Below are 57,671 nucleotides of genomic sequence, written 5' to 3' on the forward strand. Positions count from 1 at the left end.
ATAAATATAATTGAAACCTTAAATGTTTTTTATCATCAAGTGGTGGCGATGTTCGACTACCTTGCAGGTAAAGCGAACCAAACCGGTTGATTTATCCAGATGAGATATAGAGTTTTGGGAAATGATCGCAACCAAAATATGAGTGATTGACCACGCTTAGTGAAAGTAAAGGTGTGTTCCTCCGATATCATGAATTTCTCCTGAGCTAGATTCAATGTTATCGAACAATTTATACACGCTGATTGATATAAAATAATTATGTTCAATCGCGATTCAATAACAATTATCTATGTATGGCGTGCCGTCAATGATCATATGCATCAAAAAAGAAAAGCATATTTGTAGGAGCTTTCTGACGTATTTGTATCTTTGCACAAATGCTAAAAGTTGTTATTGAATTGTAAATGTGCTCGGGCTCAAGTTATGTCATTTCTCTTTTAACTATTTTGATAATCTGAAAGTTAAACAAGTGTGCAGCATCAGAGTCACCGTAAAAAATAGGATAATTCAATGTTCTTTTAGAGAACCTAAGTCATTCATTTGAAACGTAAAGGTAATATCTAATGAAGAAGAAAACACTCATTGCTTCTGGTTTATTCGTACTATTTTCTACTTACTCTTATGGAGAAACCTTAAAACTGGGTCATATCTATGACGTGAGTCATCCTTGGCATAAGAGTGCAGAAGAAGCAGCTCGGAGAATTTCAGAAGAAACGGAAGGGCGAGTCGACATTAAATTGTTTCCATCGGGTTCTCTTGGTTCGGAACAAGAATTATTAGAGCAAGTCATTGTTGGTGGTGTCGATATTGTTGAAGTCGGATCAGGACAGATCGGTAATATTTTTAAGCCGATCACTATTACTGAAATGCCATATATCTTCAGAGATAATGACCATTTGATGACATTCTTTGAAAGTGATATTGCCAAAAAAATATTCAACGATTTTCATGAAAAATATAATGCATATATTCTTGGCTCCAGTACTTGGGGCGTCCGCCATGTCATCGGAAATAAGCCGATCAAAAGTCCAGCTGATCTAGATGGTTTCAAGCTTCGTGTTCCAGAGCAGGCAATCACGGTCGCCTATGCGAAAGCGATGGGGAGCAGCCCGACACCAGTGCCTTATTCAGAAGCCTATTTAGCGATGAGACAAAATATGGTTGATGGATTAGAAAACCCACTTGGTTCGATTAAAAGCAAAAAGTTCTATGAGGTTGGAAAAAATCTGAGTTTAACGGGCCATGTGATTACCGCTGTTCATTACGTCGTGAACGACAGTTCATTGAGTAAATTGAGCACTCAAGATAAAAAAACAGTGATTGATGTTTTCAATAGCATGGGTCGATTCACTGAAAAACTAGTCAATGCAGAAGACGAAGTAGCAGTTGATTTTTTCAAAGCGCAGGGGGTCAACGTTGTTGAGGTTGATCGAGATGCATTTAAAGAAAAGACAAAATATATGTCTGAAGATTATCGTGATCATTGGTCAGAGTATGGTGACCTCTACACTGAAATCTCAAAAATGTGATGATCTGGGTCATGCATCGCCTCAGCCAATGGGGCGATGAAAATCCCTTAGAATACATCTTTTACAAATAATCCAAGTGTGATGTTATGAAGAAACTATACTCTAAAATTGAAGCTGCATTACCAAGCATGATATTTATTCTGTTATTTGTAGTCATGCTACTGAATATTGCAGTCAGAGAACTTACATCACAGTCGCTCGATTGGCCAATTGAGTTCAGCCGATACTCTTTGGTCTGGCTAACTTTTTTAGGTGCTGTTTACTTATATAGTATAGATAAACATATTAAAGTGGATTCATTTTGGTTTTATTTATCTAAAAAACTCAACCCGAATATTGTCAGATGCGTTGAGATTTTAAAGTTATCTATTATTTCATTTTTTGGCATATTTTTATCTTATTATGGATATGTTTTTTCTGAGAAGTTAAAGTTTTTCAGTAGCCCTTCTCTGAATATCAGCCAATCCTATTTATATATTGTTGTTCCTATTTCTGGAGTTTTAATTGCATTGATATCAATTATGAAAATTTATAAACTTTTAAGGAAGAAGGACTAACACATGATGATTTTAATTGGATTGTTATTTTTGTTTATTTTCTTAGGTATCCCCGTTGCATTTTCTGTGGGAGCATCTTCTATTATTTACATACTATTAGACCCAACTTTGTCAGAGACAACTGCGGTACAACGACTTGTTGCTGGCGTGAATTCTTTTACTTTTTTGGCGATTCCTTTTTTTATTTTTGCTGGAAACCTAATGAATAATGGCGGCATTACACGCCGTATTTTTGAATTCGCGGCAGTTTGTGTGGCTCATGTTCGCGGCGGTCTGGCACATGTGAATGTTGCGTCCAGTGTGATATTCGCAGGTATGTCTGGTGCAGCGGTCGCGGATGCCGGAGGGCTAGGCGCATCAACGATTAAAGCCATGCGTGATAAAGGCTATGGTGAACGCGTTTCAATTGGTGTAACAGCAGCATCCTCAATCATCGGTCCCATTATACCGCCAAGTATGGCGATTATTGTTTATGCGATCGCTTCTTCTGAGTCAATTGAACGATTATTTGCTGCCGGGATTATTCCTGGTCTTCTCATGGCTCTGTCCTTAATGATCGTGATTTATTTTTTTAGTGACAGGCTCAAATGCCCTTCAGAAAAGCGAGCGAGTCGTAAAGCGCTTTTACTCGCCTTTGGGAGAGCGGTACCATCTTTGATGGCGCCTGTCATTATTCTGGGTGGTATCTTTACGGGTATTTTTAGTCCGACGGAATCGGCTGCGATTGCATGTAGTTATGCAATCATATTAAGTGTTATTTATAAAGACTTCAGCTTTACATCGTTCAAAACCTCTTTGAAAGAGTCCGTCATTACGTCGGTTCAGGTACTGGTCATTGTTGCATCTGCAAACTTGTTTGCCTGGATTATGACAAGTAAAGAAGTGCCGCAAACACTCGCTCAGACGATACTCTCTTCTACAGATAATTTTCTGCTCATTTTACTGGCGCTAAATATTCTATTACTTGTCGTTGGCTTATTTATTGAAACAGTGGCTGCGATTAACCTGCTTGTTCCGATCTTATTACCTGTCATGGTGAACGGATTTGGTATGGATCCCGTTCAACTGGGGATCATTGTCGTGCTTAATTTGATTATCGGTACATTAACACCGCCCTTTGGTACGGTATTGTTTGTATTGAGTAGTGTTTCCAATACCCCTGTTGAAAAAGTCACAAAATATACAGCAACCTTTTTACCGCCACTATTACTGGTTCTGCTGTTCGTCAATTTGATCCCAGGCCTGACTCTCTGGCTTCCGGAGTTTTTCTTTGGGAAGTAATCCCGTCATCCTTCACCCGTTTTTCAGGAGAAATTATGAAAAGTAACGATGATATTGTGATTGTGAGTGGTGTCAGAACACCAATCGGAACACTGGGCGGCAGCCTGAAAGATGTGCATCAACATGATTTAGGTGCCATGACCATCCGGGAAGCGGTTAATCGTGCCGGCATTTCCCCGGAAATCGTCGACGAGGTGATCGTCGGTAATGTTGGCCAAATTGCAGAAAGTGGCTTTATTGGCCGGGTTTGCCAGCTGAGAGCAGGCCTTCCAATCGAGACAACCGCTTATTCCGTCAACAGACAATGTGGCTCTGGATTACAGGCTATCGCCGATGGAATGATGCAGCTCCAAACGGATCAGGCCGAGGTTGTAGTTGCTTGCGGTACAGAGAATATGAGCCAATTACCTTACTATGTCCGAAAAGGCCGATACGGTTATCACATGGGGAATGGCGCCTTAGAAGACGGATTGATTACGATCCTGACCTGGCCGGAAGGTCCTTACCATAACGGTATGACGGCTGAAAATGTTGCCGAACGATTTTCAATCAGCCGTGAAGAAATGGATGAGTTTTCTATTTCCAGTCAGCTTAAGGCGAAACAGGCGATTGAAAGTGGGTTATTTCAAGATGAGATTCTCCCTGTCGAGGTGAAAACTGGACGCAAGACAACCGCTTTATTTGAGACTGATGAACACCCGAGACCGGTAGAGCGAGAAAAGCTCGCAAGTTTACGTCCTGTTTTTAAGCAAGGTGGGCGAGTGACCGCTGCGAATGCCTCAGGCATCAACGATGGTGCAGCGGCCGTTGTCATGATGAAGCGCTCAAAAGCAATCGCCCTGAATTTAACACCGCGATTAGTGATTCGGGGCTGGTCGGTCGCAGGGTGTGAGGCAGAAATTATGGGATTTGGTCCAGCACCTGCAACCAAAAAGTTACTGAAAAAGTTCAATCTGGAAGCGAATCAGATCGACCTCTACGAAATTAATGAGGCATTTGCGGCTCAGGCACTTGCCGTGATGAAAGATCTGGCGCTGGATGAATCCCGTGTGAATGTGAACGGTGGTGCCATTGCTCTCGGACATCCCGTTGGTGCAACCGGAACAATTCTGACCGTAAAACTCATGCACGAAATGGAACGAAGAAAAGCAGAGACAGGAATTATCACCATGTGTATTGGAGGCGGGCAGGGCATTTCGATGCTTTTTGAGCGAGATTAATTCATTGAAAAATCTGAGCCTCAGCTTGATTGAGGGGAAAGTGAGGATTCTGAGTGAATGCCAGCATGGCAGATAGCCAGTTCCTGATGATGGTTTATAACCAAGGTGCGCATAAAACGCGCACGAGCGTCGTTTCACGATCACCTTGGTTATCATTGTCCGAAAGGCTTTAAGACGCTGGGGTCTGAATTGGCGCAAAAGCAAAATGTGCTTTTGTATCCGTATTGCCTATTTTTAGCGTTTAAGGCTTAGGCGATGAAGGGAATTCAGGACCGCCTTATTTCTTCTTCGCTGTTTTTTTCTTTTTCGAATCTTTGGCTTTTTTCTTTTTCTTCACGGTGACCGGTTTTTTGTGTGTCGGCCGCATGCCTTCGATAAAACGTTCCGGCACTTCTTCTTTCATATAACGACCGACACGTTCAATCATCGCCTGGTCGTGCGCTTCAATCAGAGAAATTGCGGTGCCTTTCTTCCCGGCACGGGCCGTCCGGCCAATCCGGTGCAGATACACATCGGCTGTGCGCGGCATGTCGAAGTTCACGACGTGGCTGACATCCGGCAGGTCAATCCCGCGGGCTGCCACATCGGTTGCGATCAGCACGTTCACTTCCCCTTCTTTGAAGCGGCGAATGGTATTGTTTCGGCTGGCCTGAGCCATTTCACCCTGAATCCAGCAGCAAGGCACTTGCATCGCGGCCAGTTGGTCGCGTAATTCAGCCAGTCGCTCCCGGGTCTTCACGAAAATGATCGTGCGCTCGGCCTGCTCTTTCAGAATGTTCTCCAGCAGCGCCAGCTTGTGCGTCATATCATCGCAGCGATGATAAACCTGATGGATTTTCTTACGTTCGCGGCGTGGTGGCTCGGCGTTGACTTCGATCGGCTCATTTAAAATGGTGCGAGAAAACTCACGAACGCCTTTGCCTTCGAGTGTGGCAGAAAACAGCAGGGTCTGACGGCGCCAGCGGCATTCGTCGTGGACGCGTTTGACAATGGCACCGAAGCCCATATCCAGCATCCGGTCGGCTTCGTCCAGAATCAGGCATTCAATCGCACGACAATCGAATTTCTCACCTTCAACGTATTCCATCAGACGGCCCGGCGTCGCGACCACGATATCCTGCGTTTTGCCCAGATATTCTGCGTGTTCGTCGTAAGAGATGCCGCCGGTAATGGTGAAAATTTTCAGATCGGTTTGTGCTGCCAGCGCTCTGGCCTGATCAGCAACCTGAATGGCCAGCTCACGAGTTGGGGTCAGGATCAGAACACGGGCCGGACCGGGTTTGCGGCGCGGAAAGTCCAGCAGGTGCTGAATCATCGGCAGGACGAATGCGGCGGTTTTTCCGGTCCCCGTGGGTGCGGAAGCCAGCACGTCACGGCCATCGAGAGCTGGAGGGATCGCCTGAGCCTGAACGACGGTCGGGCGGGAATAACCCAGATCTTCAACGGCTTGCAGCAGTGCGCCATCTAACTCTAATTCGGAAAAATCTCTCACCAGTCTTACTCCTCGGTCGCTGTCAGCCCGCTTGCTGTTCGGGCAGAACGCAGCTGTGATTCTGTTAAGGGGCGGCATTATAGTGTGAATTGATGCAAGTATCACCGATTAAAGCACAAAAACTTAGCAGCGCCTTACCGTCAGAATTTTAGATAGAAATCTCGGGTCAGTTCGACAAAGGCTGGCGAATAGTGACCCCCTTCATGAAGAGTCAGTTCGGTTTCCTCACAGCAGCCAGGCTGTGGCGACACAGTGATCAGATACCGCGAAACCGCTTTAGTTGCAGTGCTGCGCACCCGGCATATCCGGTGGCAGTGCAGACCGTAATCACTGATCTGCGCCAGTAGTCGCTCGCCTTCGGATGCGGGCAGAATCAGACTGGCTTTGCCTTGCGGGGCTAACAGATGCGCCAGACAGCGCAGCAGAGCCGGATGGGGCAAGCTTGTGCTGTGCCGGGCTGTGGCCCGTCGCTGACAATTCGCCTGCTCACCATGATTGAAATAAGGCGGGTTGCACCAGATGGTGCTGTAAGTGCCGGCTGTCTGCCGGGGCGCCCAAGTGAGGAGATCCTGCTGCTCTGCCTGCAAACACGCCGCCCATGGGGAGGCTTCAAAGTTTTGACGGGCAGCACAGACCGCATGTGCATCAATGTCCAGTGCCAGTACCGGGAACTTATCTGCCTGGCTGCGCTGTGCCGCCATCAGTGCCAGCAAGCCACTGCCACAGCCGATATCCAGCAACGGTGACTGTGTTTCCAGCGCAGCACTTGGCTGCACGATCTCAGCCCAGGCTCCCAATAAAATACCATCGGTACTGACCGGCATCCCACAGCCGTGGTCATCCACATGGAATTTTTTCAACGTAAAACCTTTATTCATCGAATGATTGCTGTGCACTGTTGTGAAAAATCTGGTGTGGATTATACGGAATGTCCGCGTAAATCCACGCTGACATTGTAAAACGGATGAAGAGAATGGTGGAAAATACTATTTTGGATATTTTGTTACCACGTTATCTGTTGGTGCTATGATCTGATTTATTGTCTTAAATTGGATTTATATTTTGTAAATTTGTTGTTTAAACCAAAGAAAGTGGTGTTTTTGGCTGTAAGGTTGCCACTGGCGTTCTTTTGCTTCATTATGCTGCCTCTTTGACTGGCTGTAGTGATATATGCCAACCCTATAAATGATGTACAGGCACTGACCTGTGCAGAGATGCAAACACAACTAAACAACAGACGAGTGGAAGGTGCAGTTTGAAAGACACACTCAAAGTTTCCGATATTTTAGCGATTGGTTTCATGACCTTTGCGTTTTTCTTGGGGGCCGGAAATATCATTTTCCCGCCGCAGGCAGGTCTGAGTGCAGGTGACAATCTGCTTCCGGCGATGCTTGGTTTCCTGTCAACCGCCGTGGGTTTGCCGTTGATCGGCATTATTGCTGTTGCGGTAGCCGGTGGAGGCTGGAAAGGCCTGACCCGCGATTTACCGCCGTTTGTGGCAACCCTGATGGCCGTTCTGATTTTCATCATCATCGGTCCTGCTTTTGCTGCACCCCGGACAGGCTTGGTGGCCTACGAGATGGCAGTGAAGCCTTTTATTGTTGATGCCGGACAAACCAGCCTGACCATTTTTTCTGTTGTCTTTTTTGCGCTGGCTCTGTTCTTTGCCTGGTCTCGTGGCAAGCTGATTGATTCGATCGGCAAACTGCTGACGCCAGCCCTGTTTGCTGTCCTGGCCATTCTGGCGGTCGCGGTCTTTTTGAATCCGCAAAGTGAAATCCTGACAGCGCAGGGTGATTACGCAAATATGGCGTTCACCAAAGGCTTCCTGGAAGGCTATAACACCATGGATACTTTTGCTGCCCTGATGTTCGGGATGCTGATTGTGGATGTGATCCGCAACAAAGGCATTAAGGATGAGAAAGCGACCTGTAAATACCTGATGCTGGCCGGTGTGATTGCCGCGGCAGGTCTGGCCTTTGTGTACATCTCTCTGTTCTATCTGGGCGCGACCAGTGCTGCTGTCGCTGAAGGCGCAGCCAATGGCGGTGCGATTCTGGCCGGTTATGTGCTGGCATTGTTCGGTCCGGTCGGTCAGTACATTCTGTCTGCCATTGTGATGCTGGCGTGTCTGACCACGGCGATCGGCCTGATCAGTGCCTGTGCCGACTATTTCAGTTCGCTGACCCGTCTGTCTTATGAGACATGGGCCGTGATTCTGGCGGTGATCTGTGGTGTGGTTGCGAATGTGGGTCTGAATCAGCTGATTAGTCTGTCTGTTCCGGTTCTGTTTGCACTCTATCCTGTGGCCGTTGCTTTGGTGATGCTGACCTTTGTCCGCCGCTTTCTGCCGAATCCGCGTCTGGCTTATCGTGTTGTTCTGCTGGTCTCTCTGCTGTTCAGTTTGATCGATGCATTGAAAGTGATTGGTCTGGATGTTTCTTATCTGAACTTCCTGCCGCTGTTTGAATACGGTATGGCCTGGACGATGCCAACCTTACTGGCACTGGTTGTCACACGTTTCATCCGTCCGGACGTGGCTGCGCCAGAAGCACAGAGTGCATAAGCGTCATTCCTGAATATGAAAACGCCCCGTCAGTTTCCTGCGGGGCGTTTTGCTGTCTGGTCCTGATGACTACGGGCCGTGTTGTGCTGAACGATTACAGGGAATCCCCGTACTCCGTCAGAATCTGCTCGCACCATTGCTCAATGCGTTCATCACTCAGCTCATACTGACTGTCTTCATCCAGTGCCAGGCCGACAAACAGAGATTTATCTTCTGTCAGTGCTTTCGATGCTTCGAAGGTGTAACCCTGATTAGGCCAGTAGCCGACAAACTGGGCGCCGGACGGCAGCAGTTTGTCATGCAGCATGCCCATGGCGTCCAGGTACCACTCGGTATAACCTTCCTGATCGCCCAGTCCGAACAAGGCAATGGTTTTGCCCTCCAGACGGAGTCCGTCAAGTTGATTCCAGACCGCTTCCCAGTCTTCCTGTAACTCACCAAAGTCCCAGGTAGAGATCCCCAGAATCAGTAAATCATACTGATTCATGTCGCTTAGGCTGGTTTCTTTAATGTTGTGCAGATCCACCAGATCATCACCGATACAGTCACGGATTTTCTCCGCAGCCATTTCGGTATAACAGGTGGTCGAGCCGTAAAACAGGCCGATTTTCATACTGATATTTCCTGGGGTGGCAACAAATTTGTACTGATTTTACCCTGTCAGGCGTCTGGCTGCATCCCTCAAGGGACACCCCCTAGTTACATTCAGGGGGAAATTCAGTACTATGCTTCAAATACTGTATTTATATCCAGATGTTTTGGGAGCGGCGCGGCGTGGAAAACAACAACGATATTGCCCTCATCGAGCGCTTTTTAGATGCGATGTGGATGGAGCGGGGACTGTCTGAGAACACCCTTGCTTCGTACCGCAATGATTTGATGAAATTGCAGCAATGGCTGGCTGATCGGAGCCTGACCCTGCTGTCACTGCAATCCGGTAATTTGCAGGATTATCAGCAATGGCTGTTTGATCAGGATTTCAAACAAAGTTCACGGGCCAGAATGACTTCGGCGATGCGACGTCTTTTCCAGTATTTGCATCGTGAAAAGCTGCGTGACGATGAACCGAGCGCTCTGCTGCACAGTCCGCGTTTGCCGCAACGGTTGCCAAAAGATATTACGGAAGATCAAGTCAGTGCGCTGCTGAGTGCGCCGGATGTCAATGTCCCGCTGGAACTGCGGGATAAAGCCATGCTGGAATTGCTTTATGCCACCGGACTGCGGGTGACAGAGCTGGTCAGTTTGCGGATGGACAATATCAGTCTGCGTCAGGGGGTCGTCCGGGTGACCGGTAAAGGTGACAAAGAGCGACTGGTGCCGATGGGCGAAGAGGCAATGGAATGGATTGAATCTTTCCTGAGCCACGGGCGACCTCAGCTGTTGGGTGAAGTCAGTTCAGATGTGCTGTTTCCCAGTAAACGGGCTCGGCAGATGACCCGGCAAACATTCTGGCACCGGATGAAATATTACGCCGTACTGGCGGGGATTGATGCGGACACCTTATCGCCTCACGTTATGCGGCATGCCTTTGCAACGCATTTACTGAATTATGGTGCGGATCTGCGCGTGGTCCAGATGTTATTGGGCCACAGTGATTTATCGACCACCCAGATCTATACTCATGTAGCAACGGAGCGGCTGAAACAGCTGCATCAGGAACACCATCCGCGGGCCTGACTGCTGGCTCAATTTGGATGTGCGTCCTGCAGATGTACACTGAAGTGGGGCGGAGATCCCAATCATATTCAGCCAGACTGTGCTGAATATGAAATGACTTGCCTTTTGGCAGTGAACTTTGAAAGATGTGCAGACTCCAATAGGTCTGTATCTTTAAAATTAACGACATTTTCTAAGGATAATTTATGCCATTTTCTTGCCGTCCTCTGCTGGTTGCGCTGGCTGCATTTACGGCTTTTTCTGCCAGTGCAGAGCCTGATGCCCGTGCCATTGAAGCAACGTTAACGCCGCTGGGCATTTCTGCTGCATCCATTACGCCATCCCCGATTCAGGGCATGAACGAAGTGGTGACCGAGCGTGGCATCATTTATATGTCTGATGACGGTCAGTATTTTATGGCGGGCAACTTGTATCACTCCGTGAAGGGGGAGCCTGTCAATCTGACTGAACAGAAAATGGCGACCATTAACAAAGGCAAGCTGAAAGGCATGGAAGACGAGATGATCGTTTATCCGGCCAAAGACGAAAAATATGTGGTCACCGTCTTTACGGACACCAGCTGTGGTTACTGCCGCAAACTGCACAGTGAAATGCAGGCCTACAACGACGCCGGGATCACCATTCGTTATCTGGCTTTTCCACGTGGCGGTGAACGTTCCCAGAACTTTGGCGAAATGAGTGCTATCTGGGCAGCCAAGGATCCGCTCAAAGCGATGGATGCAGCCAAGAAAGGGACGTTGGATATTGATAACAGCCCGCACAATGATGCGCTGGTGATGAAGCATTACCAGTTGGGTGTGGCAATGGGCGTGACCGGGACTCCGGCACTGGTGCTGGAAGATGGCACCATGCTGCCTGGTTATCAGCCAGCCAGCCGCCTGCTTCAGTTCCTGAACAGCCGCAGCTGATTTGATGCCTGACCCAGACAGCCCGCTTTGATGCGGGCTGTTTCTTTTGGGCTGTCGGTCGCCAAAAAATGTGAATCCGTTGTTTGCATCCGTTCAGGCGGGTACACGCCGTCACCGTTTTTTGGTATAACTCCTGTCCGCCATTTTTTCCGCAGAACTCCAACAAGAATTTTCATGAAAATCGAAATCAAGCGCCGCCCGGAAGCAGATTCATCAGGCTTTTCCTCCGCAATTCCGCCCTTGCTCAAACGCATTTATGCCAGCCGTGGCCTGCGAACCGATGCTGATCTGGAACGGGGCGCCAGAGGGCTGCACAGTTATAACCAACTGAACGGTATTGATGCCGCGGTCGCCTTGCTTGTCTCTGCGCTGCGTGAGCAGCGGCGCATTATCATTGTCGGGGATTTCGATGCTGATGGCGCAACCAGCTCGGCCTTGTCAGTGCTGGCACTGCGACAGCTGGGGTGCCGGAATGTCGATTATCTGGTGCCTAACCGCTTTGATGACGGCTATGGTCTGAGCCCGGAAGTGGTGGCGCAGGCAGCTGAGCGAGGCGCAGAAATCATCATGACGGTGGATAACGGCGTTTCATCTGTGGCAGGTGTGGCCGCGGCAAAAGCAAGCGGGATTCAGGTGCTGGTCACCGATCACCATTTACCCGGTGAAGTGCTGCCAGCCGCAGATGCCATTGTGAATCCGAATCTGCACAGTTGTGATTTTCCGTCGAAAGCCTTGTGTGGTGTGGGTGTTGCCTTTTATCTGATGCTGGCGTTGCGGGCTGAACTGCGTGAGCAGAACTGGTTTGCAGAACAAGGGCTGACCGAACCGAATCTGGCCGGATTACTGGATCTGGTGGCGCTGGGCACCGTGGCGGATGTGGTGGCACTGGATGGCAATAACCGGATTCTGGTGCATCAGGGCCTGCAGCGAATTCGTGCCGGTCAGTGTCGTCCCGGTATTCAGGCCCTGATTGAAGTGGCGAACCGTGAGCCGTCCCGGCTGGTCGCCAGTGATCTGGGATTTGCGCTCGGACCACGAATCAATGCGGCCGGGCGGTTGGACGACATGTCCTTCGGCGTGGAATTGCTGCTGTGCGACAATATTCAGACCGCCCGCCGGATGGCGGTTGAGCTGGACGGACTGAATCAGACCCGTAAAGAAATTGAGCAGGGCATGAAAGAAGAAGCGCTGGCGATTTGTGAGCGGCTTAAATTCAATCAGCAAGATATGCCCTATGGATTGGTGTTGTATCAGGCGGACTGGCATCAGGGCGTGATCGGGATTCTGGCATCCCGCATCAAAGAGTTGTATCACCGCCCGGTGATCGCGTTTGCGGCAGCCGGAGACTCAGAAATCAAAGGCTCCTGTCGTTCGATTCCCGGTCTGCACATGCGGGATGTACTCGACCGGATTGACACCCAGAATCCGGGCATGATTCTGAAATTCGGCGGCCATGCGATGGCAGCCGGTCTGACGCTGAAAACAGCGCAGTATGAGGCGTTCAGTCAGGCCTTTGATCAGGCCGTTCGTGAAGAGCTGGATGAATCCGCGCTCAAAGGGGTTCTACTGACCGATGGTGAACTGGCTGCCCAGGACATGACACTGGAAACCGCGGAGGTGCTGCGTCACGGGGGCCCCTGGGGGCAACAGTTCCCTGAGCCGAGTTTCGATGGTCAGTTCCGGTTGCTCCAGCAGCGACTGGTGGGCAGTAAGCACCTGAAAATGATCCTCGAACCCGTAGGCGGCGGCAGTATGATTGATGCCATTGCATTCAATATTGATGTGCGGCGCTGGCCGGATGCATCGGTTCAAATGGTGAATCTGGTTTATCGTCTGGATGTGAACGAGTTTCGGGGCAACCGCAGCGTTCAACTGATGGTCGAACATCTCGAAGCATTATAATCTTCTGCAGGCGGAGCGACAGGCTCCGCTTTTTGATCCGAACCTGAAAATCTCGCTGTCAATCCTTCCATAGATTTTTGGGATAAGTTTTGTGATCCTCTGTTTATTCTTGCCGCAATTCGCTAAAATCCTCCGGTTATGTCCGTTTCGGCAAAAGGCTAAAAAGAGTGGCAATGTTCGAAGTTAATCCGATTAAAAACCGACTTGAGGATGTGTCTGCACGGACCAACATCCTTAGGGGGTACCTTTGACTACGATGCTAAGAAAGAGCGTCTGGAAGAAGTCAATGCAGAATTAGAACAACCTGATGTATGGAATGAGCCAGAGCGTGCTCAGGCATTAGGGAAAGAGCGTGCAGCGCTGGAAGCGGTGGTTGAAACCATCGACCAGCTGGATCAGGGCGTCGAAGACGTTGAAGGTCTGCTGGAACTGGCGGTGGAAGAAAACGATCAGGAAACCTTTGACGAAATCGGTCCTGAACTGGACGAACTGGTCAGCAAGCTGGAATTGCTTGAGTTCCGTCGTATGTTTGCCGGCGATCATGATGGATCGGACTGCTATGTCGACCTGCAGGCAGGTTCAGGCGGTACAGAAGCTCAGGACTGGACGTCCATGATGCTGCGGATGTACCTGCGCTGGGCAGAAGCCAAAGGTTTCAAAACCGAAGTGATTGAAGTTTCAGAAGGCGACGTTGCCGGTCTGAAATCTGCCACCGTGAAAATCACGGGCGAATACGCATATGGCTGGCTGCGTACCGAAACCGGTGTTCACCGTCTGGTGCGGAAATCCCCGTTTGACTCCGGCGGCCGTCGTCATACGTCTTTTGCGTCTGCTTTTGTCTATCCGGAAGTGGATGACAACATTGATATCGATATCAACCCATCGGATCTGCGGATTGACGTTTACCGTGCCTCGGGCGCAGGTGGTCAGCACGTCAACACCACTGAATCTGCGGTGCGGATTACACACGTCCCGACGAATACCGTGGTTCAGTGCCAGAACGACCGTTCTCAGCACAAAAACAAAGATCAGGCGATGAAGCAGCTGAAAGCGAAGCTGTTTGAGCTGGAAATGCAGAAGCAGAATGCTGAGAAACAGGCGAATGAAGATGCGAAGTCTGATATCGGCTGGGGAAGCCAGATCCGTTCATACGTGCTGGATGATTCCCGAATCAAAGATCTGCGTACCGGTGTCGAAAACCGCAATACCCAGGCGGTGTTGGACGGAGACCTGGATCGTTTCATCGAAGCTAGTCTGAAATCCGGTCTGTAATACCGGCCCCCGAATTGTTGCTAAGGTTACCCATGACTGAACAAGTACAAGACGAGAACAAACTGATTGCTGAGCGCCGCGCGAAACTGGAACAGATTCGTCAGGACTGCAAAGCAAACGGCCATCCGAACGATTTTCGCCGTGACAGCCTGGCAGCCGATCTGCAGGCTGCTTTTGGTGAAATGACCAAAGAAGCGCTGGAAGACAGCGGCAATGTGGTTGCCATTGCGGGCCGTGTCATGGCCAAGCGTGGGCCATTCCTGGCCATTCAGGATGTGTCCGGTCGTATTCAGGCGTATGCATCGAAAGATGTGCAAAAAGTACTGAAAGACAAATATTCTGGTCTGGATATCGGTGACATCATCGGTGTGAAAGGTACGCTGCACAAATCAGGGAAAGGCGATCTTTACGTCAACATGGATGAGTTCGTCCTGCTGACCAAAGCGCTGCGTCCGTTGCCTGAGAAATTCCATGGTCTGACCGATCAGGAAATGCGTTACCGCCAGCGTTACGTGGATCTGATTGTGAATGAAGAATCCCGAAACACCATGCTGATGCGCTCAAAAGTTGTGAATGCGATTCGTCAGTTCATGACGACCAAAGGCTTCATGGAAGTTGAAACGCCAATGATGCACGTGATCCCGGGTGGTGCGACTGCACGTCCGTTCATCACGCACCACAATGCGCTGGATATCGACATGTATCTGCGGGTTGCACCAGAGCTGTATCTGAAGCGTCTGGTGGTTGGCGGTTTCGAGCGCGTGTTCGAAATTAACCGTAACTTCCGTAATGAAGGTCTGTCTCCGCGCCATAACCCGGAATTCACCATGATGGAATTCTATATGGCGTATGCAGATTATCGTGATCTGATGGATCTGACAGAAGAGATGCTGAGCTCGATCGCACAGGATCTGTGCGGGACAACGGGCCTGCCTTACGGTGACGAGACCATTGAATTCAAAGGTCCGTATCCGCGTCTGAGCATGCTGGAAGCGATCAAGCAGTACAACCCGGATCATGAAGCGATTCAGGGCCTGACGTACGAGCAGGTTCAGGACCGTGATCTGATGGTGAGTATCGCAAAATCGCTGCGCATTGAGGTGGAGACTTTCTGGACCTGTGGTCAGTTACTGGAAGAAATCTTTGGTGAAACCGCTGAGCCAAAACTGCTGCAGCCAACCTTCATCACAGAATACCCGGCTGATATCTCGCCACTGGCACGTCGTAACGATGACAACCCATTCATTACCGACCGTTTTGAGTTCTTCATTGGTGGTCGTGAAGTCGCAAACGGTTTCTCTGAGCTGAATGATGCCGAAGATCAGGACCAGCGCTTCAAGGCGCAGGTGGATGCGAAGGATGCGGGTGATGACGAAGCGATGTTCTATGATGCCGATTATATTACGGCACTGGAGCATGGTCTGCCGCCAACAGCGGGTCAGGGCATCGGGATCGACCGTCTGGTGATGCTGTTCACCAACAGCCACACCATTCGTGATGTGATTCTGTTCCCGGCGATGCGTCCGCAGAACAACCAGTAATCGCCCTGCGCGATCGGCCTGTAAAGCCACTTCTCCGGAAGTGGCTTTTTTGTTGCAGGAGAAATGATGTGCAGCGGAGGCCACTGACGGCTCAGTACATTCAGGATTTTTTTGTGATGAATAACAATTTATCCGCTGAACCGTAGCATAATTTATGGGAGTAGTGTCATAATTCAGCCTCTGTGGTGATGTAACAAATCTTTAGGGTAAAGAATGAAAAAGATCTCATGTGCTTTGTTGGCTGGACTGATGTTGAGTGGCTGTGCTTCGGTTGAATTGACGCAGCCTCCCACAGATTTTGTCGGCTCGCTTCCGGATGCGCTGAAGCAGGAGTTCATGAAGTTGAATGATATTCCGCCGGAAGGAAGTCGGGGTGAGGTTCGGACACTCCACTTTGACAGCGATCGCTCTCTGCTGACGATTGTTCGCCAATTGCGCAGCACACGCTGGAACTGGAATATGGATCAGTCGAAGCTGAAACCTCAGCTGGTGGAAGTGGCCTGTGAAAACTTCGGTGATGCCATGGCTGTGGGTCTGGGCGTTCGTTTCTGGTACACAGGCGCCGGTGGCTTTGTCAGTGAGCCAGTTACCAGTGAGCAATGCACCGCAAATAAATCCTGATCTCTTTGCTGCTGACCCGATATCTGACTGAGTTACGAATCAAAATATCACCTGAAACATCCAGAAATGGTGATATTTTTGTGATCTGTTGATCCCGTCACTTATACTTACCGAATACCAAATTTCTTTTTTGCATCTGGCTGGCAAACGGCTGAATAGGTGAACGGATGGGTATGAATGTAAGCAAAGACATCTGGCATGGGGAGCTGGTCTTACTCGGCGGGCACGCAATTCCTTGGTTACATGCGCTGGAACAGGTTGGATGGCGCTGTCATCACTGTCATGATCTGCGTGCGGCGGAAGCCTTACTGCTCGCGACAGGTCCTTGTCTGGGCGTGGTTGATCTCAGCCATGATGACTTCAGTCTGCATGCTGTCGCCAGTCTGGTGAACCGCCATAAACAGGTGCGCTGGCTGGCATTGGTTCGCGATGAGCAACTCCATATCGAATCGGTCTGCCAGTTTATCGTCAGTTTTTGCCTCGATTATTTCACGTCTCCGATCCCGGAAGCACAACTACTCAAAACCTTGGGCCATCAACGCGGTATGCTAACTCTGGAACGCCGGGTCTGGCCGGAACTCGGACAGTTCAGCCAGCAGGGGCTGCAGGGGGATACCCCGGTCATGAAAAAACTGCTTCAGCATGTAAAGCGCCTGGCGTCTGCGGACATGCCAGTCTTGATCCTGGGTGAAATCGGCACCGGGAAAGAAATGGTGGCAGAGGCGATTTTTCAGGCATCTACGCGAGCAAAAGGGCAGTTTGTGACGGTGAATTGCTCCGGGATGGATGCATCCTGGCATGTCAATGGTGCTCAGGATGCGTGTTGTTTTGAACTGGCGCGGGATGGCGTCCTCTTTCTCAACGAAGTCACATCGCTTTCTCCCGAGCGGCAGCAGGAGCTTCTTCAGTGGCTGCAGGATGGCCGGTTTACCAAAGAAAATGGTGTCGTGGTCAGGCACGAACCCCGCCTGATAGCAGCGACACACTATCCTCTGGACAGTCTGGTCAGTGAGGGTAATCTCAATAAAGAGCTTTTCTATCGTTTAAATGTGCTGAGCCTGACGGTGCCCCCTTTGCGTGAGCGCGGCGATGATCTGCTCAAACTGGCTCAGGCGTTATTACACAAGTACGCCCGTGAGTATAACTGTGGGGTGAAGACTTTTTCTGAAGATGCCCGGCAGGCAATTGCAACCTATCACTGGCCTGGCAATGTGCAGGAGCTGATTGGCCGCATCAAGCGTTCGGTTTTACTGACTGAGCAGAAAAACATTGAGGCAGAACATCTTGAGCTGCCCCGTCAGGCGGATGACAAACAAAGCCTGAAGAAAATCCGGGAAGAATCCGAACGCAGTGCTTTATTGAGTGTCCTGGAAAACAACCGGGGTCAGATTACGGCGGCCGCCCGAGAACTCGGTGTTTCCCGTGCGACCATGTACCGATTACTGAACAAGCATGATCTGATCCCGCCACCACGGGATCTGGGGCAGAATTCTTAGACTATGCCTGCGCTGCTTCCGGGAGTGGGAAGACTTTGTCGTAAGCCAGATTGTAGGCATACGCATAGATCAGATAGAACACCACCAGGCCCAAATCCATGATCAGGGCTTGCCACAGGCCAATCTCCAGCCACCAGGCCATCATGGGCAGTGTGATCACTAACAGGCTCAGCTCGAAACCCAGCGCATGGATAATCCGGTGGCGGGTCTGCTTGTGGAGCTGACCGCTGTATTTCAGCATCGCGTGATCAAACATCAGGTTGTAGGCGTAGTTCCAGAATGTCGCAATGACCGAGAAAATAACGCCTAAAACACCAATTTGAGCCATATCAAACCCAAACATCTGGCTCAGCACCCATGTGATCAGAACCAGTGCAATGGCTTCAAAACCAATGGCATGACGAATTCTGTCCTTTTGTGTACGCATTGTAATGACCTCTGAAGAATCAAACTGTCTGAGGGCTATCCTAATGCTATTATCGATAGATAAAAGTTAGTTGTTATCTGTTTTATCGATAGGTGATTAGGATGCAGTTCTCTCTGGAGCAACTTCGTGCCTTTGTGAGTGCGGCAGAAACCGGCTCGTTTTCGGCGGCCGCCCGCAGGCTGGGTAAGGCGCAGTCGGTTGTCAGTACCGCGGTTTCGAATCTGGAAACAGACTTTCATCTGATGCTGTTTGACCGCAGCGGGAAGAAACCCCGGTTAACGCCGGCGGGTGAGGCGCTGCTGATCAAAGCGCGACGGGTCCTTGCGCATTGCGGAGAGCTTCAGGTTGCCGCGGACAGTTTCCAGCAGGGCGTTGAGCCTAAACTGACGCTGGTGGTGGAGTCCATGGCGATGCTGCCAGCTTTATCTGATGTACTGCAGCAATTTGAGGCCCGGTTTCCTGAGGTTGAGGTTGAAATTCTGACGGTCGGCACCGGGGATGTTCTGAAACTGCTGAAAGAAGGCCGCGCGCAACTGGCACTCATGGTTCAGCTATCTTTTCTGCATCCGGATATCATTGTTCATGGACTGGGTCAGGTGGATGTCTGGTGCGTGGCTGGTTGTGAGCATCCGTTAGCGGTTCAGCGGCACGTGGACTGGGACGATTTGCGGCAGCACCGCCAGATCCTGCTCACCGGCCGTTATGGGCAGGACAGCGAAGTGTGGCGGGTATCTGATTCGATCTGGCGGACAGAACACATTCTTTCCGCGATTGAGCTGACTCAGCGGGGGATCGGCTGGACTGTGCTGCCTGCAGACACAGTGAAAGACAAGGTACAGGCGGGTACGCTGATCCAGTTGCAGCCACAATTTGAGGCTCAGGTCTGGAAACAACCGGTGGATCTGGCCTGGAGCAGTCAGCACGCACTGGGCCCGGCCGGGAGAGATTTATGTACGCTGCTGAAAAATGTCCGTCTGTCCTGAGCAGAGATCAGGCCAATCATAGGATGGAAGCGCAAAACTCTGAAGAGTCAGTCATTGTTTGTGAAACGCTCTGAATGGGATGAAATGATGCGTTTACAAGCAGGATATTTCACTTTTTATTCACAAATCTAAAATAACTGCTTGTTTTTGGGTAATTCTCAGGCAAGAATATGCTTCACGTCACACCATTCTATCTTATAACCAGGAGGAACTAACAATGAGCACATTCAATTCCAAATGTCTGCGTCCTGCTGGTGATAAGGATCAATCTTCCTGTCATCACAAAGTGCTGTGACCTCAAGTCACTGAACTTTGACATAACTCTACAGTAATTCACTGTGTAAATGGGCCGCGGATACGTCTGTCGCGGTTAGTATGTTGTCAGCCTGAAAACGGTCGTATTTGCGTCCCTCCAATATCATATATGGAGCGTACACTCATGCGTCAATCAGTCTATTTACGTTTTGCTGTTTTATTGATTCGTCTGGATCTTCATCGTGAAGAAGAAGCATGGCGTCGTGAACATCGACGGATGCAAGTTCATTTACCACAACTGTCGACACACATTCTGCAAGACATGGGTATCGATAAAGACATGCGTTTAGATCAATCGCTGGTCAGCACACGTGCTTTGCGTAAAACGCGTTTGCTCAGGCATGCAGTTCGATCGCGAAGTCTCACGTAATCGCAGGCCTTGCTTTTCGAAGGAAGGCCTGAACGACAATAAATTGAGTAATACCAATCAAAGTAAGTTAATGATCAGAAACAGCGCAGGAAAAATGTTTGAGAACAAGGCAGATTTTTTAGATCAGTAATGATTCTACAATCAAAAAATCTAACGCAGTGACGAACATTTGAACAAGCTAGGATGATCAGTGATTTACTGCGATTGGTATAAGTCCCAAGCGCCCTCGCTGACAACGAGGGCGTTTGCATTGGGTCAATGGCAGTCATGTTTACGGGCAGGGATTCGAATAGGTGATCCCGACCTGTGCCAGATCGGTCATGACTTCATCATTTAAATCCACGGACAGGCTGTTGATATTGGCTTCCAGCTGAGTCAGATTGGTTGCCCCAATCAGGGTCGAAGCATTGAACGGTTGCTGATTCACAAATGCCAGAGCCATCTGCGCCGGATCCAGCCCGTGCTTTTTCGCCACGTTCACATAAGCTTCCGTGGCAGCAATGCCTTGCGGTGTGAAGTAACGCACGAAGCGATCGAATAACGTACAGCGCGCCCCCTCAGGTTTTTGTCCGTTGAGATACTTACCGCTTAAGATCCCAAACGCCATGGGTGAGTAAGCCAGTAATTTCACGCCTTCATAGTGGCTGATTTCAGACAGACCCACTTCAAAGCTGCGGTTGAGTAAGTTGTAAGGGTTTTGAATGGTGACCACACGGGGCAGGTCATGTTTTTCCGCCAGACGCAGAAACGACATCACGCCCCATGGGGTTTCATTCGATAGACCGATATAACGAATTTTACCGGCCCGAACCAGCTCAGCCAGTGCTTCCAGAGAATCGGTTAAGGTCACGCCGGTGTTTTGATCCGGGTAAGGGTAATTGAGTTTACCAAAGCAGTTGGTTTCCCGCTGCGGCCAGTGTAACTGATATAAATCGATATAATCGGTTTGCAGCCGTTCCAGACTCTTTTCAACGGCTTCATGGATATTGCGCCAGTCCAGTGCCATGTTGCTCCGGATATGCGGGACATTGCGCGGGCCTGCGACTTTGGTGGCCAGAATGACCTGATCGCGTTTGCCTGATTTTTTCAGCCAGCTGCCGATGTAAGATTCGGTCAGTCCCTGAGTTTCCGCCTTGGGCGGAACTGGATACATTTCGGCGGTATCGATCAGGTTAATGCCGCGCTCCAGTGCGAAGTCGAGCTGGCTGTGTGCTTCGGCTTCGGTATTCTGCTCGCCAAAGGTCATGGTGCCCAGGCCAATCTGACTGACTTCAAGTGAAGAGTGGGGGATCTTATGGTATTTCATTTGCCCTCCTTGGACCGCAAGTTCTCTTTGACTATAACTCAGGACATTCAGTCTGAAAAGCGACTGATAAATCAATAATTTCCATTCGATTCTGTGTTTTTTTTGCAGGAAGAGCCGATTTGATTCCGGAATCAACAGGATGGCTCACGAATGTTTCGTCTCACAGAGTGGATTCCCTGAGCTTGCTGAACAGAAAATGTTCGCACATAGTTAATGCAACTCCCCCTGAAAAGGATCGGCGATGAAGCTCTCTCAATTCAAACATTGGGTGAAGTCACCTGGTGAAGCGATGCCAAAATGTGTGCTGACCAGCTATGCGGGTCGGGCTGACTATCTGATGGAAGTTGAATACAAGAATCATCTAGAACCCCTGAAAGATGAAGATGACAACATGCTGCATTTTCAGAATATGGAGCAGGTTCGGGAGTTTCTCCGGCCGCTGGGGGTGAAATCAATCACGCTGAGAACTATCGATCCTCACGATGAATTTTCAGCGGATGGAAAACCAATCTGCTGTCAGGACGATATGACTATTCCGCTCTGATAGGGCCGGAGCGGGTCGGGCCTCAGAGCATGAAATGCCGGGCCAGAATCTCGGCTGTGAATTGAGTTTTCAGATAAAAACCGCGCGGTAGCGTTTTGATCGGCTGCCCGTCTGCGCCGTAAGCTTCGGTCAGTACTTTGCTATTTGCTGCTTTTGGGCGAAGTTGAAGTACTTCACCGTGTCGCGCGGTGATCTGTTCAACCCGGCCCAGAACGATGAAATCCATCAGTTCCTCCCAATCACGTTTCAGGCGGGCTTCTTCCTCCACAGAAGGACTCCAGAGCAGTGGCGAGCCGACATGGCGTTCCGCCAGAGGGATTTCCCGCTCGCCTTCAACAGGGATCCACAACACCCTGGCCAGTTTATGGCGAATATGGCTGGTTTCCCACCGAATGCCTTGCAGGCCAATGAGCGGCGCGACGCAGACAAATGTGGTTTCCAGAGGTTTACCCTGATGGCTGATGGGGATGGTTTTCAGTTCAATGCCTAAATCGGCAAAATCCGGGACGGGCTGACTGCCGGCAGTGGCACCCAGATGCCATTCGAGAAGTTGACCAACCCAGCCTTTATCCCGGCGTAAGTCTGGCGGCGGGGTTTGCCCGGCCAGTTCTGCCAGTTCACCTAAGGTATAGCCGGCCAGTGCCTGAGCTCTGTTGATGAGTTCAGATTCAGATGTGGGCGGAGATTGCTGAATGATTGTCATCTGGCTATCCGGTTGGTGGTGAGCGTCTCGAAACAATTCATATTAACACATTCAGTATCTCGGTTGATCAACCCATCAAAGCAGGATCCTGTGCCAAAGATATCCACAGGTAAAAAATTGAACAAAGTGCGCATTGTCTGAACTGGACGGATTTACAGGGGAATGTTCAGACTTTAGTCATTGTGTTGTGTGTTTTTTCATCGATCCATCCCTGTGGATGTGGATAACAGCAGATTTGGTTGATCTTTAACCAGGCGATTGGATCCGATTGAAATGAGGGTTGAATCAAGCCATTTCAACTCGGGTGTAACGTTTTAATATGTTGATTGATAATAACTTTTCTGTGTGGTTGATACTGTGGTGAATCAGGATGGATCCCCTTGGGTTGTTGATTAATTCGGCAAGAACAGAGCTTCTACACAAAAATATCCACAGAAAGCGTGAATAAATGTGGGAGAAGTCTCATTTCTTTGTTCATAACCTCGGGTTCTTGGTGGAGTTATCCATAAAGTGAGTGCTAGGTAGGAAAAAACAGTGATTGATGACAATGAATGTTTACCCTGAGGCGCATTCTGTGAAAAAATCACTGTTAATTGATATTTTTACTTGAGGTCGTCCAGTGATTGATGGCGATGGATACCGCCCTAATGTGGGGATAGTTATCTGTAACAGCCATGGCCAGGTATTTTGGGCTCGACGATATGGACAACACTCTTGGCAGTTTCCGCAAGGTGGTATAGATGAGGGGGAAACTCCCGAGCAGGCTATGTACCGTGAACTGTATGAGGAAGTGGGTCTGACCAAAAAAGACGTCAGGATTCTGGCCTCCAGCCGACACTGGTTGCGCTATAAATTACCTAAACGTCTGGTTCGGTGGGATTCTAAACCAGTTTGTATCGGGCAGAAGCAAAAGTGGTTTTTGCTGAGTCTGGAATGCGATGAGTCCAAGGTGAATATGCAACGTGGCACGACACCGGAATTTGATGGTTGGCGATGGGTCAGCTATTGGTATCCGGTTCGTCAGGTTGTGTCCTTTAAACGGGATGTTTATCGCCGGGCGCTGAAAGAATTTGCAGCGATGGCGATGCCGTTTAAAGAGCGTAAGGATCGTAAATCTAAACGAAAACACAGGCGGGGTTAACCCTACATGCTGACCCAATTGAGAGAAATCGTAGAGAAAGTAGCCAGCGCGCCGACCTTACTCGAAGCGTTAGATCTCCTTGTGGTCAGCATTTGTGATGCGATGAAGACGGAGTGCTGCTCTGTCTATATTGTAGATGAGCAGCGCCAGCAGTATATGCTGATGGCAACCAAAGGCTTAACCAAGCCATCCTATCAGGTCGGGCTGGGGTTTGGCGAAGGTCTGGTCGGACTGGTGGGGCGCCAGGCTGAACCTGTGAATGTAGCTGATGCCAGTCAGCACCCGAATTTCAAGCATATTCCCGGCACCAACGAAGAATATTTCCGTTCCTTTTTTGGCACCCCCATTATTCATCAGCGAAAAGTGCTGGGCGTGCTGGTCATTCAGCAACGGGAAAAGCGTGAATTCACCGAAAGCGAAGAATCTTTCATGGTCACTCTTGCAGCGCAGCTTGCGGTGATTCTGGCACACGCAAAAGCACAGGGTATGTGGCCGGATCAACGGGATGGTTTGCATTTAACCGGGTCCGCAGCATCAACCGGTGTTGCGGTTGCAAAAGCCTGGTGGGACGACAATCAACCCCGGTTGGAAGCAGTCTGTCCGGCATCTTGCCTGGATCGTGAAGCGGAGCAGGAGCGGCTCAGTATTGCCATTGAGATGGCCAGCAATGAATTCCGGCGGTTGCGAAAACGCTTCGACAGTGAACTTCATAAAGAAACGCTGGCCATTTTCGATTTATTCAGTCACTTGCTCAATGATCCGATGCTGCGCAAGGATCTCTTCACCAAAGTTTCCGGCGGCGATCAGGCGGAATGGGCGGTTCGTCAGACCGTCGAAGCGTATTCCGGCCGGTTTGCCAATATGAAAGACGATTACCTCCGGGAACGGGCTCACGATATTCGTGAGTTAGGGCAGCGTCTTTTATTTTTCCTGCATAACGAGGAAGGTACCGAGCATCAGTGGGAAGCGCCCATTGTACTGCTGACCCGAGAGCTGACAGCCGCCATGCTGGCGAGTATTCCCAGAGATAAACTCGCTGCCGTGGTGGCTCAGGAAGGGGCGGCAAACTCACATGCGGCTATTTTATCCCGCGCACTGGGGATCCCCGCTATCATGGGCGTTGATTTTGTGCCGGAGAAAGTGCATAACGCACTGGTGGTCGTGGATGGCTACCGCGGTGATTTGCTGATCGAACCCAACCGGCAGATTCTGGCTGAGTACAAACGGCTGTTGCGTGAAGAAAATGAACTGACAGCGCTTGTTGAACAGGATCTGGATAAATCCGCCGAAACGGCAGATCAGGAAAGAATTTACCTGTTTCTGAATGCCGGCCTGAGTGCGGACACCAATATCGCGGTGAACAAAGGCGTTGATGGTGTCGGTTTATATCGCACTGAAGTCCCGTTTCTGCTCCAGCGCAGTTTCCCGTCGGAAGAAGAACAGGCGACGCAATATCGTTCGATCCTGCAGTCTTATCCCAACAAGCCTGTGGTGATGCGAACCTTGGATATTGGCGGTGATAAACCCCTGCCGTATCTGACTATCGAAGAAGATAATCCGTTTCTGGGCTGGCGGGGAATTCGCTTTACGTTAGATCATCCTGAAATCTTTTTGATCCAGGTCCGCGCGATGCTAAAAGCCAGTATCGGGCTTGATAACATGGAAATCTTGCTGCCAATGATTTCAGGGATCTCGGAGCTGGATGAGTCGAAAGCCCTGATTGACCGAGCCTTCGAGGAAGTGTCTGTGTATGCTGCGGGGAAAGGGCAGACTTTACACCGTCCCAGACTGGGCATCATGGTTGAAGTTCCGTCCATTTTATATCAGCTACCCGTCCTGAAAGGGCGGATTGATTTTATATCGGTTGGCAGCAACGACTTAACACAGTATTTATTGGCGGTAGACCGGAACAATTCCCGGGTTGCCAATGTCTATGATACGTTCCATCCGGCGGTGATGCAGGCGCTGAAACACATTCAGGATGTCAGCGAATCCAATGCGATTCCGGTCAGTGTGTGTGGTGAACTGGCTGGTGATCCGCTGGGGGCGCTGCTGCTGGTTGGCATGGGCTACCGCTCTTTGAGTATGAATACACGGAATGTGGCCAAAATTAAATATGTCCTGCGTCATACTGTCCTGACGGATATGGAACAACTGGCAGCCAGCGCGCTGTCAGCAACTTTTGGTCATGAAGTCCGCCAGATGGCGACAGAATTTGTTGAACAGCGAGGCATGGGTGGCTTGATCCGTGCAGGGAAAAAGTAGGCGATGCCGGAAATGTTGTGGTTGCTCCTGATGTGTTTGGGGCTGGGCGCTGTGGTTGGTTTGCTGGCCGGGCTGTTGGGAATTGGTGGAGGACTGCTGATCGTCCCGGCGCTGGTCTGGTTGCTCCCCAGAACGGGGATTGCTCCTGAACTGGTGATGCATATTGCCCTGGCAACGTCGCTGGCTTGTATTGTTCTGACTTCAGGATCGTCTGCCCGCAGCCATCTTCGGTTAGGCAATGTGGATATAGCACAGGTTAAGCTGCTTGCGCCGGGGATGATCTTGGGCGGGTTCGCTGGGAGCGCTGTCGCGGAATGGGTTCCTGCTGAGTGGCTCCCCCGGATCTTTGCTGCTATTGTGCTGCTGCTGGCGCTGCAAATGCTGTTATCACTGAAAGTTTCAGGACGACATCCGTTACCTGGGTCAGTTTCCGTCGCAGGCAGCGGTAGTGTGATTGGTCTGATTGCCAGCCTTGCGGGCATCGGTGGTGGCTCTCTGACGGTTCCATATCTGAGCTGGTATGGTGTTGAAATGCGCCGGGCAATTGGCACTGCGGCATTTTGTGGTTCCATTATTGCTGTTGCTGGCATGATCGGATTCATTATTGCGGGGAGCGGTGATGAAGCCTTACCCCTTATAGCATTGGCTATGTTTATGTGCCTGCATTACTGGGGGTCGTCTGTACGTCCGTGATCACCACCCGGTATGGCGCCCGCTTAGTCAGCAATTTGCCGACACAGACCCTGAAGAAGATTTTTGCCATTTTTCTGTTATTTATCGGTGGCAGGATGTTGTTTTAACATCACTTTGCATCCAGTCTGTGTCGAACATCTGTCATCGTGGAAAGAGAACACGGTGAGATATTTTTTGATTAATCATGAGTATGTGTTGAATGAACCAAGGGTATCTGACGTTTCCAAATTTTGACCCGGTCCTGTTTGAAATCGGGCCGCTGGCCATCCGCTGGTACGGCTTGATGTATCTGGTGGGGTTTATGTTTGCGCTCTGGTTAGCCAATCGTCGTGCAGACAAGCCTAACAGTGGCTGGACACGAGATCAGGTCAGCGACCTGTTATTTTTTGGCTTCCTGGGCGTTGTCGTCGGTGGCCGGGTTGGTTACGTGTTGTTTTATAACTTTGATGTTTTTCTGGCCGATCCGCTGTATCTCTTCAAAGTCTGGACCGGCGGGATGTCCTTCCACGGCGGTCTGCTCGGTGTGATGACGGCGATGCTGTGGTATGCCCGCAAACAGGGGCGCCGTTTCTTTGATGTTGCCGACTTTGTTGCACCGCTGGTGCCTTTTGGTCTGGGGGCTGGCAGGTTGGGAAATTTCATCAACGGTGAACTTTGGGGGCGGGTGACCGAGGTGCCTTGGGCCATGGTGTTCCCGACAGGTGGGCCATTGCCGCGTCATCCGTCTCAGCTGTACGAATTCTTCCTGGAAGGCCTGGTGCTGCTGATCATCCTGAATGTGTTTATCCGCAAGCCGCGTCCGGCGGGTGCCGTTTCCGGATTGTTCCTGATTGGCTATGGCACGTTCCGCTTCCTGGTGGAGTATTGCCGCGAACCGGATGCGCAACTGGGGCTGTTTGGTGGCTGGATCAGCATGGGACAGATTCTTTCCCTGCCCATGATTATCGGTGGGGCACTCCTGATGCTCTGGGCGTACAAGCGCTCTGATGCGCACCGCACCGCTTAAGTGACATCCACAGGCAGCCAAATGGCTGCCTGTTTTATGTTATGCTTGCGGCCAGAATTTTTCTGCCACACTCCGGTCGAGAGAGACAATGAAACAGTATTTAGATTTATGCCAGCGGATTATTGATGATGGTGAATGGGTTGAAAACGAACGCACTGGCAAACGTTGCCTGACACTGATCAATGCTGATCTGACCTATGATGTTGCGAATAATCAGTTTCCGCTGATCACGACGCGTAAAAGTTACTGGAAAGCCGCTATTGCCGAGTTGCTGGGTTATCTGCGTGGCTATGATAATGCAGCCCAGTTTCGTGCGATCGGTTGTAACACCTGGAATGCGAACGCGAACGATAATCAGGCCTGGCTGAATAACCCACACCGCAAAGGCGAGGATGACATGGGCCGGGTGTACGGTGTGCAGGGACGTCGCTGGCAAAAGCCCGATGGTACGCCTTTCGATCAACTCCGTAAGATTGTGGATAACCTGAGCCGCGGAATTGATGACCGGGGAGAAATTCTGACATTCTACAACCCAGGTGAGTTTGAGCTGGGCTGCCTGCGTCCCTGTATGCACACGCATACGTTTTCTTTGCTGGGTGATACACTCCACCTGACCAGTTATCAGCGTTCCTGTGATGTGCCGCTGGGGCTGAATTTTAATCAGATTCAGGTGTTTACTTTACTGGCACTGATTGCTCAGATCACAGGTCACAAGGCGGGTAAGGCATATCATAAGATTGTGAATGCCCATATTTATGAAGATCAGCTGGCGCTGATGCAGGATGTGCAGCTGAAACGCGAGCCTTTCCCATCCCCGCAATTAATCATTAATCCGGCGATTCAGTCGCTGGATGATCTGGAGACTTGGGTCGCACTGGAAGACTTTCAGGTGGAAGGCTATCAGCACCATGAAGCCATCCAGTATCCGTTTTCGGTATAAACACGTTCCATAATGCGTACAAAAGCCCTGCCACATGATGTGCGGCAGGGCTTTTTTGTTTGCATGGGGGATTTCAGAGAGATGGTTCACAATGGGTCGATTCTATCTCCTTTCATTTCTGTCAGACTTTAATATCTGGAGTAAAACCAGAGAACCCACAAAAGCCATTATTTTTATATGGCTATTAAACCATAATATTCGCGCGGTTATATCTCATGCTGACTTTGCCATGTGAAAGATATTTAATCTGAGTTTTCTGTTTCATATTAAATAAAGTGCACTTCAGAGTCAGATAATATGATTAGATTGAAATGAGTCTGAAGACTATGAAATTTTTATTACGCAGAAAAATTGGATTTCAGTTTAAGCTTCTTGTTTTTATGCCTTTTATTTCATTTGTTTTTATAACAGTGATACTATTTGCTTCATTAAAATTAGTCAGAACAAATTTCTCATCCATTGATCATTCTAATGATGTCATGATCATGACGAAAAGCACTTTGATTAGTGTGATCAATATTCAAACAGGCTATCGTGGTTTCATGATGACCGGAAAGGATAGTTATCTGGAACCCTACCGAATGGGTATTGATGAAATCGAAACCTATATGAGCCGATTAATTGAAATGACTCGGGACATGCCACAGCAAACAGCTCGATTGTCTGAAGTTCAAGCGTTAATCTCAGAATGGCGCTCTGAAGTCTTGGAAACGGGGATTCAGTTAAGAAAACAAAGTGATTCCTCGCAAGTGCTCCAACACGCTGGCCGGGGTAAATTCTATGTGGATAAAATCAAAAGCGTTTTTAATGATTTTATTCAGGATGAAGTCCAACTGAAAGAACAAAGAGAGTCTGAGTATAAAAAGACTGAAGGCGAAGGGATTATTTACTTTTTTCTCACCATTACATTATCTTCGATTGTAATTTTTTATATCTCAAATGTTATTTCGAAATTCATCTCTGGCGGTGTGATTCAGTTGAATGAAAAAATGCAATTGATGGCAAAGGGCGAGTTAAATCATCCAATCGAGGAAGATACGAGCAGTAATGAATTATCGCAGTTAACCGGGGCTTATAATCAAGCCAGAAATGAGCTTGCTTCACTGATTTCAAGTACCGCAGATTCAACGTTGAAACTGACGGAGTGTATTGCTGAAATGGGTGAATCTTCAAATAAAAATAGCAATAATGCAACGGCGCAAACTGAAAAGACTGAAATGTCTGCAACCGCAATGAACCAGATGGTTGTCAGTATTGATGAAGTCTCGAAAAATACGAGTCATGCGACTGAGCAAGCGGACCAGGGCAAGCGGGTGGTGGAAGAAGGAAAGGTCGTGGTAGACACCATGCAGCGCAATGTTCTGTCTTTAGAAAAGGAAATCTCTGCCGCCTCGGCCATTGTTTCCACCATTTCTCAGCAGTCTAACAATATCAATACAATTTTACAGTCCATCAAAGAAGTGGCGGATCAGACTAACCTGCTGGCTTTAAATGCCGCAATCGAGGCGGCACGAGCCGGTGAGCAGGGAAAAGGTTTCTCGGTTGTGGCTGACGAGGTCAGAAACTTAGCCAACAGCAGTCAGCAGAGTGCAAATCAGATTTCGGAAATGATTGCATCGGTTCAGGAAGAGGTCGCCAAAGCCGTCGATCAGATTCACCAGAGTGTAGAGCGGGCGGAAGAAACTGCATCTCACAGTAATGATTTACAGCAGGCTTTTGATGATATTTACGATTCATATCAACTGATTGCGGATATGAATCACCAGATCGCGGCCGCAACAGAAGAGCAGCAAGTCACTTCAAATGAAATCAATCAAAGTATTCTGGATATTAATGAAACGGCGAAACAATCTCTGGAGGAAGCCAATGATTTGCTGATTTTGTCCCAGAAGCTCAATCAGGAAAATCAGGAGCTCAAAAAACGAGTCTCTTTCTTTCAGTTTGCTTGATTGGTTGTGTCGAAGGATACAGAACGATCAAAATGCCCTGCAATGGATGCAGGGCATGTGAGTTGGCTTGAGCGTATATCAGGCGGTGAAGGCCAGAATCGATCCTGGAATCACCACGAAGACTAAGCCCAGGTAAGCGGCAACGGCTGCCTTGCTTTTTACAGCCAGGTCACCCAGGAAATAAGCGCCTTTCAGCGGCAGTTCACGCAGGAAAGGCAAGCCGAAGATCAGCAGGGTCGCCAGCAGGTTGAAGCACAGGTGTACCAGCGCAATCTGCAGCGCAAAAACCGCATGGTCGCCTGAAATCGCAGTTGCAGCCAGTAACGCCGTAATACAGGTCCCGATATTGGCACCCAGGGTGAACGGATACACATCGCGAACTTTCAGCACGCCAGTACCTACCAGAGGCACCATCAGGCTGGTTGTGGTAGAAGAAGACTGGACCAGAACAGTGACAACAGAGCCAGAGACAATGCCGTGAATCGGACCGCGACCTATGGCGCTTTTCAGGATTTCACGTGCACGGCCGACCATCAGACTGCGCATCAGTTTTCCCATCACCGTAATTGCCAGGAAGATCAGGGCAATCCCCAGCACAATCATCATGACACCGCCCATGGTCCCTAAAGATTCCAGCGGTGCTTTGACTGCACTGACGGCAGGTTGGGTGAGTGGTTTGATGAAATTCAGGCCTTTCATACTCATGTCGCCAGTCGACATCAGGGGTGACACTAACCAGGCGGAGATTTTGCCCAGCAGACCAAACATCATTTCCAGGGGCAGGAAGATGACAACCGCCAGCAGGTTAAAGAAATCGTGGACAGTCGCTGCAGAAAAGGCGCGTTTGAATTCTTCTTTACAGCGCGCGTGACCCAGGCTGACCAACGTATTGGTCATGGTGGTGCCGATGTTGGCACCCATCACCATCGGAATTGCTGTTTCAACGGGAAGTCCGCCAGCGACCAGGCCAACGATGATTGAGGTGACTGTGCTGGAAGATTGGATGAGAGAGGTGGCTACCAGACCGATCATCAGACCTGCAATCGGATGTGACGCAAACTCAAACAGGGTTTTGGCTTGTTCGCCCACTGACCATTTGAAGCCGCCACTCACCAGTGATACTGCGACTAACAACAGGTACAGCATGAAAACCAGGTTTGCCCAACGAACCCATCGCATGGAGCTCTGCATTGGCTCAGCTGTGGTGGTTTGGGTAGTCATATTCTGTTCTCCGTGACATTGTGATGTCATTTAGGTGTCAGTTTTTTGAAAGTTTCGGCGATGGTAGAGATCGAATATTTCAGAAATATGACATAAAAATGTCTTTCTCGATTTTCTCCTGCCTCCGGAGAGGAGGATGCAGATTGGGAGCAAGATCGAAGTTTCGATTCAAGTGGTTAAATTGTTGATTCCTTTGCATATCTGCTCTTGGTTATAAAGAGGAAAGTCCGCAATCAGAAATAAGATAAAAAATGTGAACAGATGCTTCGGGAGTGCGCTAACGGAAAACGATTCAGACAATCAGGCTCTGTGAGCCTGCACAGGTAAGTAAATACTGCGGGTATTACTGTGTTTCGCCCTCAATACTTCGGTTTTTTCGAGTGTTTCGCTCTAAACAAACGATTTCACAGAGGTGTTCGTCGGCGTCTACACTGTTTTTACCACGCATGAATAAAAAAGTGTGAATTTACAGTGAGTAGTAAGGAGCTGCGGTCAATGACCGATGTAATTCTGAAATTCTTTAAATTAGAGTCAGCTGGCGGCATTTTGCTGATCGTTGCCGCCGCGTTGGCCATGATGATTGCGAACTCTCCGTTACAACCAATGTACGAGGGTACGCTACATTCCTATATTGCGGGTCTGTCTGTTGAACACTGGATCAACGATGGCCTGATGGCGATTTTCTTTTTGGTGATTGGCCTCGAGGTAAAACGTGAGCTGATCGAAGGCGCCCTGAACACGAAGGAGAAAGCAATCTTCCCGGCCATTGCTGCCTTGGGCGGCATGGTTGCACCTGCTTTAGTTTATGTGCTGTTCAATTTTTCAGATCCAGTGGCACTGGGTGGTTGGGCGATTCCGGCGGCAACAGATATTGCGTTCGCGTTGGGTATTATGGCGCTGTTGGGCAACCGGGTGCCGGTCAGCCTGAAAGTATTCCTGCTTGCGCTGGCGATTATTGATGATCTGGGTGTGATTGTGATCATCGCGCTGTTCTACAGCAGTGATCTGTCCGCGATTGCGCTGGGTGTCGCGTTTGCAGCAACGGCAGTGCTCTTCATCATGCATGCCCGCAATGTCTCGAACCTGTTCTGGTACATTCTGGTAGGCGCGATCCTGTGGGTGAGTGTGCTGAAATCCGGCGTCCACGCGACACTGGCGGGTGTTGTGCTGGGCTTTGCGATTCCGCTGCAGGGTAAAGACAAGCAAGGGAAGGATATTTCCCCGCTCAAGACACTGGAGCACGCGCTTCATCCTTATGTTGCGTATCTGATTCTGCCAGTCTTCGCATTTGCCAATGCAGGGATTTCTCTGGCTGGTGTATCTGCGGAAAGTCTGACAGCGATGCTGCCATTGGGTATTGCGCTGGGACTCTTTGTCGGTAAACCGCTGGGTATTTTCACCGCAAGCTGGCTGGCAGTGAAAACGGGTGTTGCCCGATTGCCTGAAGGCACAGGATTTGGACAGATTTTCGCGGTTTCCGTCTTGTGTGGTATCGGCTTCACGATGTCTATATTCATCTCCATGCTGGCTTTTGCCGGGGCGGACGCTGAGATGATGACTTATTCGAAACTGGGTATTTTGATCGGTTCAACGACAGCTGCAGTTGTGGGGTATGTCTTGCTTCACCGCTCCTTACCTGCAGCCAAAGCCGTGAAGGACAGTCAGACGACTTCATAATTCGTGCAGGGAGGTGTTGATGAGAATCTTGATTGGTATGACCTTGAGCCTGATGTCAGGTTTTGCAGTGGCGGCAACAGATTTCAGCCACTGCCAGGAAAAAACTCAGACTGAACTCTGTCAGGCTTATCTTGCCGGGTATCAGCAAGGACAGGCCCGGATTCAGCCCGTGGAAGGGGAGAAAGCCGGGAACAGCTTTCTGACCCGCGCTCTGGAGCAGCGGGCAGGGGAAAGGCATCGTCATTTGGCGATGGCAGAAAAAGCTGTCGAAGCGCAGACACAGTAAACACTTCCGACGGAAAAATGCACTTCATCGTGTTTTTCGTTTGAAAAAACTTTAGGATAAGCCCCAGGCCAGTTGGTCTGGGGCTTTTTGTTGGCCTGAAGCGTGTTCTCGAATGTGGAGCGCGATTGTTTTGACTTAGACGCCGGGGCCGAAAATTGTGTCGCACCTGAATTACAATCATCTCTACTATTTCTGGATGGTCTGCAAGCAAGGCTCAGTCACCAAAGCAGCAGATGCCTTATTTCTGGCACCTCAAACGGTGACAGGGCAGATTCGATCGCTGGAGGAACGGCTGAACGGTAAGCTGACCAAACGGGTCGGACGGAATATCGAACCGACTGAACTGGGGCAGCTGGTGTTTAAATATGCCGATAAGATGTTTGACCTCAGCTATGAAATGCTGGATATCGTCAATTACACCCAGCGCGAAAACCAACTGCTGGAAGTTGGCGTTGCGGATGCGCTCTCTAAGCGGCTGGTCAGTAAAATACTGATGGCCGGGATCCCGGAAGATGAGCGTATTCACTTGCGTTGCTATGAGTCGACGCATGAAATGTTGCTGGAGCAGCTGTCTCAGCACAAGCTCGATATGATTTTGTCGGACTGTCCGGTCGACTCAACGCAAAGTCCCGGACTTTTCAGCAAAAAGCTGGGAGAGTCCAGCATGAGCTTCTTTTGCTCGAATACAGATAAAGCGCTGAATTTTCCTGCCTGCCTGGAAGATTACAAACTCCTGGTGCCAGGGCGTCGCACGGCCATGGGGCGTAAGCTGCATCATTGGTTTGATCAGCAGGGTATTACCCCGAATATTCTGGGAGAATTTGATGATGCGGCGCTGATGAAAGCCTTTGGCACCTACCGGAAATCTATGTTTGTTGCTCCTTCAATTTATGCATCTGAAATTGAGCAGTCTCAACCGGTGAAAGAGGTGAAACGGGTGCGGGCGATTCGTGAAGAATACTACGTGATTTTTGCAGAACGCATGATCATGCACCCTGCCGTCAAGAAAATCTGCGAAGCAGATTTCAGAAAACTGTTCAAATGACCGCCTTTTTTAGTGATAGAAGTTAATGAAAATATCACTGAAGTCGGTGGAAAGATGGAAGCCATAACGTTACATCACAGTGCTCCTGAGGCAGTGTCTTTGCTTAAGGCCATGGCCAATGAGCGGAGGCTGTTGATTTTATGCTATTTGCTGGAAGGGGAATTGTCGGTTGGAACCATGAGTGACCGTCTGGACTTAAGCCAGTCGGCCTTATCTCAGCATCTGGCCTGGCTCAGACGAGATGGTCTGGTTGCAACCCGCAAAGAATCTCAGACGGTGTATTACCGCCTGAAGAGTCAGGAAGTTAAATCCATGATTGAACTGTTACAGCAGATGTACTGTCCGTGATGGTCTCTCGGGTAGGGTTCAATCAAGGGTCTGATTTTCAGACATAAAAAAACCGGCCTGAGCCGGTTTTTTTATTGCTGTTGAATCAATGCACTGAATTACAGAGCTTTGATTTTTGCAGCCAGGCGCGCTTTATGACGAGCTGCCTTGTTTTTGTGGATCAGGCCTTTAGTAGCCATACGATCAATCACAGGTTGCATATCAGCGAAGGCTTTAACAGCAACTTCTTTATCGCCTGCTTCAATAGCAGCAACAACTTTTTTGAAGAAAGTGCGCATCATAGAACGACGGCTAGCGTTGTGCTGACGACGTTTTTCAGAAGTGATTGCACGTTTCTTAGCAGATTTGATATTTGCCAAGGGTGTAACTCCCAAATTCTTGGTACGGTGACAATTTAAGGCCGAGGAATATGCCTCTAAAACCGAAGATTGTCAAATGATTTGTGCAAATAACAGCCGTGCCATTGAATTTGGCACTTGTGCATTAACACGGTTAATATGGCGGCAGATTCTATCAGCTTTTGGTCCTGCAAGTCACCTTTCTGGGCCATCTTTTATGAGGTTTTTTTTGTGAGTAAGCGTCTTTTGCGCTCAGGGCTGATTGTCAGCAGTATGACTTTCGTTTCCCGCGTCATGGGCTTAGTGCGGGATGTGGTGGTTGCCAACTTGATGGGGGCCGGTGCCGCCGCCGATGTTTTCTTTTTTGCCAACAAAATTCCTAACTTTTTGCGCCGTCTGTTTGCTGAAGGGGCTTTTTCACAAGCGTTCGTGCCCGTACTGACCGAGAGTCATGCAGGCGGGGATATGGATAAAACCCGGGATTTAATTGCGAAAGTGTCGGGGACGCTGGGCGGTATCGTGACGCTGGTGACCCTGATAGGCGTGTTGGGTTCCGGGGTGATTACAGCGTTGTTTGGTGCTGGCTGGTTTATTGACTGGCTGAACGACGGACCGGCAGCACCTAAGTTTGAGCTGGCCAGTTTACTGCTGAAAATTACGTTCCCCTACTTGTGGTTTATCACTTTGGTTGCCTTATCCGGTGCCATTCTGAACACGTTAGGGAAGTTTGCCGTCTCATCCTTCACTCCGGTTTTTTTGAATATCGCCATTATTCTGTGTGCTTGGTGGGTGTCACCGCATCTGGCGCAGCCGGAGATTGGCCTGGCGATTGGGGTGTTTCTGGGCGGACTGATTCAGTTTTTGTTCCAGCTCCCTTTCCTTTATAAGGCTGGAGTGCTGGTTCGTCCCCGCTGGGGATGGCGTGATCCGGGCGTGGTGAAAATCCGCACCCTGATGATCCCGGCGTTGTTTGGTGTTTCGGTCAGCCAGATTAATCTGCTGTTTGATACCTTTATTGCCAGCTTCCTGATGACAGGCTCCATCAGTTGGCTCTATTACTCGGACCGTTTGCTGGAATTTCCGCTGGGATTGTTCGGGATTGCAATTGCCACTGTCATTCTGCCGGCCTTGTCCCGAAAGCATGTGGATCAGAACCGTGAGCACTTTGCCCAGACGATGGATTGGGGCGTGCGTATGGTGCTCCTGTTAGGTGTGCCTGCTATGCTGGGGCTGATGGTGCTGGCAAAACCGATGCTGATGGTGCTCTTCATGCGGGGCGAATTTACGCCTCATGATGTCGAGCAGGCGGGCCTGTCTTTGCTGGCGTACGCATCTGGGTTGCTGAACTTCATGCTGATCAAGGTGCTGGCACCGGGTTATTATGCCCGGCAGGACACCAAAACGCCGGTTCGCTACGGAATTATCGCGATGGTGACGAACATGGTGTTTAACGCGATCTTCGCCTCCATGTTTGGTTATGTCGGACTGGCTCTGGCCACCGCATTGTCGGCTTTAGTGAATGCGGCGCTGCTTTATCGCGGGTTGCACCGGGACGGTGTTTATCAGATCACTCGGACGACGCTGGGTTTTATCTTCCGGCTGATTCTGGCAGGCGGGGCGATGATTTCGGTCCTGTTATGGTTGTCTCCGGCGATGGCGGAATGGTTGTCCCTGAGTTTTCTACAGCGGGTATACTGGCTGACCGGTTTGATTGGTGTGGGGGCGGTAACCTATTTGCTGACACTTCTGATCACCGGCGTTCGCCTGCACCATTTGAGGACGGAAGGTTAAGATGAACTGCGCTGAGACGATTGCTGTTTTGGCAAAAAAGTGCATCTTCCGGGGCGGATGGTTTTCACACGATTGCGCTCTGGTATATAATCCGTCAGTTTTTGACTTTGGTAATGATTAAGCTGCAGATGGAATTGATCCGAGGAATTCACAATATCCGGGCCGGTCATCATGGCTGTGTCCTGACGATAGGTAATTTTGATGGGGTCCATCTGGGCCATCTGGCGGTTTTGTCTCAGGTGCGGCAACAGGCCGAACGTCTGGGAGTGCCGTCAACGGTGATGACGTTTGAACCGCAGCCGATGGAGCTCTTTGCCAAAGAGAAAGCCCCGGCTCGGCTGACCCGTTTTCGCGATAAGTACCAGCAACTGGAACATGCAGGCATTGATCGCCTGCTGTGTGTGAATTTTAATGCCCGCTTCGCCAGTATGGCGCCGGAAGATTTTGTCCGTCGCTTGTTGGTCGAACAATTGGGTGTTAAGTTTCTGGTGGTTGGTGATGATTTCTGCTTCGGTAAAGGCCGTCGCGGAGATTTTGCGATGCTGGAAGCCGCCGGACGCGAGTTCGGATTTGAAGTAGTCAGCACACAAAGCTTTTGTGTTGATGCGAAGCGGGTTAGCAGTACAGCGATTCGCGAGGCACTGGCACAGGATCAACTGGCAGAGGCGGAAACCATGCTGGGCCGTCCTTACAGCGTCAGTGGCCGTGTGTCCCATGGCCGTAAACTGGGACGGACCATCGGCTTTCCAACAGCGAATGTACCGCTGAAGCGGCGCGTTTCACCGGTCTCCGGTGTCTATGCGGTTGAGGTACACGGTGTGGCAGAAAATCCACTGCCCGGTGTGGCTAATATTGGCCGCCGCCCCACAGTCAACGGGGAACGCCAGCAGCTGGAAGTCCATGTATTTGATTATCAATCTGACATCTACGGCTGTCAGATTGAGGTGGTTTTACACCACAAACTTCGAGATGAAATTAAATTCGCCTCCTTTGATGCGCTGAAAGCGCAAATCGAGCGTGATGCCCAGACAGCGCGGGTGTGGCTGTCTGAGCATCGTCAACATGTCCAACTTCGCCCAAGTAACGGAATTGAGAATCAATGAGCGACTATAAAGATACCCTGAACCTGCCTGAAACAGGGTTTCCGATGCGAGGCAACCTGGCACAACGCGAGCCTGCAATGCTGAAGCGTTGGTACGACGAGGACCTGTACGGTGCCATCCGTCAGGCCAAGAAGGGTAAAAAATCTTTCGTACTGCACGACGGCCCTCCTTATGCCAATGGTGATATTCATATTGGTCACGCACTGAACAAGATTCTCAAAGACATTATTATCAAGTCGAAATCCATGTCGGGTTTCGACGCACCTTACGTGCCTGGCTGGGACTGCCATGGTCTGCCTATCGAGCTGATGGTTGAGAAAAAAGTCGGCAAACCAGGCCAGAAAGTGACCGCTGCTGAGTTCCGTGAAAAGTGTCGTGCATACGCAGCGGGCCAGGTGGAAGGTCAAAAAGAAAGTTTTATTCGTCTGGGTGTCCTGGGTGAGTGGGACAAGCCATACCGCACTATGGATTTTGCGACAGAAGCCAATATCATTCGTGCGCTGGGCAAAATTGCAGACAACGGCCACCTGCTGAAAGGCTTCAAACCCGTACACTGGTGTACCGACTGTGGTTCAGCGTTGGCTGAAGCAGAAGTTGAATACAAAGATAAAGTGTCGCCGTCCATTGACGTGAAATTCAAAGCCGTGGATGAAGCCGCTGTCGTCAGCAAGTTTAAACTGGCTGGCGATCATCAGGGTCAGGGCGATGTGTCCATCGTGATCTGGACGACCACGCCATGGACCATGCCAGCGAACCGCGCAGTGGCCGTACGTGATGATCTGGAATATGTTCTGATTCAGGTTGAAGGTGAGCAGCCTCAGCGTCTGATTGTTGCTGCTGAGCTGGCGAAAGACGTGATGGATCGTGCCGGTATCGAGCATTTCCACAATCTGGGTTTTGCCAAAGGTGCCGATCTGGAACTGATGCGTTTTAATCATCCGTTCTACAGCTTCGATGTCCCTGTCATTCTGGGTGACCATGTGACCACAGAATCCGGTACCGGTTGTGTTCACACCGCACCGGGCCACGGTCAGGAAGACTTTGCCGTCGGTCAGAAATACGGCCTGGAAGTCGCCAACCCGGTTGGCAGTAATGGTGTTTACCTGCCGGATACTGAAATGTTTGCCGGGCAGCATGTGTTTAAAGCCAACGATGCCATCGTGGAAACGCTGAAAGCGCACGGTGCGCTGCTTCATCATCATGCTTATGAGCACAGCTATCCGCATTGCTGGCGCCATAAAACGCCAATCATTTTCCGTGCGACACCACAGTGGTTTGTCTCCATGGATCAGAATGGTCTGCGCGCGAAAGCACTGGAAGAAATTAAAGGCGTGCAGTGGATGCCTGAGTGGGGTCAGAGCCGCATTGAGGGCATGGTCGAAGGCCGTCCGGAATGGTGTATCTCCCGCCAGCGGACTTGGGGTGTGCCAATCGCACTGTTCGTTCATAAAGAAACGCAAGAGCTGCATCCGGACACACTGGCGCTGATTGAAAAAGTTGCCAAGCTGGTTGAAGAAAAAGGCATTCAGGCTTGGTGGGATCTGAATCCTGTCGATCTGATGGGTGAAGCCGACGCAGCACAGTATGAAAAAGTGCTGGATACGCTGGATGTCTGGTTTGACTCTGGTGTCACGCATTACGCAGTGGTCGACAGCCGTGAAGAATTCAATGGCCATGCTGCTGATTTGTACCTGGAAGGTTCTGACCAGCACCGCGGCTGGTTCCAGTCTTCTCTGATTTCGTCCGTCGCGATGAAAGACAAGGCACCGTATCGTCAGGTGCTGACGCACGGCTTTGTGGTCGATGGCCAGGGCCGCAAGATGTCCAAGTCGATCGGTAACGTGGTTGCGCCGAAAGATGTCACCAATAAGCTGGGTGCAGATATTCTGCGTCTGTGGGTGGCTTCCACCGACTACACCGGTGAAGTTGCAGTGTCTGACGAAATCCTGAAGCGCAGCGCCGATGCCTACCGCCGTATCCGGAACACCGCACGTTTCCTGCTGGCGAACCTGAGTGGTTTCAACCCGGCAACGGACTGCGTTCCGGCCGAAGAGATGGTGGCACTGGATCGCTGGGCTGTGGCCCGTGCGAAAGCCGCGCAGGACGAAATCATTAAAGCTTATGATGAATACAACCTGCACGCAGTCACACAGCGCCTGATGCACTTTTGTTCAATCGAGATGGGTTCTTTCTATCTGGATGTGATCAAAGACCGTCAGTACACTGCAAAACGCGGTGGCCATGCGCAGCGCAGCTGTCAGACGGCACTCTTCTACATCGTCGAGGCACTGGTACGCTGGATGGCACCGATCATGTCGTTTACGGCAGATGAAATCTGGAACGAAATGCCGGGTGAGCGTGATACCTTCGTCTTTACTGGCGAATGGTACGAAGGCCTGTTCGGACTGGCTGACGACGAAGCGTTCAGCAACGAATTCTGGACTGAAGTACAGTCAGTTCGTGGTGCAGTGAACAAACTGCTGGAAGAAGCGCGGAATGAAAAACGCATTGGTGGTGCCCTGCAGGCAGAAGTGACTCTGTTTGCTGAGCCTGCACTGGCGGAGAAACTGAACCGTCTGGAAGACGAACTGCGCTTTGTGCTGCTGACCTCAAAAGCGAAAGTCGCACTGGCAGAGCGCCGTCCTGCCGATGCGAAAGCGACTGAAGTTGCGGGCTTGTCTGTACAGGTGACCCCATCAGAAGCCGAGAAATGTGACCGTTGTTGGCACCATGTGGCCGATGTAGGCACCATCGCAGGCCATGAGAAAATCTGTGGCCGCTGTGTGACCAACATTGATGGTCAGGGCGAAGAGCGTAAGTTTGCCTGATGAGTAGCTTACCGACACTGAAGCAATCCGGAATTCGCTGGCTGTGGCTGGCGGTTCTGGTCTTTGCGATCGATATTGGCAGTAAGCTGCTGGTGATGGACACCATGGGTTACGGCTGGCCGAATCGCATTGAGGTCCTGCCATTTTTTAACCTGCTGTATGTGCATAACTACGGTGCTGCGTTTAGTTTTCTCAGTGATGCCAGCGGCTGGCAGCGTTGGCTGTTTACGGCCATTGCAGTGGGCGTGACTGCGCTCCTGCTGGTTTGGATGCGCCGCACTCCGGCGACCAACCGGATTGCCAATCCGGCGTATGCGCTGATTATTGGTGGTGCGCTGGGCAACCTGTTTGATCGCCTCTATCATGGTTACGTGGTGGATTTCCTCGATTTCTACATCGGGAAGCATCACTGGCCAGCATTCAATATTGCTGATTCGGCGATTTGTATTGGTGCGGGCATGATCATTTTAGAAGGCTTTCTGGCAGGCAAAACGAAGACCAAAGAAAGCAATTAAGCTGGCACTCAGCTCACGAAGCAGGCGCTGCCCGTTGCGACGGGCGGCGCTTTATTGTAAAAACGGTACAACATGAACGTGAGGGTCGAACACTCACGTTGCTCTCAGCAATTCAGGATGTACAGATGTCGGTAATTACAGAAAACAGTGAAGTTTTAATGCACTTTTCCATCAAGCTGGAAGACGGCTCCGTTGCAGAGTCGACGCAGGCGATGGGAAAACCTGCCAAATTCCGGATGGGAGACGGCAGTCTGACCGACAATTTTGAACGTTGCCTGCTCGGTCTGGCCGAAGGGGCGAAGAGTCAGTTTGTTCTGGAGCCGGAAGATGCTTTTGGTCAACCAAACCCAGACAATATTCACTATGTTGATTTGGCGCGTTTTAGCGCGGATGCACCTGCGGAAGTTGGCACCATTATTGCCTTCAGTGGCCCGGACGGTCAGGATATTCCGGGTGTGATCACCGCCGTGCTTGGCGATTCCGTCACGGTTGATTTCAATCATCCGCTGGCTGGCCAGCGCGTAACCTTTGATGTTGAAGTCGTTGGCATCGAAGGCTGAACCCATTGCTGATCTGGCGCACGCGCAGACAGTAAGGATTGAAATGAAAGAGTCCTCAGATATGAAAATCTTACTTGCTAACCCTCGTGGCTTTTGTGCTGGTGTTGATCGGGCGATCAGCATCGTTGAGCGTGCGCTGGAAATGTACCAGCCGCCAATTTACGTCCGGCATGAGGTGGTCCACAATCGGTTTGTCGTGGAAGGACTGAAAAAACGCGGCGCGGTATTCGTCGAAGAACTGAGTGAAGTGCCGGACGATAACATCGTGATTTTCTCTGCACATGGTGTCTCTCAGGCCGTTCGTAACGAAGCCAAGGCGCGTAAACTCACCGTGTTTGATGCAACTTGTCCGCTGGTCACCAAAGTACATATGGAAGTTGCCCGCGCCAGTCGCCGGGATATGGAAGTGGTGCTGATCGGACATGCCGGTCACCCGGAAGTTGAAGGCACCATGGGTCAGTATGCCAGTGAGTCCGGCGGGATGTATCTGGTTGAAAAACCAGATGACGTCAATGTGCTGTCTGGCGTTGTGAAAGATCCGGGCAACCTGCACTATGTCAGCCAGACAACGCTGTCGGTAGATGAAACGGCGGATGTGATTGATCGGTTACGCGAAGTGTTCCCGGCCATTCAGGGTCCGCGTAAAGATGACATTTGCTATGCGACCCAGAACCGGCAGGATGCAGTGCGCGAAATGGCTGCCAGTGTGGATGTGATGATTGTGGTGGGTTCCAAAAACTCATCGAACTCAAACCGCCTGCGTGAACTGGCAGAAAAGCTGGGAACACCAAGCTACCTGACAGATTGTGCTGAAGATGTCGATGCCAATTGGTTCACGGGAATGCAAAGCGTCGGGGTGACTGCCGGAGCATCTGCGCCAGAAGCCCTGGTAAACCAGATCATTGCACGTATTCAGTCGTTTGTTGGCGGTGAAGTTGAAGAGCTGAGTGGCCGTGAAGAGAACATGTTCTTTGAAGTCCCGCGCGAGCTTCAGGTGAAAAACGTCGGCTAAGCGTCGATGAAACGGATGAATTCAGGAACCCCGGCTTTGCCGGGGTTTTTTTTCGCCGGGAGACAGGCTAGATTAGTGGGCTGCTGAGAATTTTAAGGAGAAACAGCTATGGTCAGAATCGCGGTTGCCGGAGCGGCAGGGCGAATGGGACGTCAGTTACTCAAGGCGGCAGCTCAGTCTGAGTATGCTCAGGTCGGTGCTGCAACAGAACGTCCGCAAAGCAGCCTGATCGGAGTCGATGCAGGGGAGCTGGCAGGCATTGGGAAACTGGACGTTGCTGTGGTCGATGATTTAGAAAAGGCGATCCATGATTTTGATGTCCTGATTGATTTCACGGCACCGGTGGCGACCCTGGCGAATATCGCGCTGTGCCGCAAGCACAACAAGATGATTGTGATTGGCACAACAGGCTTCAGTGAAGAAGAAAAAGCGCAGATTGACGAAGCGGCTGGTGAGATTGCGGTGGTGATGGCGCCAAACTACAGCGTGGGTGTCAACCTGACCTTCAAACTGCTGGAAAAAGCCGCCAAAGTGATGGGCGAATACTGCGATATTGAGATCATCGAAGCGCACCACAGACATAAAGTCGATGCGCCATCCGGCACAGCCCTTGGGATGGGCGAGGCGATTGCGGGTGCGATGGGCAATAAGCTGAGTGACGTGGCTGTGTACGCCCGTGAAGGCATTACCGGTGAACGCAGTCGGAACGAGATCGGATTTGCAACGATCCGGGCCGGCGATATCGTGGGTGAACATACGGCGATGTTCGCAGACATTGGCGAGCGGGTGGAAATCACGCACAAAGCGACCGATCGGATGACCTTCGCGAATGGGGCTGTACGCGCTGCAGTCTGGTTGGAACAGCAACCGGCTGGCTTCTATACCATGCAGGATGTCCTTGGTTTGAATGACCTGTAATGATTTCAACGGCCAGATCAATGGCCGTTTTTTTCATCTGTACGTGATAAAAAATGCCCCGCTTCGACCTCCGTTTTGCATAATTTCTCAAAATGGCCGGGATTGAATTCTCCTTGTGATGGCGCTTGCGCTTGCACAACTTAGGTTGTTATTTTTTGGTTTTGGTGGGCGTAAACTGAAAATTGCTATCAAAAACCATACTTATCTTGGGTTTTTTTGACTTTTTTTGTGTTGTTTTCTTTTTGGGGGCTTTGGTGATTGTACCGCAAACGGTTGCCTGAACATGCAGCCAAAAACACGGTAGAAACGGGCAGGAAAAGATGTTCTTTCACAGGTTTGGCGTCAAAGGCGACCTCTGATTGAGATATTTAAAATTAAATTTCACCCTGTTGTTGACACCTTGGACGTGGATCTCTAGAATGCGCGCAATTTGTCAAAAATCGGCTTGACTCGGTTGATGACTTTCTATGGAATGGGTGAGTGCAATTTTATCCGTTTTATTTGCGTTTTTATGAAGATTGGAGGTTGTCTTGAGCAAATCGGCGCTGTTAGTCCTTGAGGACGGGACTGTATTCCACGGCGTATCCATCGGTGCAGATGGTTCGGCCGTTGGTGAAGTTGTTTTCAATACCTCGATGACGGGGTATCAGGAAATTCTCACTGACCCCTCTTACTCTCAACAGATTGTGACCCTTACTTATCCCCACATTGGCAACACCGGAACCAATTCCGAAGACGAAGAATCTACTTCAATCCATGCGCAAGGCCTGGTAATTCGCGACCTCCCTCTGATTGCTTCCAATTTCCGCTCCCAACAGACCCTGTCTGATTATCTGAAATCCCAGAATATTGTCGGCATTGCTGATATTGATACCCGTAAACTGACCCGTTTGCTGCGTGAGAAAGGCGCTCAGAACGGTTGCATCATGGCGGGAGATAATCTGGACCCTGCACTGGCGCTGGAAAAAGCAAAAGCGTTTCCTGGCCTGAAAGGTATGGATCTGGCGAAAGAGGTAACGACCAAAGAAAACTACAGCTGGACACAAGGTTCCTGGACGCTGGAAAACGGCTTGCCGGAAGCACAGGACGCGAGCGACCTGCCTTACCATGTTGTGGCGTATGATTTCGGTGCCAAGCGCAATATTCTGCGCATGCTGGTTGACCGCGGCTGCCGCCTGACCGTTGTGCCGGCTGAAACGTCAGCCGAGGACGTGCTGGCCATGAATCCGGACGGTATTTTCCTGTCGAACGGACCAGGCGACCCGGAACCATGTACTTATGCGATTGAAGCCACTCAAACCTTCCTGGACAAAGGACTGCCAATCTTTGGCATCTGCCTGGGCCACCAGATTCTGGCGCTGGCCAGCGGTGCCAAGACGGTGAAAATGAAGTTCGGCCACCACGGTGCGAACCACCCGGTGAAAGATCTGGACCGCAATGTTGTGATGATCACCAGCCAGAACCACGGCTTTGCTGCCGACGAAGAGACGCTGCCAGAGAACCTGCGCGCCACGCATAAATCTCTGTTTGATGGTTCCCTGCAGGGAATTCACCGTACCGACAAGCCAGCGTTCAGCTTCCAGGGTCACCCGGAAGCCAGCCCGGGCCCGCACGATGCGGCACCACTTTTTGACCACTTTATCGAACTGATTAAACAGCACAGCGCCTAAGCCGGAGTAGTAAAACGATGCCAAAACGTACTGACATACAAAGTGTTCTGATTCTGGGTGCCGGTCCGATTGTGATTGGCCAGGCGTGTGAATTTGACTATTCAGGCGCACAAGCCTGTAAAGCGCTGCGTGAAGAAGGTTATCGCGTCATCCTGGTGAACTCGAATCCCGCGACGATCATGACCGACCCTGAAATGGCGGATGCGACTTATATTGAGCCGATCCACTGGGAAGTGGTTCGTAAAATCATCGAAAAAGAGCGTCCGGACGCGATCCTGCCAACCATGGGCGGCCAGACGGCACTGAACTGTGCCCTGGCGCTGGAAAAGCATGGTGTGCTGGAAGAATTCGGCGTCGAGATGATTGGTGCGACTGCAGACGCGATTGATAAAGCCGAAGACCGTTCACGCTTCGACAAAGCGATGAAGTCAATTGGTCTGGCGTGTCCGCGCGCAGATACTGCGAAGAACATGGAAGAAGCCTACAAAGTCCTCGCTATGGTCGGCTTCCCTTGTATTATCCGTCCGTCCTTCACCATGGGTGGGACCGGTGGCGGTATCGCGTACAACAAAGAAGAATTCGAAGAAATCTGCCGTCGTGGTCTGGATCTTTCTCCAACCAATGAGCTGCTGATTGATGAATCTCTGATTGGCTGGAAAGAGTACGAGATGGAAGTGGTCCGTGACAAAGCGGACAACTGTATCATCGTTTGTGCGATTGAAAACTTTGACCCGATGGGCATTCACACCGGTGACTCCATCACGGTTGCACCTGCTCAGACACTGACAGACAAAGAATATCAGCTGATGCGGAATGCTTCTCTGGCCGTTCTGCGTGAAATCGGTGTAGAAACCGGTGGCTCCAACGTTCAGTTCGGGATTAACCCGAAAGATGGCCGGATGGTCATCATCGAGATGAACCCGCGTGTTTCACGTTCTTCTGCACTGGCGTCGAAAGCAACAGGCTTCCCGATTGCAAAAGTGGCAGCAAAACTGGCCGTTGGCTTCACGCTTGATGAGCTGATGAACGACATCACCGGTGGTGCAACGCCTGCGTCGTTCGAACCAACCATCGACTACGTTGTCACCAAGATTCCACGCTTTAACTTCGAAAAATTCGCGGGTGCAAACGACCGCCTGACGACTCAGATGAAGTCTGTCGGTGAGGTGATGGCGATAGGCCGGAACCAGCAGGAATCGCTGCAAAAAGCACTGCGTGGTCTGGAAGTGGGGGCCAATGGCTTCGACGAGATGGTTGATCTGGATGATCCGGAAGCATTGACCAAGATCCGCCATGAGTTGAAAGAAGCGGGTGCTGAGCGTATCTGGTATATCGCGGATGCCTTCCGTGCCGGTCTGTCTGTGGATGGCGTGTTTAACCTGACCAACATCGACCGCTGGTTCCTGGTTCAGATTGAAGAACTGGTACAGATGGAAGCCAAGGTGAAAGAAGGCGGCTTTGCCGGTCTGACAGGCGACTTCCTGCGTCAGCTGAAGCGTAAAGGCTTCTCGGATGCGCGCCTGGCGAAACTGCTGGGTGTTGCGGAACTGGAAATCCGCAAAGAGCGTGACCGTCACGACATCCACCCGGTTTACAAGCGTGTGGATACCTGTGCGGCTGAATTCTCATCAGATACCGCTTACATGTACTCGTCTTATGATGAAGAGTGTGAAGCGAACCCGACTGACCGTGACAAGATCATGGTGCTGGGCGGTGGTCCAAACCGTATCGGTCAGGGCATTGAATTCGATTACTGCTGCGTTCACGCCTCATTGGCACTGCGCGAAGACGGTTACGAAACCATCATGGTGAACTGTAACCCAGAAACTGTCTCGACTGATTACGATACCTCGGACCGTCTGTATTTTGAGCCGGTGACGCTGGAAGATGTGCTGTCGATTGTTCGTGTTGAGAAGCCGAAAGGTGTGATTGTTCAGTACGGTGGTCAAACCCCGCTGAAACTGGCACGTGCACTGGAAGCGGCCGGTGTGCCGATTATCGGCACCAGCCCGGATGCGATTGACCGTGCTGAAGACCGCGAACGTTTCCAGCAAGCGGTTGATCGTCTGGGTCTGAAGCAACCGGAAAATGCGACCGTGACGGCGATGGAGCAGGCGATTGAGAAATCAAAAGAGATTGGTTTCCCGCTGGTGGTTCGCCCGTCTTATGTTCTGGGTGGTCGTGCGATGGAAATCGTCTACGACGAAACCGATCTGCGCCGCTACTTCAACGAAGCCGTCAGTGTGTCCAACGAATCTCCGGTTCTGCTGGACCGTTTCCTGGATGATGCGACTGAAGTGGATGTGGATGCGATTTGTGATGGTGAGCGCGTTGTGATCGGCGGCATCATGGAGCACATCGAGCAAGCGGGTGTTCACTCGGGTGACTCGGCCTGTTCGCTGCCTGCATACACCCTGAGCCAGGAAATTCAGGATGAAATGCGCCGTCAGGTTGAAAAGCTGGCCTTTGAGCTGGGTGTTCGCGGCCTGATGAATACGCAGTTTGCTGTGAAAGATAACGAAGTTTATCTGATTGAAGTGAACCCGCGTGCAGCCCGGACCGTACCTTTCGTCTCGAAAGCCACCGGTGCGCCGCTGGCGAAAATTGCAGCCCGTGTGATGGCTGGTCAGTCGCTGGAACAACAAGGTTTCACCAAAGAAATCATTCCACCGTATTACTCGGTGAAAGAAGTGGTGCTGCCATTCAACAAGTTCCCGGGTGTGGACCCAATCCTTGGCCCTGAAATGCGCTCAACGGGTGAAGTGATGGGTGTGGGCGAGACTTTTGCAGAAGCATTTGCCAAAGCCGAGCTGGGTTGTGGCAAAGAACACAGCCGCGACCAGAAAGGCCGCGCGCTACTGTCTGTGCGTAACAACGACAAACGCCGAGTGGTGGATCTGGCAGCGAAGCTGGTGAAACTGGGTTATGAGCTGGATGCAACTCACGGTACTGCAGTGATTCTGGGTGAAGCGGGCATCAATCCGCGTTTGGTGAATAAGGTGCATGAAGGCCGTCCTCACATTCTTGACCGCATCAAGAACAATGAGTACAGCTACATCATCAACACGGCAGAAGGTCGTCAGGCGATTGAAGACTCCAAAGTCCTGCGTCGTGGTGCACTGGCCGAGAAAGTGAACTACACCACAACGCTGAATGCTGCCTTTGCAACCTGTATGGCACTGACTGCGGATGACCGCAATACAGTCACTTCCGTTCAGGAACTGCATGCCCGAATCAAATAAGTTTGATTCACACTCAGTGAAATAACACTGAAATCCTGCAGGCCCCGGCAAATTGTCGGGGCCTGTTTTTTTTGTCTCTGATCTTTGCGTGCTGCATGATCGTGATAAAACTCATCACTTGAATTTTGCATCATTCCACATGGCAATTGAGAGCAGGATTGTACTTTTCAGTCTCATTTCTCCCTTTTTTTGTATCTGAATCAATCTGACCTAGTTTTGAACTCAGCAAGCTTTTTTCACGGCTCACTGAGTCAAATACTCACGCTTGAAGCGTGGTGTACTGCGGCTTTGCGGATGAAAAGCCGAGACACAGACAAAAATAAGGAATGGTTATGTCAGACGTCAGTTTATTAGAGGATGCGTTCCACGGCCTGCTCCCGTTTGAGCAGGATGAAATTGCGCAGGCTTATCAAGCTTATCTCAAATCTGGGTTGCCTGAATCCAATACGGAATCCAAACACATTCTGATTCTCGGTTGCGGGATTGCCGGTATGGTCTCGGCGGCTTTATTAAGAAAAGCCGGGCATCGGGTCACCATTGTTGAAGGGAATACTCGGGTCGGGGGCGGATCCGGACATTTCGAAATACCCCGCAAAAGCGATATTTTGAAGATGACCATTTATCGGCTGAAGCTGGCGCAATGCGAATTCCGGATCAACACAAACTGGTGCAGTATCTGATTGATTCGACCGGTGTTCAGAAACAACTCTTCCTGAATAAAAGTATTTCGAGAAAAGACGCGCTTTCCGGAAAGATCCAGCAGCCGGACCGTGATGCGCAGGGTAATGTTGATCTTTCGAACCTGGCAGCGACCGGGAATAACCTCGTTCATGTGAACCGACGCCATGTCTTGCGGAAAAATTACGAGCTGGAAGGGTCAGATGTTAATGAATTGCTGAACTATGACCTGAACGAGAACGAGAAATTTTCCACTGCATCTGAATTACTGGAAAAAGCGATTGGCGATCTGGTGAATCAGGTTCATGCGGATCCGAAAACAGCCTGGCCTCAGATCATTGAAAAATACGGTGAGTATTCCATGCGCCGCTTCCTGAAAGAGGCCATCGTTGAACTCAGTGGAAAGGAGCATTTATCGGAAAATGCACTCGAGATGATCGGCGTGATCGAGAATCTTGAATCCCGTATGTCTTACTCCTTTATTCAGAGCTTTATTGAGCTCGCCATCATACGGCCGGACACTGCTTTCTGGTTGATTCAGGGCGGCACAGATAAATTCACGCAAGCCTATTATGAGCAGGAAAATCTTGATGATGTGACTTACCTGAATCAGACCGTCAACGCGCTGTATTTGTGCGAAGAAACCGGCAAAGTCAAAATTAAAACGGAAGTGTCCCACGATATTGCTGATCGGCTGGAGCAGGACCAGGCCGTTGCCAAGCTGCTGTCGGAACGCAGCTGGGACGAAGCGATTGTGACGATTCCGTTTTCGAGTTTCCGGATGGTGCAGGTGTGGCCGGAAATCAGTCAGGAAAAACGCAAAGCCGTGCGTGAACTGCATTACGATGCTGCGACCAAAGTGCTGCTGGAGTTCCGGGAGCGTTTCTGGGAAACCCGCAATGAGATTTACGGCGGTGGTTCGGTCACCGATCTGCCGAACCGATTTATGTACTACCCGAGTGAGCGCATGGGTTCCAGTAAAGGCGGTGTGATGCTGGCGAGCTATTCCTGGGCAGATGATGCCCGTAAATGGGATTCGATGTCGGACTATGATCGCTATTGCTATGCGCTCAACAATGTCGCCATTGTACATGCCGACCATGATCCTGGCGCGGATGACGCCGTCAGGGAAGCTGCGCAACAGAAAATCCGGGATTTGTGCGTGTTTGATCCGAAGAAGTACAAGGACAATCAGGACAACATCGTTGGCGCAGCAACGGTCAGTTGGATGAACGATCCTTATGCTTTCGGCGAGGCGGCGATTTTCTATCCGGGGCAGCTCCATTTACTGCACAAAGCCATCATTCAGTCGGAGTGGCCGCACCCGGAAACCGGCAAAGCCCGGCTCCACTTCGCCGGTGAACATGCATCCCTGAAGCACGCCTGGATTGAAGGGGCCGTGGAGTCGGCGGTCAATGCGGCACTGCTGGCAAACGAAAATGAGTTGCCCACGCTGAAACGCGGATAAGGAGGCGGCATGGATCGATTGCCTTATCTCAATCATCCGGACGGACTTTCGGGGGAAGCGCTGGCAGCTTATGAACACATCTCGGCCAGCAGAGGGCATGTCTCCGGCGTATTTGCCTTACTGCTCAATTCACCGAAAGCCGCGGACCTGGTGGCTGATCTGGGTGGGTTTATCCGGTTCGATTCCTGTCTGAATCCGGCCGTGAAAGAGCTGGTGATCCTCACGGCACTCAGTGAAAACGCGTGTCAGTTTGAGTGGGGCTATCATGTTGGTTTTGCGCAAAAGGCGGGTGTGTCCCCTCAGGTGATCGAGGTAATTGGCCAGCGCTTGTCACTGGACGGGCAGTCAGAGGTCAGTGAACGTGAGCGGGAATTGGTGGCTTATGTGCGTCTGCTGCTGGTGCACAAACGGGTGGATGATTCGTTATTTCGTAAACTTCAGGCGCAGTACACGGTGCAGGAAATCACTGAAATCACGCTGACGGCGGGCTACTACGCCATGGTCGCCACGCTGCTGAATGCTGGTCAGATCCCGGCAGCATCCGGAAATCCGGCCTTACCCGAACCGGGTGCATATCGCACCACATCGTTATAAATACAAAGCAAAAGCCGGTGCATACAGCACCGGCTTATTTTTTATCTATCACTGAGTGGACGCTGTCCGGTGGTCTCAGATGCATAGGGAGATGAGCAATGCCTGTGAATTTAAATCAAACCAATATTGGCTTAGACGACCCAAACTTTCAGACCGTTTTTGCTAACTTACAGGGCAACATTCTGAAAGGTCACGGCCGCGATGCCGCCCGGCATATTTTTTTCAGTCTGGGTTCGGATGAAGCCGCAAACCGGCGCTGGATTCGGCAACTGGCTGAAACAGTGACCTCCATGTCGGAACAGGATCGCCAGCATCAGGCCTTTAAACAGCAGGGCAAAGCCGATCATCTGTTTGTCAATCTGATGCTCAGTGCGACGGGATACCGCCACCTTGGGGTGGCACAGACACAATGGCCGGATGATCCGGCATTTCTGGCCGGGATGAAAGACTTAACACAGCGCTACGATACCGCGCCACGGGGGGATCACAAACCCACAGCAAATCCGCTGAATGATGACTTATCACAGTGGGAAGCATCGTTCACACAATCGATTGATGGCATGGTGATTTTCGCGCTCAGCGGCGATCCGGCAACGGTCGATCAATCGCTGGATCAACAGGTTCAGGCCCTGAAGCAATCACTGGATGGCATCGGGCAGATTGTCGTGGTGCAGCGTGGTCACGTGATGCGCAATGACAAGCAGCAGGTGATTGAACACTTTGGCTTTGTGGATGGGGTCAGTAATCCGAAGTTTCTCTTCTCGGAACTGAATGAGGAATATCGTAACGGCGGTTACAGCCAGAATGATCCGAGCGCGCCGCTCAGTCTGGTGATGGTGCCGGATCCCGGGGGCGATAAGTCGAGTTTTGGCACCTATGTGGTGTACCGGAAGTTGCAGCAAAACATCAAGGGGTTCTGGCAACGCGCGGATTTGCTGGCCAATACCCTGTCTGAAAAAACGGATCAGAAAGTTTCGCCGGAATTTGCTGGTGCCCTGTGTGTCGGACGGTTCAAAGATGGCACCCCTATCAGTGAACAGGCCGGGGATGGCTGGACCAATCTGTTCAATAACTTCAACTTTGATCAGGATGCCGATGGCTTGCGGTGCCCGTTTCATGCCCATGTCCGGAAGACCAATCCACGGGGCGATACGGTTCGTCAGTTTAATTCACCGCCCACGATCGAACGCAGTCGCCGGATTGTCCGTCGCGGGATCAGTTTTGGTGATGCGGAACTCAACCCTGCCACGGAATGGACGGATGCCGGGCTGCTGTTTCTGAGTTTTCAGGCCAGCATTGTCGATCAGTTTATCTTCATGCAGCACACCTGGTGTAATAACGAAAACTTCCTGCGCGGAGATGTCGGGTTAGATCCTTTAGTGGGTCAGCTTCCATCCGGACAAACACCAGCGTCGCAGACCTGGTCCACGGGCTGGGGAAGCCCGACGGCAGACAAAGTAAGCTTCAGCTTTTCCGGATTTGTGCGTACGAAAGGTGGCGAGTACTTCTTTATGCCGAGTCTTCATTTCCTGAAAAACTTACCGGCATGACAGGAGGTCCAATGCAAGACGATCCGACAACAATGCCCGTTGCACGTTATGTTCTGAAAGCCATTCAGGCCAATGGCGTTGACCATGTATTTATGGTCCCTGGCGGGGTGGTGGACCCGTTTCTCAATCAGTTTGGAACGGGGGGTGAGGATGTGAAAGCCATCGTGGCGGCCAGTGAAACCGGTGCAGCTTACATGGCGGATGGCTATGCCAGAGCCAGCGGTCGGTTTGGTGTCTGTATGGGCATCGGCGGCCCCGGCATGGCCAATATGATCGGGCCGCTGGCAACGGCTTATACCGATGAATCCCCGGTGCTGGCGCTGGCTGGGGAAATTCCGACCGCATGGAATGGCCGGGGTGGGTTTCAGGATGCCAGTGAAGCCGGGCTGAATGATATCAGCATGCTGAGTCCGGTCACGGAAATGGCGATGAAAGCCCCGGAAGCGGACATGGTGCCGCATTTGCTGGACCGGGCATTTCGCACCATGCTGGGACAGTCGCTCAGGCCGGTCAGCCTGAGTTTTCCCAAGGAAATTCAGACGCAGACACTGAACGGTCAGCAACATCCTGTCCCGGTATTGCATGATGCAGCACGCACCCCTCGCGCTTTTGACCTGAGCGGCGCTGAGCAATTGTGTCAGGGGTTGATTCAGGCCAGCGAACGGGGCAAAGCGAATGTGTCGATCCTGGTCGGCAGCGGGGCTATTCGTTCCGAAGCCACGCAAGCGCTGATTACTTTCGCGGAAACTTATCAAATCCCGGTGGCAACAACCCTCAAAGCCAAAGGCGTCTTTCCGGAAACTCACCCGCTCTCTCTGGGGGTTTTTGGGTATTCAGGCACGCAGCACGCGACGCTGGCCTTGCTGCACCAGCATGCGTCAGTGTCTGGTCAATCTGAGATTGCAGACAATCAGCTGTTGCTTGTGTTTGGTTCGAGCCTGAATCAGCGGGATACCATGCGCTGGGATCGGGCTTTAACACCGGAAGCTGGCATTTATCAGGTGGATCTGGACATCGGGGTTTTCGACAAAAACTTCCCGGTTGAGGTCCCGATTCAGGGCGATGTGAGTGCGGTGCTGGACTGGCTGCTGAAGCCGGAGCAAGCAGAGCGGTTACAGCCGCTGCAGGCGATGAATGCACAGCGTCAGGCATGGCTTTGCACGATACAGGAAACCCCAAGATTCTATGAGCCGGAGGACCTGAGAAGCCAAGCGGTGCCGATGAACCCGGCACGGGTCATTGCTGAACTGCAGCGTATCGCGCCGAAAGACACCGTGATGATTGGAGATTCCGGTGCGCACCGGGCGTTTGCCGGACACTATTGGCAATGTGAGGGGCCAAGGCAATATCTGACGGCCACAGCACTGGCGCCGATGGGTTGGGCGATCCCGGCTGGTGTGGGGGCCAAAGTGGCCAATCCGGATCATCCCTGTGTGGTGATTACCGGGGACGGTTGCATGCTGATGAACGGGATTGAGATTCAGACGGCAGCGCGACATCAGTTACCGTTGGTGGTGCTGGTGATCAATAACAGCGCGCTGGGGAATGTCTACCTTCGTGCTGCAACCGACAATGCCAAAGCGCTCACAACGCTGGCCACACATGACTGGGCGGCATTTTCCCGCGCATTGGGCGGGGAAGGTATCGTGGTTGAGCATCCGGAGGATCTGGCAAAAGCTTTTGATCTTGCTTTTACCGCCAAAGGCCCCTTTGTGATTGATGCTCGTTGTGACCCGAACATTCAAACACCGGTGAATCCATGGCGTCAGGAACTGGCGCATCCCAACTGGTCGGAATCCTGATTTTTCAGAAAAGGAGTGAAATGGATGGCAAAATTACCTTTGATTGAGCGCGCTGATCTGGATGCTCAGGGACAGGCAATTTACGACACCTTGCTGGGACCGCGAGATGGACTGTCCGGGATGTACCGGACCTTAATGAACCATCCGGTACTGGCACAGCATATTGGCCAGCTCGGCACCTATGTCCGGCATGAAAGTGAACTGGCGGGCGATCTGCGTGAGCTGGGCATTCTTGCGACAGCCCGCTGTATTGGTGCCCCTTTTGTCTGGGAGAAGCATATTGCTCCGGCGGAGCGTGCCGGATTACCGCAACAGGTGATTCAGCAGGTTTTGTCCGGAGATTTAGCCAGCGCAACGATGAAACCTCTTTACCTGAATACCTGGCAGGTGGCTCAGGATGTGGCGTATCAGCGCGGGATTGCTGAGACGACGCAACAGGCATTGATTGATGAAATCGGGGTGCAGGGGTTACTGGATCTGGTGATGGCTTGTGGGATGTACCGCATGATTTCAACAGTGATATTTTCATTTGATGTGCCGTTGCCGGAAGCCGGTGAAGCGCCGTTCTGATCTGCAGTCTTATATGGTTCCCGGCCCTCAGAATGTCTGAGGGCCGGGGATCAATGCTGAAGCATCAGTAGGCATTGTAGAGGTCGGTATACAGGATGCGTTCGAAACGGGTAATGTCCGGATCTGTCGGTGGCGCATCCGCTGGCTTCTCGGGTGGCAGATAGTTGGTGACAAACTGAACGACCAGCAGCGATTGACCGGATTTTGCAGTCATCACGCCAGCGAGATTGAAAGTGCCGTACAAAGAACCGGATTTCGCGGCCAGATGCTGTTTCACGGGTGCCTGACGCACGCTTTGACGATATTTGAGCGTACCGGTTTCACCTGCGATCGGAAAATCAGCCAGTAAACCCAGTTGCTTATGGTGCTGATAAATGTAAGTGATTACTTTCATCATGTCCGTTGCCATAATCCGGTTATCCCGCGACAAACCTGAACCATCGGCCAGAACAGCCAGACTGAGGTCGATCCCTGTGTGCGCCTGAATGATGGCCTTGATGGCGGCTGTCCCGTTGCGGAAACTGCCCGGCTGATCGTAGTAACGCTGTCCCAGAGTTTTTGCCAGATTATCAGCGATCAGATTATCTGAGTCTTCCAGCATTACTTTCAGTAACACGGGCAGCTTGTCTGAATGATGTGAGACCAGCATCTTGCCCTGTTTCCGGTCGTTTCTCAGGATCTCCCCTTTGAACTGAATCCCATTCCGTTCCAGCTCTTGTTGCAGCACGCTGCGAACATAAGCTTCGGTATCAACCACGGCGAAATTCAGTGGCAGGGGATTTTCCCGTTGAGGCAGGCAGCCCGAGAGCTGATAATGGTTGCCGGGTTGAGTCACCAGTTCTAACGCACAGAATTCTGATTTCTGTTCGTCTTTGGTCACGACTTTTGCAATGCTGGTGGCAGAAATGGGTTGATGTGCAGGGACATGTAGCCGGGTCAGTTGTCCCGGTTGCTGGTCACTGTACAGGGCTGCCTGTACACAGTTGTGCTCGAGTGTGATGCTGCTCGAGGGGGCGCTGTAACAGACACCAAGGCTGTCCCATGGCCATCCCGGCGCCTGCTCATAGCCGGTAAACTGGCTTCCGTTCAGATAGATATGACCCCGAATCTGGCGAATGCCCTGCTTTTTCAACTGGCGCAGCATGGCCGTCAGATCCTGGCGCGACAAGGTCGGATCACCGCTGAAGTTCAGGATCAGGTCATCGCCCTGTTGCTCGATTTGGGTCGTAAAACGGAAATTGTCTCCGAGGTACAGCTTTGCGGCTAATGCGGTCAGAACTTTTTGGGTACTGGCCGGTGCCTGAAGTTGTTCCGCCCTTTGGCTGTAAATGAGTTCGCCTGTGGCCGGATTGCTGATCATCAAAGCAAGATCGTGACCGGGAGGCAGCGTTTCAATGGCCGCCTTCGGCGAGAAACCGGCAAATGCCGGAGGCATCAGCAGCAGGGAAGAAAGAAGAAGGCCAACTGTTTTTTTCATCATGGTTATTATTTGCCGTTGCAGGTTGAATCGGGAATCTTAGGGATTTTGAGACCGCTCCGGCAAATAAAGTTCGTCAGTATCTTGTTAAATCGTCCGGAAAGGGATTTGCTTTCCAGAATATGACGGTACTGAATGATGCGCGGGCTGATCTCATCATTTAAGTCTGGTGAATTGGGCGGGGCATCATTCCCCTTATTTTTCATGCGTGATATAGCATACCAGCTCAGAGGAAACACTGCATGATGGTAACACCGTCAAAGATAAAGGGACT

Annotated in this window: 48 protein-coding genes and 1 pseudogene; 40 read left to right on the top strand and 9 right to left on the bottom strand. The window is 50.8% G+C overall.

Features of this window, described 5'->3' with window-relative positions; translation table 11 throughout:
* Positions 1-563 precede the first annotated feature (563 nt).
* From KDD30_RS02130 to KDD30_RS02145, 4 genes are all read left to right on the top strand, one after another.
* On the top strand, positions 564-1,529 hold the full coding sequence (locus KDD30_RS02130; RefSeq protein ID WP_211647174.1) for a DctP family TRAP transporter solute-binding subunit: 966 nt from the start codon (positions 564-566) through the stop codon (positions 1,527-1,529).
* Between the two features lie 86 nt (positions 1,530-1,615).
* Positions 1,616-2,086 carry a TRAP transporter small permease gene (locus KDD30_RS02135; protein ID WP_211647175.1) on the top strand — a complete coding sequence of 157 codons (471 nt, stop codon included), beginning with the start codon at positions 1,616-1,618 and terminating at the stop codon, positions 2,084-2,086.
* 3 nt (positions 2,087-2,089) lie between these two features.
* Entirely contained in the window at positions 2,090-3,367 is a 1,278-nt protein-coding gene (locus tag KDD30_RS02140; protein ID WP_211647176.1) for a TRAP transporter large permease, read from the top strand.
* A gap of 35 nt (positions 3,368-3,402) precedes the next feature.
* Entirely contained in the window at positions 3,403-4,587 is a 1,185-nt protein-coding gene (locus tag KDD30_RS02145; RefSeq protein WP_211647177.1) for a thiolase family protein, read from the top strand.
* Positions 4,588-4,864: 277 nt separating this feature from the next.
* Here KDD30_RS02145 and srmB read toward each other — a convergent pair whose 3' ends face one another.
* Together srmB and KDD30_RS02155 are read right to left on the bottom strand one after the other, a co-directional pair.
* Positions 4,865-6,079, bottom strand: coding sequence for an ATP-dependent RNA helicase SrmB (srmB, locus tag KDD30_RS02150; protein WP_211647178.1), 1,215 nt, complete (start codon positions 6,077-6,079; stop codon positions 4,865-4,867).
* 140 nt (positions 6,080-6,219) lie between these two features.
* Positions 6,220-6,957: a tRNA1(Val) (adenine(37)-N6)-methyltransferase gene (locus KDD30_RS02155; RefSeq protein ID WP_211647179.1), complete on the bottom strand. Its 738-nt coding sequence runs from the start codon at positions 6,955-6,957 to the stop codon at positions 6,220-6,222.
* A gap of 377 nt (positions 6,958-7,334) precedes the next feature.
* Between KDD30_RS02155 and brnQ the strand changes: the two genes are divergently transcribed.
* A complete protein-coding gene (gene brnQ, locus KDD30_RS02160; RefSeq protein ID WP_211647180.1) occupies positions 7,335-8,645 on the top strand; it encodes a branched-chain amino acid transport system II carrier protein in 1,311 nt (436 codons plus the stop codon).
* A gap of 94 nt (positions 8,646-8,739) precedes the next feature.
* On the opposite strand, the gene fldB is transcribed toward brnQ, so the two are convergent.
* A complete protein-coding gene (gene fldB / locus KDD30_RS02165; protein WP_211647181.1) occupies positions 8,740-9,258 on the bottom strand; it encodes a flavodoxin FldB in 519 nt (172 codons plus the stop codon).
* Positions 9,259-9,398: 140 nt separating this feature from the next.
* On the opposite strand from fldB, the gene xerD reads away from it, so the two are divergent.
* From xerD to KDD30_RS02200, 7 genes are all read left to right on the top strand, one after another.
* Positions 9,399-10,322 (top strand): site-specific tyrosine recombinase XerD, encoded by a 924-nt coding sequence (gene xerD, locus KDD30_RS02170; RefSeq protein ID WP_211647182.1) that lies wholly within the window; start codon positions 9,399-9,401, stop codon positions 10,320-10,322.
* A gap of 185 nt (positions 10,323-10,507) precedes the next feature.
* Positions 10,508-11,230, top strand: coding sequence for a bifunctional protein-disulfide isomerase/oxidoreductase DsbC (dsbC, locus tag KDD30_RS02175; protein ID WP_211647183.1), 723 nt, complete (start codon positions 10,508-10,510; stop codon positions 11,228-11,230).
* Between the two features lie 174 nt (positions 11,231-11,404).
* A complete protein-coding gene (recJ, locus tag KDD30_RS02180) occupies positions 11,405-13,132 on the top strand; it encodes a single-stranded-DNA-specific exonuclease RecJ (RefSeq protein ID WP_211647184.1) in 1,728 nt (575 codons plus the stop codon).
* Positions 13,133-13,305: 173 nt separating this feature from the next.
* Positions 13,306-14,404 (top strand): peptide chain release factor 2 gene (gene prfB / locus KDD30_RS02185; protein ID WP_211647185.1). Its coding sequence is split into 2 segments (ribosomal slippage): positions 13,306-13,380 and positions 13,382-14,404, totalling 1,098 coding nucleotides; the frame shifts between segments, so codons are not numbered across the junction.
* A 32-nt stretch (positions 14,405-14,436) separates the two neighbouring features.
* A complete protein-coding gene (gene lysS / locus KDD30_RS02190) occupies positions 14,437-15,945 on the top strand; it encodes a lysine--tRNA ligase (RefSeq protein WP_211647186.1) in 1,509 nt (502 codons plus the stop codon).
* Between the two features lie 213 nt (positions 15,946-16,158).
* Positions 16,159-16,566 carry a hypothetical protein gene (locus KDD30_RS02195; protein ID WP_211647187.1) on the top strand — a complete coding sequence of 136 codons (408 nt, stop codon included), beginning with the start codon at positions 16,159-16,161 and terminating at the stop codon, positions 16,564-16,566.
* A 167-nt stretch (positions 16,567-16,733) separates the two neighbouring features.
* A complete protein-coding gene (locus KDD30_RS02200; protein ID WP_249199175.1) occupies positions 16,734-18,062 on the top strand; it encodes a VpsR-related response regulator in 1,329 nt (442 codons plus the stop codon).
* 1 nt (position 18,063) lies between these two features.
* Here KDD30_RS02200 and KDD30_RS02205 read toward each other — a convergent pair whose 3' ends face one another.
* The gene (locus tag KDD30_RS02205; protein WP_211647188.1) at positions 18,064-18,489 is read right to left on the bottom strand and encodes a PACE efflux transporter; all 426 of its coding nucleotides are present in this window, start codon (positions 18,487-18,489) and stop codon (positions 18,064-18,066) included.
* 101 nt (positions 18,490-18,590) lie between these two features.
* Here KDD30_RS02205 and KDD30_RS02210 point away from each other — a divergent pair, with 101 nt between their 5' ends.
* Both KDD30_RS02210 and KDD30_RS02215 read left to right on the top strand, forming a co-directional pair.
* Positions 18,591-19,472: a LysR family transcriptional regulator gene (locus KDD30_RS02210; protein WP_211647189.1), complete on the top strand. Its 882-nt coding sequence runs from the start codon at positions 18,591-18,593 to the stop codon at positions 19,470-19,472.
* A gap of 439 nt (positions 19,473-19,911) precedes the next feature.
* The gene (locus tag KDD30_RS02215) at positions 19,912-20,157 is read left to right on the top strand and encodes a hypothetical protein (protein ID WP_211647190.1); all 246 of its coding nucleotides are present in this window, start codon (positions 19,912-19,914) and stop codon (positions 20,155-20,157) included.
* A 271-nt stretch (positions 20,158-20,428) separates the two neighbouring features.
* Here the strand turns inward: KDD30_RS02215 and KDD30_RS02220 are convergent, their stop codons facing one another.
* Positions 20,429-21,463, bottom strand: coding sequence for an NADP(H)-dependent aldo-keto reductase (locus KDD30_RS02220; RefSeq protein ID WP_211647191.1), 1,035 nt, complete (start codon positions 21,461-21,463; stop codon positions 20,429-20,431).
* A 241-nt stretch (positions 21,464-21,704) separates the two neighbouring features.
* On the opposite strand from KDD30_RS02220, the gene KDD30_RS02225 reads away from it, so the two are divergent.
* Positions 21,705-22,007, top strand: a complete 303-nt coding sequence (locus KDD30_RS02225) for a DUF6482 family protein (RefSeq protein WP_211647192.1) — start codon at positions 21,705-21,707, stop codon at positions 22,005-22,007.
* 22 nt (positions 22,008-22,029) lie between these two features.
* Here the strand turns inward: KDD30_RS02225 and mutH are convergent, their stop codons facing one another.
* The gene (mutH, locus tag KDD30_RS02230; RefSeq protein ID WP_211647193.1) at positions 22,030-22,710 is read right to left on the bottom strand and encodes a DNA mismatch repair endonuclease MutH; all 681 of its coding nucleotides are present in this window, start codon (positions 22,708-22,710) and stop codon (positions 22,030-22,032) included.
* Positions 22,711-23,329: 619 nt separating this feature from the next.
* On the opposite strand from mutH, the gene rppH reads away from it, so the two are divergent.
* From rppH to KDD30_RS02260, 6 genes and pseudogenes are all read left to right on the top strand, one after another.
* Positions 23,330-23,851, top strand: a complete 522-nt coding sequence (gene rppH, locus KDD30_RS02235; RefSeq protein ID WP_211647194.1) for an RNA pyrophosphohydrolase — start codon at positions 23,330-23,332, stop codon at positions 23,849-23,851.
* 6 nt (positions 23,852-23,857) lie between these two features.
* Positions 23,858-26,116 (top strand): phosphoenolpyruvate--protein phosphotransferase, encoded by a 2,259-nt coding sequence (ptsP, locus tag KDD30_RS02240; protein ID WP_211647195.1) that lies wholly within the window; start codon positions 23,858-23,860, stop codon positions 26,114-26,116.
* A 3-nt stretch (positions 26,117-26,119) separates the two neighbouring features.
* Positions 26,120-26,916, top strand: a pseudogene (locus tag KDD30_RS02245) (sulfite exporter TauE/SafE family protein).
* Between the two features lie 92 nt (positions 26,917-27,008).
* On the top strand, positions 27,009-27,815 hold the full coding sequence (gene lgt, locus KDD30_RS02250) for a prolipoprotein diacylglyceryl transferase (protein ID WP_211647196.1): 807 nt from the start codon (positions 27,009-27,011) through the stop codon (positions 27,813-27,815).
* A gap of 88 nt (positions 27,816-27,903) precedes the next feature.
* A complete protein-coding gene (locus KDD30_RS02255; protein WP_211647197.1) occupies positions 27,904-28,755 on the top strand; it encodes a thymidylate synthase in 852 nt (283 codons plus the stop codon).
* Between the two features lie 326 nt (positions 28,756-29,081).
* A complete protein-coding gene (locus KDD30_RS02260) occupies positions 29,082-30,704 on the top strand; it encodes a methyl-accepting chemotaxis protein (RefSeq protein WP_211647198.1) in 1,623 nt (540 codons plus the stop codon).
* A gap of 78 nt (positions 30,705-30,782) precedes the next feature.
* On the opposite strand, the gene KDD30_RS02265 is transcribed toward KDD30_RS02260, so the two are convergent.
* Positions 30,783-31,925 carry a Na/Pi symporter gene (locus tag KDD30_RS02265; protein ID WP_211647199.1) on the bottom strand — a complete coding sequence of 381 codons (1,143 nt, stop codon included), beginning with the start codon at positions 31,923-31,925 and terminating at the stop codon, positions 30,783-30,785.
* 495 nt (positions 31,926-32,420) lie between these two features.
* Here KDD30_RS02265 and nhaA point away from each other — a divergent pair, with 495 nt between their 5' ends.
* From nhaA to KDD30_RS02285, 4 genes are all read left to right on the top strand, one after another.
* Positions 32,421-33,602: a Na+/H+ antiporter NhaA gene (gene nhaA, locus KDD30_RS02270; protein ID WP_211647200.1), complete on the top strand. Its 1,182-nt coding sequence runs from the start codon at positions 32,421-32,423 to the stop codon at positions 33,600-33,602.
* 19 nt (positions 33,603-33,621) lie between these two features.
* Positions 33,622-33,888 carry a hypothetical protein gene (locus KDD30_RS02275; RefSeq protein ID WP_211647201.1) on the top strand — a complete coding sequence of 89 codons (267 nt, stop codon included), beginning with the start codon at positions 33,622-33,624 and terminating at the stop codon, positions 33,886-33,888.
* 157 nt (positions 33,889-34,045) lie between these two features.
* Entirely contained in the window at positions 34,046-34,933 is an 888-nt protein-coding gene (gene nhaR / locus KDD30_RS02280) for a transcriptional activator NhaR (RefSeq protein ID WP_211647202.1), read from the top strand.
* A 54-nt stretch (positions 34,934-34,987) separates the two neighbouring features.
* Positions 34,988-35,281 (top strand): helix-turn-helix transcriptional regulator, encoded by a 294-nt coding sequence (locus KDD30_RS02285; RefSeq protein WP_211647203.1) that lies wholly within the window; start codon positions 34,988-34,990, stop codon positions 35,279-35,281.
* Between the two features lie 98 nt (positions 35,282-35,379).
* Here the strand turns inward: KDD30_RS02285 and rpsT are convergent, their stop codons facing one another.
* On the bottom strand, positions 35,380-35,640 hold the full coding sequence (gene rpsT / locus KDD30_RS02290; protein WP_211647204.1) for a 30S ribosomal protein S20: 261 nt from the start codon (positions 35,638-35,640) through the stop codon (positions 35,380-35,382).
* A gap of 210 nt (positions 35,641-35,850) precedes the next feature.
* Here rpsT and murJ point away from each other — a divergent pair, with 210 nt between their 5' ends.
* The 15 genes from murJ to KDD30_RS02365 all read left to right on the top strand — a co-directional run bounded on the left by murJ (position 35,851) and on the right by KDD30_RS02365 (position 55,920).
* Complete coding sequence (murJ, locus tag KDD30_RS02295) at positions 35,851-37,410, top strand: murein biosynthesis integral membrane protein MurJ (protein ID WP_256449225.1); 1,560 nt, start codon at positions 35,851-35,853, stop codon at positions 37,408-37,410.
* Positions 37,411-37,538: 128 nt separating this feature from the next.
* Positions 37,539-38,513, top strand: a complete 975-nt coding sequence (gene ribF, locus KDD30_RS02300; protein WP_211647206.1) for a bifunctional riboflavin kinase/FAD synthetase — start codon at positions 37,539-37,541, stop codon at positions 38,511-38,513.
* The gene (gene ileS / locus KDD30_RS02305) at positions 38,510-41,341 is read left to right on the top strand and encodes an isoleucine--tRNA ligase (RefSeq protein WP_211647207.1); all 2,832 of its coding nucleotides are present in this window, start codon (positions 38,510-38,512) and stop codon (positions 41,339-41,341) included. The genes ribF and ileS overlap by 4 nt, the downstream gene beginning before the upstream one ends.
* The gene (gene lspA / locus KDD30_RS02310; protein WP_371826062.1) at positions 41,341-41,856 is read left to right on the top strand and encodes a signal peptidase II; all 516 of its coding nucleotides are present in this window, start codon (positions 41,341-41,343) and stop codon (positions 41,854-41,856) included. Before ileS ends, lspA begins: the two co-directional genes overlap by 1 nt.
* Before the next feature lie 125 nt (positions 41,857-41,981).
* Complete coding sequence (gene fkpB / locus KDD30_RS02315; protein WP_211647208.1) at positions 41,982-42,416, top strand: FKBP-type peptidyl-prolyl cis-trans isomerase; 435 nt, start codon at positions 41,982-41,984, stop codon at positions 42,414-42,416.
* 61 nt (positions 42,417-42,477) lie between these two features.
* A complete protein-coding gene (gene ispH / locus KDD30_RS02320; protein ID WP_211647209.1) occupies positions 42,478-43,428 on the top strand; it encodes a 4-hydroxy-3-methylbut-2-enyl diphosphate reductase in 951 nt (316 codons plus the stop codon).
* 108 nt (positions 43,429-43,536) lie between these two features.
* Positions 43,537-44,346 carry a 4-hydroxy-tetrahydrodipicolinate reductase gene (dapB, locus tag KDD30_RS02325; RefSeq protein WP_211647210.1) on the top strand — a complete coding sequence of 270 codons (810 nt, stop codon included), beginning with the start codon at positions 43,537-43,539 and terminating at the stop codon, positions 44,344-44,346.
* Between the two features lie 530 nt (positions 44,347-44,876).
* On the top strand, positions 44,877-46,016 hold the full coding sequence (gene carA / locus KDD30_RS02330) for a glutamine-hydrolyzing carbamoyl-phosphate synthase small subunit (protein WP_211647211.1): 1,140 nt from the start codon (positions 44,877-44,879) through the stop codon (positions 46,014-46,016).
* 17 nt (positions 46,017-46,033) lie between these two features.
* Positions 46,034-49,258 carry a carbamoyl-phosphate synthase large subunit gene (gene carB / locus KDD30_RS02335; protein ID WP_211647212.1) on the top strand — a complete coding sequence of 1,075 codons (3,225 nt, stop codon included), beginning with the start codon at positions 46,034-46,036 and terminating at the stop codon, positions 49,256-49,258.
* A gap of 332 nt (positions 49,259-49,590) precedes the next feature.
* Positions 49,591-49,938, top strand: a complete 348-nt coding sequence (locus tag KDD30_RS24745) for an NAD(P)-binding protein (protein WP_211647213.1) — start codon at positions 49,591-49,593, stop codon at positions 49,936-49,938.
* Entirely contained in the window at positions 49,899-51,404 is a 1,506-nt protein-coding gene (locus KDD30_RS02345) for an FAD-dependent oxidoreductase (RefSeq protein WP_256449226.1), read from the top strand. The genes KDD30_RS24745 and KDD30_RS02345 overlap by 40 nt, the downstream gene beginning before the upstream one ends.
* 9 nt (positions 51,405-51,413) lie before the next feature.
* Positions 51,414-51,998, top strand: a complete 585-nt coding sequence (locus KDD30_RS02350; protein ID WP_211647214.1) for a carboxymuconolactone decarboxylase family protein — start codon at positions 51,414-51,416, stop codon at positions 51,996-51,998.
* Between the two features lie 98 nt (positions 51,999-52,096).
* A complete protein-coding gene (locus tag KDD30_RS02355) occupies positions 52,097-53,548 on the top strand; it encodes a Dyp-type peroxidase (protein ID WP_211647215.1) in 1,452 nt (483 codons plus the stop codon).
* Between the two features lie 11 nt (positions 53,549-53,559).
* Positions 53,560-55,350, top strand: coding sequence for a thiamine pyrophosphate-binding protein (locus KDD30_RS02360; RefSeq protein ID WP_211647216.1), 1,791 nt, complete (start codon positions 53,560-53,562; stop codon positions 55,348-55,350).
* Between the two features lie 24 nt (positions 55,351-55,374).
* Positions 55,375-55,920, top strand: a complete 546-nt coding sequence (locus tag KDD30_RS02365; RefSeq protein ID WP_211647217.1) for a carboxymuconolactone decarboxylase family protein — start codon at positions 55,375-55,377, stop codon at positions 55,918-55,920.
* Between the two features lie 64 nt (positions 55,921-55,984).
* Here KDD30_RS02365 and dacB read toward each other — a convergent pair whose 3' ends face one another.
* On the bottom strand, positions 55,985-57,400 hold the full coding sequence (dacB, locus tag KDD30_RS02370; RefSeq protein ID WP_211647218.1) for a serine-type D-Ala-D-Ala carboxypeptidase: 1,416 nt from the start codon (positions 57,398-57,400) through the stop codon (positions 55,985-55,987).
* Positions 57,401-57,671: the final 271 nt, after the last annotated feature.

Source organism: Photobacterium sp. GJ3 (assembly GCF_018199995.1).
Classification (GTDB): Bacteria; Pseudomonadota; Gammaproteobacteria; order Enterobacterales; family Vibrionaceae; genus Photobacterium.

Excerpts from the sequence above, each read along its gene's own strand:
- KDD30_RS02130 (WP_211647174.1), top strand. The coding sequence starts at position 564 with ATGAAGAAGAAAACACTCATTGCTTCTGGTTTATTCGTACTATTTTCT.
- KDD30_RS02135 (WP_211647175.1), top strand. The coding sequence starts at position 1,616 with ATGAAGAAACTATACTCTAAAATTGAAGCTGCATTACCAAGCATGATA.
- KDD30_RS02140 (WP_211647176.1), top strand. The coding sequence starts at position 2,090 with ATGATGATTTTAATTGGATTGTTATTTTTGTTTATTTTCTTAGGTATC.
- KDD30_RS02145 (WP_211647177.1), top strand. The coding sequence starts at position 3,403 with ATGAAAAGTAACGATGATATTGTGATTGTGAGTGGTGTCAGAACACCA.
- KDD30_RS02155 (WP_211647179.1), bottom strand. The coding sequence starts at position 6,957 with ATGAATAAAGGTTTTACGTTGAAAAAATTCCATGTGGATGACCACGGC.
- fldB (WP_211647181.1), bottom strand. The coding sequence starts at position 9,258 with ATGAAAATCGGCCTGTTTTACGGCTCGACCACCTGTTATACCGAAATG.
- xerD (WP_211647182.1), top strand. The coding sequence starts at position 9,399 with ATGTTTTGGGAGCGGCGCGGCGTGGAAAACAACAACGATATTGCCCTC.
- dsbC (WP_211647183.1), top strand. The coding sequence starts at position 10,508 with ATGCCATTTTCTTGCCGTCCTCTGCTGGTTGCGCTGGCTGCATTTACG.
- recJ (WP_211647184.1), top strand. The coding sequence starts at position 11,405 with ATGAAAATCGAAATCAAGCGCCGCCCGGAAGCAGATTCATCAGGCTTT.
- lysS (WP_211647186.1), top strand. The coding sequence starts at position 14,437 with ATGACTGAACAAGTACAAGACGAGAACAAACTGATTGCTGAGCGCCGC.
- KDD30_RS02195 (WP_211647187.1), top strand. The coding sequence starts at position 16,159 with ATGAAAAAGATCTCATGTGCTTTGTTGGCTGGACTGATGTTGAGTGGC.
- KDD30_RS02200 (WP_249199175.1), top strand. The coding sequence starts at position 16,734 with ATGGGTATGAATGTAAGCAAAGACATCTGGCATGGGGAGCTGGTCTTA.
- KDD30_RS02205 (WP_211647188.1), bottom strand. The coding sequence starts at position 18,489 with ATGCGTACACAAAAGGACAGAATTCGTCATGCCATTGGTTTTGAAGCC.
- KDD30_RS02210 (WP_211647189.1), top strand. The coding sequence starts at position 18,591 with ATGCAGTTCTCTCTGGAGCAACTTCGTGCCTTTGTGAGTGCGGCAGAA.
- KDD30_RS02215 (WP_211647190.1), top strand. The coding sequence starts at position 19,912 with ATGCGTCAATCAGTCTATTTACGTTTTGCTGTTTTATTGATTCGTCTG.
- KDD30_RS02220 (WP_211647191.1), bottom strand. The coding sequence starts at position 21,463 with ATGAAATACCATAAGATCCCCCACTCTTCACTTGAAGTCAGTCAGATT.
- KDD30_RS02225 (WP_211647192.1), top strand. The coding sequence starts at position 21,705 with ATGAAGCTCTCTCAATTCAAACATTGGGTGAAGTCACCTGGTGAAGCG.
- mutH (WP_211647193.1), bottom strand. The coding sequence starts at position 22,710 with ATGACAATCATTCAGCAATCTCCGCCCACATCTGAATCTGAACTCATC.
- ptsP (WP_211647195.1), top strand. The coding sequence starts at position 23,858 with ATGCTGACCCAATTGAGAGAAATCGTAGAGAAAGTAGCCAGCGCGCCG.
- lgt (WP_211647196.1), top strand. The coding sequence starts at position 27,009 with ATGAACCAAGGGTATCTGACGTTTCCAAATTTTGACCCGGTCCTGTTT.
- KDD30_RS02255 (WP_211647197.1), top strand. The coding sequence starts at position 27,904 with ATGAAACAGTATTTAGATTTATGCCAGCGGATTATTGATGATGGTGAA.
- KDD30_RS02260 (WP_211647198.1), top strand. The coding sequence starts at position 29,082 with ATGAAATTTTTATTACGCAGAAAAATTGGATTTCAGTTTAAGCTTCTT.
- KDD30_RS02265 (WP_211647199.1), bottom strand. The coding sequence starts at position 31,925 with ATGACTACCCAAACCACCACAGCTGAGCCAATGCAGAGCTCCATGCGA.
- nhaA (WP_211647200.1), top strand. The coding sequence starts at position 32,421 with ATGACCGATGTAATTCTGAAATTCTTTAAATTAGAGTCAGCTGGCGGC.
- KDD30_RS02275 (WP_211647201.1), top strand. The coding sequence starts at position 33,622 with ATGAGAATCTTGATTGGTATGACCTTGAGCCTGATGTCAGGTTTTGCA.
- KDD30_RS02285 (WP_211647203.1), top strand. The coding sequence starts at position 34,988 with ATGGAAGCCATAACGTTACATCACAGTGCTCCTGAGGCAGTGTCTTTG.
- ribF (WP_211647206.1), top strand. The coding sequence starts at position 37,539 with ATGGAATTGATCCGAGGAATTCACAATATCCGGGCCGGTCATCATGGC.
- ileS (WP_211647207.1), top strand. The coding sequence starts at position 38,510 with ATGAGCGACTATAAAGATACCCTGAACCTGCCTGAAACAGGGTTTCCG.
- lspA (WP_371826062.1), top strand. The coding sequence starts at position 41,341 with ATGAGTAGCTTACCGACACTGAAGCAATCCGGAATTCGCTGGCTGTGG.
- fkpB (WP_211647208.1), top strand. The coding sequence starts at position 41,982 with ATGTCGGTAATTACAGAAAACAGTGAAGTTTTAATGCACTTTTCCATC.
- ispH (WP_211647209.1), top strand. The coding sequence starts at position 42,478 with ATGAAAATCTTACTTGCTAACCCTCGTGGCTTTTGTGCTGGTGTTGAT.
- dapB (WP_211647210.1), top strand. The coding sequence starts at position 43,537 with ATGGTCAGAATCGCGGTTGCCGGAGCGGCAGGGCGAATGGGACGTCAG.
- carB (WP_211647212.1), top strand. The coding sequence starts at position 46,034 with ATGCCAAAACGTACTGACATACAAAGTGTTCTGATTCTGGGTGCCGGT.
- KDD30_RS24745 (WP_211647213.1), top strand. The coding sequence starts at position 49,591 with ATGTCAGACGTCAGTTTATTAGAGGATGCGTTCCACGGCCTGCTCCCG.
- KDD30_RS02345 (WP_256449226.1), top strand. The coding sequence starts at position 49,899 with ATGCGAATTCCGGATCAACACAAACTGGTGCAGTATCTGATTGATTCG.
- KDD30_RS02350 (WP_211647214.1), top strand. The coding sequence starts at position 51,414 with ATGGATCGATTGCCTTATCTCAATCATCCGGACGGACTTTCGGGGGAA.
- KDD30_RS02355 (WP_211647215.1), top strand. The coding sequence starts at position 52,097 with ATGCCTGTGAATTTAAATCAAACCAATATTGGCTTAGACGACCCAAAC.
- KDD30_RS02360 (WP_211647216.1), top strand. The coding sequence starts at position 53,560 with ATGCAAGACGATCCGACAACAATGCCCGTTGCACGTTATGTTCTGAAA.
- KDD30_RS02365 (WP_211647217.1), top strand. The coding sequence starts at position 55,375 with ATGGCAAAATTACCTTTGATTGAGCGCGCTGATCTGGATGCTCAGGGA.
- dacB (WP_211647218.1), bottom strand. The coding sequence starts at position 57,400 with ATGATGAAAAAAACAGTTGGCCTTCTTCTTTCTTCCCTGCTGCTGATG.